Raw genomic sequence first — 46492 nt, forward strand, 5'->3', positions numbered from 1 at the left:
TCGGCGGCAACAAGCTAACGGTCGCCTTCTCGCTTTCGGAAACCGAGGATCTGGAAAGGATCGTGTTGATGAGCTTCGGCTGGGCCACGCTCTTCATCACCGTCCTGGCGATCGGCGGCGGCGCGATGCTTGCCTCGCGCGTCCAGCGCCGCCTCGACGGCATCGCCAATACCATGGTCGATGTCTCGCATGGGCGCCTCGACGCGCGCATTCCGCTGACCGGCAATGGCGACGACATCGACGCCGTCTCCGCCCAGGTGAACGCGGCGCTCGAGCGCCTGTCGGCCCTGGTCGATGGCATGCGCGAAGTGAGCGCCAACATCGCCCACGATCTCAAGACGCCGCTCAACCGGCTGCAGATGATCCTGGAATCCGCCGCCGACAAGACGGTGTCGGGCGAGGATATCTCGACCGAGCTGAGCGACGCCCGCACCGAGAGCCAGCAGATCAACAGCACGTTCGACGCTTTGCTGCGCATCGCCCAGATCGAAGCCGGCGCCCGCAAGGCGCGCTTCGTCGATCTCGATGTCGGCCCGGTCGTCGAGACCATTGGCGAAGTCTATGCCGATGTCGCCGAGGACGACGGCAAGTCTCTGTCCACCGTGATCGTTCCGGATACAAAATGGTACGTGCACGGCGACCGCGATCTGCTCATGCAGATGCTGGCCAATCTGGTCGAGAACGCGCTCAGGCATTGCCCGCGGGGCACCGCGATCGAGCTCTCGGTGACCCGGGCAGGCAACCACGTCCTCATTCATGTCCGCGACAATGGCCCGGGCATTCCCGCCGAGGAGCGCGAAAAAGTGTTCCGCCGGCTCTATCGGCTCGATGCCAGCCGCACGACGCCCGGCAGCGGACTGGGCCTCAGCTTGGTCAAGGCGGTGGCCGACCTGCATGGCGCCGCCATCGTGCTCGAGGACCGCAATCCGGGTCTCGGCGTCACCGTCAGCTTTCCGGCCGTGGGAACTCCGGTGACGTCGTCATTCTAGGGCGGAGCAAGGAGCGGAGCGACGCGCGCAGACCCTAGAATCCATGCCATAACTTCTGCCGGGAAATGCAACGGTGCAGAAGATTCTGTACCCGCTGCAACGCCTTAACGTCACGGCATGGATTCTAGGGTCTACGCGGTACGCTTCGCTTCCCGCTCCGCCCTAGAATGACGATCGCGATGGGCGACGACGGGTGGGCGACCGTCGGCCATTTTTACCGCGCCCCGCCCGCCCGGCGGAAATCGGAGGGCGACATGCCGGCAAGCTTGCGGAACGATTTGTTGAAGGCGCTGAGCGAGCCGAAGCCTGAGTCCATGGCGACCCTCAACACATTGGCGTCCTCATGCATCAGCAGCGCCTGCGCGTAGCTCAACCGCAGCAGATTGACATATTCGTTGAGCGTCATGCCGGTCGATTTCTTGAACAGGCTCATTGCGTATTTGGGATGGATATCGGCGGCCGCGGCGATGGTCACGCAGTCGATGTCGTAGAGGAAATTCTCGGCGATGAAATCGCACATGCGCCCGACATTACGGGAGGACTGCTGGTCGAAGGCATTGCCGGCGCCTTGGCCAGCCACCCTTTCCGGAACCAGCCGGTAAGGCTCGAAGCGTACCCGCTCGAGCCGCAGCAGCAGCTCGTTGACGGCATGCTCGGCCCTCGCCGGATCGCCCGAGCGCGCATATTCGTTCCAGCGCTTGAAATTGTCGTTGTCCGACTGGTCGGTCGCATTGGTCACCAGCGTCGCGCCGGTCATCAGCCGATGGCGTATGTCGGCCGGCAGATGCAGGCGGAAGAAATGCACCAGCGGCAGATGCGCGCCGGCATAGATGGCGTCGTCGGAGAGGTCGTTCATCTGGTGCGGCAGGCCGCCCCAGAACAGGCACATCTCGCCGGCCGAAAGCGAAATCTCGTGCTCGGCCATGCGGTAATGCACGCGGCCCTGCACGATGAAATTCACCTCCACCTGGGCGTGCCAGTGCGGTTTCAGCATCACCAACGGGTGGTTGTAAAACATCTGCAGCATGAGCGGCAGTCCTTCGACGCTGCTCGCGCCAGGCTGGTAGAATGGACGCTCCGGCATCTTACTTTCCGCCAACTTCTTATTCCCTCTGACGGCGACAAGCCTTCCGCGCCGGATAGTCTAGCCACGCTCACAGTGAGAGAGCAAATGAAATGGGAGGATTTCAATGCGCACTACACTGACCTGCGCCGCGCTTATGCTTGCCCTGGGCTCCGGCCCGGCGCTGGCGCAGTCCGGCGAGATCACCATCTGGAGCTGGAACATCGCCGCCTCGTCATTGAAGGCGACGGTCGAGGGCTTCAACAAGAAATACCCCGACATCAAGGTCACGGTTCAGGATCTCGGCAACCAGCCCACCTATGACAAATCGATCGCCGGCTGCGCCGCCGGCGGCGTCGGCCTGCCCGATATCGTCTCGATCGAGAATGGCGAGGCGGAGAATTACTGGAGCCAGTTCCCGGACTGCTTCGTCGACCTGCACACGCTGGGTTACACGGCGGAAGACCAGAAGAAATTCCCCGACTTCAAGCGCACCGAGCTCGAAGTCGGCGACAAGGCCTATGCCATGCCCTGGGATTCCGGCCCGGTGGCCGTCTTCTACCGCCGCGACTTCTACGAGAAGGCAGGCGTCGACCCGGCCTCGATCAAGACCTGGGACGATTTCATCGCCGCCGGCAAGAAGATCCAGGACGCCAATCCGGGCGTATCGATGACCAATGCCGATTTCAACGGCGACACCGAATTCTTCCGCATGATCTCCAACGAGCAGGGCTGCGCCTATTTCGCCGAGGATGGCCAGTCGATCACCGTGGCCGAGCCGAAATGCGTCGACGCCATGACCAAGGTCAAGGAGATGAAGGACGCCGGCATCGTGTCGTCGGCCGACTGGTCGACCAAGATCACCAACAACACCGCCGGCACCGTCGCCAGCCAGGTCTATGGCGGCTGGTATGAAGGCACGATCCGCACCGAATCGCCGAAGGAGAGCGGCAAGTGGGGCGTCTACCTGATGCCGAGCCTGACCGCCGACGGCCCGCGCGCCGCCAATCTCGGCGGCTCGTCCTTGGCCATCACCTCGGCCTCGAAGAACAAGGAAGCGGCCTACGCCTATCTGAAATACACGCTCGAGACCAATGACGGCCAGATCACCATGCTGAAGGATTTCGGCCTGGTGCCGTCGCTGATCTCGGCGCTCGACGATCCTTACGTCTCGCAGCCGCAGCCCTATTGGGGCGGCCAGGCCGTGTGGAAAGATATCCTGGCCACGCTGCCCAAGGTGGTGCCGAGCCGCGGCACGCAATTCCAGAGCGACGCCGAGATCATCGTCCGCGCCGTGCAGACCAAATACCTGGCCAACGGCTATCCCGACGCCAAGGCCGCGCTCGACGACGCCGCCAAGCAGATCGCCGCCGCGACTGGCCTGCCGGTTAAATAGTGCGCTGCCTCCCCTTCTCCCCTTGTGGGAGAAGGTGGATTGGCGCGCAGCGCCAAGACGGATGAGGGGTGTTGGACGGATTGCCGTCGTTGCCAAGCTGGAACACCCCTCATCCGGCCGCTTCGCGGCCACCTTCTCCCACAAGGGGAGAAGGCAGAGACAGATGAAAGGAGGAAGCGAAATGCGCACCCAGAACGCCACCGCGTACCGCTTCCTCACGCCTTACCTTCTGATCTTCGCCATCTTCTGGATCTGGCCGATCATCTCTTCCTTCATCATCTCCTTCCAGGCGACGCGCACCGTGCCTTGGCGCTTCGCGCCGGCCTTCAATTGGGGCCGACTGATCGGCGACCCCGCCTTCTACAATGCGCTGAAGAACACGCTGCTGATCCTGGTCATCCAGGTGCCGGTGATGATTGCACTGGCGATCGTCATGGCGGTGCTTCTGAACTCGCCGCTGCTTAAAGCCCGCGGCCTCTACCGCTTCGCTTTCTTCGCCCCGGTTGTAGTCGGCGAGGTCGCCTATTCGGCCGTCTTCCGGCTGATGTTCAGCCTCGATTTCGGCATCGTCAACAAGCTCCTGGAGAGCGTCGGCATCTCAAAGATCGACTGGTTCTCCAACGTAACGCCGGCCATGGCGCTGATCATGATCGCGGTCACCTGGCGCTGGGCCGGCTACAACGCCATCATCATCCTCGCCGGCCTGCAGTCGATCCCGGAGGATGTCTATGAGGCGGCGACGCTCGACCGCGTCAGCAGGCTGAAGCAGTTCTTCCACATCACCTTGCCGCTGCTGAAGCCGGTCATCGTCTTTTGCGCCGTGCTGTCGATCATCGGCACCATGCAGCTCTTCACCGAGCCGTTCCTGATCACTGAGCGCGGCGGCCCGGGCGGCGGCACCGAGACGCTCGGCCTGCTGCTCTACCGCCAGGGCTTCCGCTCGCTCAATTTCGGCTACGCCTCGGCCGTCGCCTACACCATGGCCGGGCTCGCCATCGCCATCACCCTGGTGCAGCTCTGGCTGATGAGGGAGCCGAAATGACTTCGCGCTCGCAAGCAAGGCTGGGCCGCGTCATTGCGCTGCATCTTTTCCTGACGCCGCTGGCGCTGGTCTGGCTGTTCCCGCTGTGGATGATGGTGGTGTTCTCCACCATGCCGGACAACGGCATCTTCAGCCCCGGCATCGAGCTCCTGCCGCATGACAATTTCCTCGACAATGTCGCCAACCTGCAGCGCGACACCAACTTCATCGGCGCCATCGGCATCTCGGTCTCGGTAGCGGTGACCTACACGGTCCTTTCGGTGCTGCTCACCTCGATGGCCGGCTGGGCGCTGGCGCGCTACGAATTCCATGGCAAGGGCGCGGTCGTCGCCATCATCTTCGGCACCATCACGCTTCCCTATGCGGTGGTGCTCATCCCGCAATTCATCATGGTGGCGCGCGACTTCGCTTTGGCCAACACCTGGATCGCGCTGATCGTGCCGCCCCTGTTCAATTCGCTGGGGGTGCTCTTCATGCGCCAGGCTTTCTCGATGATGCCGGCCGAATTGTTCGACGCCGCCCGCGTCGAAGGCGTCAAGGAATGGCGCATCTTCCTGTTCGTGGCGCTGCCGCTGGCCCGCCCGATGCTGGCGGCGCTTGCGATCATCCTCTTCCTCGCCTCGTGGAACAATTATCTCTGGCCGCTGCTGATCAACAGCCAGCCGGGCGCGATGACCGCGCCGGTGGCGCTCGGCACGCTGATCGGTCTGACCAAGGTTTCGTGGGGCGGCATCATGGCCGGCGCCGTCATGCTGACGGTGCCGATGCTCGTCGTCTTCGTGCTGTTGCAGCGCCATTTCATCGCCGGCATCGCCGCCGGCGCGGTCAAATAGGAAGCGCGAGATGCCTCGCCGACTGGGACACAGAATGATGCAACCTAACTACATCTCGCTCTAACATGGCGGCCGTCACCCTCACCAATGTCGTCAAACGCTTCGGCATCTTCGAAGTCGTCCACGGCGCCAACATCGACATCGCCGACGGCGAGTTCGTCGTCTTCGTCGGCCCCTCCGGCTGCGGCAAGTCCACGCTGCTCAGGATGATCGCCGGGCTGGAGGACATCAGCGGCGGCGACATCGCCATCGGCGGCAAGGTTATGAACGATGTCGAGCCGGCCGACCGCGGCATCGCCATGGTGTTCCAGTCCTACGCGCTCTACCCGCATATGACGGTGGAGCAGAACCTCAGCTTCGGGCTGAGGATGAACGGCAACCCGAAGGCCGACACCGAGCGCCGGGTGAAGCGAGCGGCGGAAATCCTGCGCATCGACGAATTGATGCAGCGGCGGCCGAAGCAATTGTCGGGCGGCCAGCGCCAGCGTGTCGCCATCGGCCGCGCCATCGTGCGCGAGCCGCAGGTCTTCCTGTTCGACGAGCCGCTGTCCAATCTCGACGCCGAACTCAGGGTGCAGATGCGGGTCGAGATCTCGCGCCTGCACAAGGAGCTCGGCGTCACCATGATCTATGTGACGCACGACCAGACCGAGGCGATGACGCTGGCCGACCGCATCGTTGTGCTCAAAGCCGGCAATGTCGAGCAGATCGGCGCGCCGCTCGATCTCTATGACGACCCGGCCAACCGTTTCGTCGCCGGCTTCATCGGCTCGCCGAAGATGAATTTCCTCAGCGCCAAGGTCGTCGAGACGACGAACAGCGCCGCGATCATCGAGTTCGCCCATCACGGCGGCGCCCGGTTGCGCAAGCCGCTTTGCGAGACTTTTCCCGCCCTTGGCGCCGAGGTGGTGCTCGGCGTGAGGCCGGAGCATTTCTTCGAGGCCGGCAAGGGCGATTGCGACATCCCGGTCAAGGCCGATGTCGCCGAGCATCTGGGCTCGGTGAGCTATGTCTACGCCAATGCCGGACCGGAGGAGCTGATCGTCGAGCGCGAGGCTTCGCGCCAACGCGCCAGCGGCGACCATTTCACGGTCTCGATCAAGGCGGAACGGGCGCTGCTCTTCGACAAGGCGGGCGCAAGGATCCGCTGACCCGCAAATTATCTTTGCCGGCATGCCAGGCGTGGCGGCGACCATGGAGAATTCGACATGACATCTGGAAAAATCCGCTGGGGCATCCTCGGACCCGGCAGCATCGCCAAATCCTTTGCCGGCGGAGTGGCAGGGTCGCGCAACGGCGAGCTGGTCGCGCTCGGCGCCCGCAATCCCGCCAAGCCGGGCTTGGCGCAGAGCTTTCCGGGCGCGCGTATCCTCGACGGCTATGACGCGCTGCTCGCCGACAAGCAAGTCGATGCCGTCTATATTTCGATCCCGCATCCGGGCCATGCCGAATGGGCGATCAAGGCCGCCGAGGCGGGCAAGCATGTCTTGTGCGAGAAGCCGCTGGCGCTGACCGCCTTCGAGGCCGACGCCATGATGCATGCGGCGCGCAAGGCCGGCACCTTCCTCGGCGAGGCCTTCATGTACCGGCTGCACCCGCAGACGCTGCAATTGGACGAGCTGATCAAATCGGGCGCCATCGGCGAGATCCGCATGATCAAGTCGAGCTTCGGCTTCGCCATGCCGGGCTTCATGCCCGAACATCGGCTCTATGCCAACGACATGGCTGGCGGCGGCATCCTCGATGTCGGCGGCTATCCGGTGTCGATGGCGCGGCTGATCGCGGGCGCCGCCGCCGGGCAGCCTTTCCTCGAGCCGGACAAGGTTGTCGGCGCCGCCCATCTCGGCCAGTCCGGCGTCGACGAGTGGGCCTCGGCCCTGCTCACGTTCCCCAACGGCATCGTCGCCGAGATCTCCTGCAGCATCTCGCTCAACCAGGACAATGTGTTGCGCATCTTCGGCACCAAGGGTCAGATCGAGGTGCCCGATTTCTGGTTCGCCGGTGGCAACCGCGACGTCGGACCGGGCCGGATCGAGGTGATCCGGTCCGGGGCGGCTCGCGAGGTGATCAGCCTCGACGAGACCCGCCACCTTTATTCCTTCGAGGTCGATGCCGCCGGCGAGGCGATCCTGGCCGGACGGCAGGAGTTCGCCTGGCCGGGCATGGGCTGGGCCGACAGCCTCGGCACGCTGCGCGTTCTCGACAAGTGGCGCGCCGCGGTCGGGCTGGAATATGACATCGAAAAGCCGGCTAAGCGCGTCAACACCCTCTCCGGCCGCCCGCTGCGGACCGATGGCAAGGCAATCGGCAAGCGCGCCATTCCCGGCCTGCCGCGCGCAGTGTCGCTTCTGGCGCTCGGCTTCGAGGATTTCCGCACCTTCTCCTCCGGCTCGATCCTGCTCGACGCCTATTTCGAGGCCGGCGGCAATCTGTTCGACACCGGCTTCGTCTATGGCGCCGGCTACACCGAGACGCTGCTTGGCCAATGGCTCAGGAATCGCGGCGTGCGCGAGCAGTCGGTGATCATCGCCAAAGGCGCGCATTCGCCGCTCTGCTATCCCGATGTGATCGGCAAGCAGCTGGCGCAGTCGCTCGACCGGCTACAGACCGACCATGTCGACATCTATTTCATGCATCGCGACAATCCGGACGTGCCGGTCGGCGAATTCGTCGATGCGATGGATCGCGAGGCGAAAGCCGGCCGCATCCGCGGCCTGTTCGGCGGCTCCAACTGGACGATGGAGCGCATGGACGAGGCGATTGCCTATGCCGAAAAGAACGGTAAGCAGAAGCCCGGCGCGCTCTCCAACAATTTCTCGCTGGCCGAGATGCTGGAGCCGATCTGGCCCGGTTGCGTCACCTCTTCCACGGATGACTGGAAGGGCTGGCTGACGGCGAGGCAGATGCCGAACTTCGCCTGGTCGAGCCAGGGCCGCGGCTTCTTCACCGACCGCGCCGGCCGCGACCGGACCGACAATGAAGAGCTGGTGCGGGTCTGGTATTCGGAAAAGAATTTCGGTCGCCGCGACCGCGCCGTCGAATTGGCGCGCAAACTCGGCAAGAGCCCGATCCATGTCGCGCTCGCCTACGTGCTGGCGCAGCCCTTCCCCTCGGTCCCGCTGATCGGCCCGCGCACGCTGGACGAGCTGGAGGACAGTCTTAGGGCGCTGGATATCAAGCTGACGCCGGAGGATGTGGGGTGGCTGGATGAGGGGCCAGAGAGACGCAGGGCTTGATCGGAGCGAGGAAAAACAAACGCCTCATTCCTTCGCCCCTCTCTGCCCTGCCGGGCATCTCCCCCTCAAGGGGGGAGATCAGATGTCACGCCGGCTTTCGCCAATCACCAATGCTGCAGAAAAGGCGCCGGCGTCGAAGCTGCCAATCTCCCCCCTTGAGGGGGAGATGTCCGGCAGGACAGAGAGGGGGGCCTCGCGCCAACATCTCAGGCCCGCCTACCGATCCACCCGTGTCGACAGAATAATCGACGACGACGTCCGCTCTACCCCCTCCATTGCCCCGATCCGGTCGAGCAGCGCGTCAAGGTCGCGGATCGACGGCGCGTCGACGACGACGATCATGTCGAAATTGCCGCTCACCGAATGCACCGTACGGACCGGCGCCATCGCCGCGAGGCTGCGCACCACCTTGTCGGCGAGCTTCGGCGTCACGGTGAGCAGCACATGCGCCTTGACCAGCCCTTGCTCATAATCGGGCGACAGCCTGACCCCATAGCCGGTGATGATGCCGCGCTGCTCCAGCCGCTCGATGCGGCTCTGCACCGTGGTGCGCGACACGCCGAGCTGGCGCGCGAGCTCGGCGGTCGAGGCGCGGGCGTTGGCGCGCAACAAGGTAAGCAGGGCTTGTTCGGCTTCACTGATCATTTCGACGAAACCTTTCGGCAAATCGCTCAAACTTACGTTTCATATTGCCAGATTCTACCCTTCCTTTCGACAGGAAAGCTGCGAAGATTCCCGCCACATCGCAATCAGCATTGGCAGGGGAATTGATCATGAAGAACATCGTTGTCGTCGGCGCCGGCAAGATCGGCTCGACTATAGCTGAAATGCTGAACGCCACGGGCGACTACCGCGTCACGCTGGTCGACCGCTCGGCGGCTCAGCTTGCCGCCGCAGAACTGCCGGCCGGCGTCGCGACGCAGGAGCTCGACATCACTGCCTCGGGTGAGCTCGAAAAGGTGCTTGCCGGCAAATTCGCCGTGCTCAGCGCCGCGCCCTTCCACCTCACCACGCGCATCGCCGAGGCGGCCGCCGCCACTGGCGTGCATTATCTCGATCTCACCGAGGACGTCGTCTCGACGCGCCGCGTCAAGGAGCTGGCGCGTGACGCCAAAAGCGCCTTCATCCCACAATGCGGCCTAGCGCCGGGCTTCATCTCGATCGTCGCCAACGATCTCGCCAGCCGCTTCGACACGCTGGAAAGCGTGCGCATGCGCGTCGGCGCGTTGCCGCAATATCCGTCCAATGCGCTCAACTACAACCTCACCTGGAGCACCGACGGCGTCATCAACGAATATTGCGAGCCTTGCGAGGCGATCGTCGAGGGCGAGCTGATCGAAGTGCCGCCGCTGGAGGAGCGCGAGGAATTCTCGCTCGACGGCGTCACCTACGAAGCCTTCAACACCTCGGGCGGCCTGGGCACTTTGGCCGAGACGCTGAAGGGCAAGGTGCGCACGCTGAACTACCGCACCATCCGCTATCCCGGTCACGCCGCGATCATGAAGGCGCTGCTCAACGACCTTGGGCTCCGCCACCGCCGCGACGTGCTGAAGGACATCTTCGAAAGCGCCCTGCCGGCGACGCTGCAGGACGTGGTCATCGTCTTCGTCACCGTTTCGGGTCGCCGCAACGGTCGCCTGCTGCAGGAGACCTACGCCAACAAGATCTATTCGCAGCGCATCGGCAACATCGTGCGCAGCGCCATCCAGATCACCACCGCATCCGGCATCTGTGCCGTGCTCGACATGCTGGCCGACGGCAGCCTGCCGGCCAAGGGTTTCGTGCGCCAGGAAGACATCGCCCTCGACGCCTTCCTCGCCAACCGCTTCGGCCGCGCCTACGCCCAGCACGAGATGGTAAGCCGGCTGGCGAGCTGAGGGGCGCCGGCTCCCCTTCCCCCCTTGTGGGGGAAGGTGTCGCCGAAGGCGACGGATGAGGGGTGCTCCAGGCAAAGCCAGCGTCTCACTTCGCTGGAACACCCCTCATCCGTCTCGGCGCTGCGCGCCGATCCACCTTCTCCCACAGGGGGAGAAGGAAGAAGCGCTCAAACATGCAGCGCGTGGCCCAGGGCCTTCAGCGCCGCTTCCTGGAATCCCTCGCCCTGCGTCGGATGTGCATGGATCGTGCCGGCGATGTCCTCCAGGCGAGCGCCCATCTCCAACGCCAGGCCAAATGCCGCTGATAGTTCCGACACGCCCTGCCCGACCGCCTGGATGCCCAGCACCAGATGGTTGTCGGCACGCGCCACGACCCGCACGAAACCGTCCTCGCCCTGTTTGGTCATCGCGCGGCCGTTGGCGGCGAAGGGGAACTGGCCGATCTTGATCTCGCCGGCGAGCGCCTTCGCTTCTTCGGGCGACAGCCCGGCGGTGACCAGCTCCGGATCGGTGAAGCAGATCGCCGGAATGGCGCGCTTGTCCCAGCTTCTTTTGTGGCCGGCGACGATCTCGGCCACCATCTCGCCCTGCGCCATGGCGCGGTGCGCCAGCATCGGCTCGCCGGTGACGTCGCCGATGGCAAAAATGCCGCGCATCGAGGTGCGGCACTGGTCATCGATGCGGATGAATTTTCCTGCCATGTCGAGGTCGATCTGCTCCAAGCCCCAGCCCTCGGTCAGCGGCTTGCGGCCGACCGTGACCAGGATCCTGTCGGCGGCGATCTTGGCGTTCTTGCCCTCGGCGGTTTCGACCAGCAGCGCATCGCCCTTGGTCGACAATCCCTTTGCCTTGACGCCCAGCATCACCTCGACGCCCAGCTCTGCGAGCCGCTTAAGCACCGGTCGGGTGAGTTCCGCATCATATTGCGTGAGCACGCGCGGCAGGGCTTCGACCACGGTGATCTTGGCGCCCATCTTGGCGAAGGCCATGCCAAGCTCCAACCCGATATAGCCGCCGCCGACGACCGCGAGCTTCTCCGGCACTTCGCTCAGCGCCAGCGCCTCGGTGGACGAGATGACCGGGCCGCCGAAACGCAGGAACGGCAATTCGACCGGCGCCGAGCCGGTGGCGATCACCACGGTCTCCGCGTGAATGACCTGCGTGCCGGTCTCGGTCTCGACTTCGACGGTCTTGCCGTCCCGAAACGTCGCCCAGCCTTGTACGGTTTTCACCCTGGCCTTCTTCAACAGGCCGGCCACGCCGCTGTTGAGCCGGCTAACGATGCCGTCTTTCCATGCTATTGTCTTGGTCAGGTCGAGCGTCGGCGCACCGACCTTGATGCCCAGCGGATCCTTGCCGCGGGCCATATGCGCGATCTTCCCGAACTCTTCCGCGGCATGGATCAGCGCCTTCGACGGGATGCAGCCGACATTGAGGCAGGTGCCGCCCGGCTTGCCGAACTCGACGATGACGGTGTCGACGCCGAGCTGGCCGGCCCGGATGGCGCAGACATAGCCGCCCGGCCCGGCGCCGATGACGAGCAGCTTGCAGGAGATTTCTTTCATGGGATCACGCTCTTCCTGATGGCGGAGGCGGCGACGCGCCTTTTCCTTCTCCCCTTGTGGGAGAAGGTGGATCGGCGCGACAGCGCCGAGACGGATGAGGGGTGTTCCAGGGAAAGCCAACGTCTCACTCCGCTGGAGCACCCCTCATCCGTCGCCTTCGGCGACACCTTCTCCCACAAGGGGAGAAGGGGGAGCGCGCATTTCGGCGCCGCGATGTTCGAGACCGACCCCATCTCCCTCAATCCACGAAGATCAGCGCCGGCGTCTCCAGCAGCGCCTTGATGCGCTGCACGAAAACCGCGGCATCCCAGCCGTCGATGACGCGATGGTCGAAGCTTGACGACAGGTTCATCATCTTGCGCGGGATGAACTGCGTGCCGTCCCACACCGGCCGCACCATCATCTTGTTGACGCCGACGATCGCCACTTCCGGGTAGTTGATGACCGGCGTCGTCGCCACGCCGCCCATGGCGCCGAGCGAGGTGATGGTGATGGTCGAGCCGGAAAGCTCATCGCGGCTCGCGGTGCCGGCCTTCGCCGCATCGGCCAGCCGGTTGACTTCCGCAGCGCAATCCCACAGGTCGCGCGCCTCGGCATGTTTCACCACCGGCACCACCAGCCCGTTCGGCGTCTGCGCGGCGATGCCGATATGGATGCCTTCATGCTGGTGGATGATGCCGGCATCGTCGTCGAACAAGGCGTTAAGGTTCGGCTGCTCGCCAATCGCCTTGACCATCGCCCGCATCAGGAAAGGCAGCAGCGTCAGCTTGGGACGATCGGCACGCTTCTCCCTGTTGAGGGTGGCGCGCAGCTCCTCCAGCGCGGTGACGTCGATCTCCTCGACATAAGTGATATGCGGGATGCGCGATTTCGCCAGCGACATCTTTTCGGCGATCTTGCGCCGGAGCCCAACGACCTTGATGTCCTCGACGCCGTCTTTGCGGGCAAGCCCGGTCGCGCGGGCGACTTGCGGGCCGCGCGCGAGGAATGCGTCGATGTCCTCATGGCTGATGCGCCCGGCCGGACCGCTGCCCGCAACCTGGCGCAGATCGATGCCGGCGTCCTTGGCGCGCAGGCGGACGGCCGGCGAGGCAAGCGGCTTCTCGCCTTCCGCGCGCGGCGCGCCCGAAAGGCTGGGCATGGCGCGATCCTTCTTAACGCCGTCATCCTCGGGCTTGTCCCGAGGATCTGCCGACCTGCGTGGATGCGACGCCAGTTCCGGCGAACCAGCGGATCCTCGGGACAAGCCCGAGGATGACGGCGCTGCGTTTTGCGCAGGGGGAAGACGATCGCCATGGCTCGCTCCAGCGGGGATGCCGTCGGCACCACTCTCGCCTGGCGAGGTGTTTTTCACATTGCCTTCGCCGGCCACCTTCAGCCGCACGATCGGCGAGCCGATCGCCACCGTGTCGCCGATCTCGGCGCCGAGCCACAGTATCTCGCCATCGACCGGCGAGGGGATCTCGACGGTTGCCTTGTCGGTCATGACGGCGGCGAGAACCGTGTCCTCGCGCACGAGGTCGCCGACCTTGACGTGCCACTCGACAAGCTCGGCCTCGGCGACGCCTTCGCCGACATCGGGCAGCTTGATGACGTGCTCGCCCATCTCAGGCCTCCCCCACTCTAAGCTTCCAATGTTTCGACGAGCGCGCGCCCGACCCGCGCCGGACCGGGGAAATAATCCCATTCCTGCGCATGCGGATAGGGCGTGTCCCAGCCGGCGACCCGCGCCACCGGCGCTTCCAGATGGTAGAAGCAGTTCTCCTGCACGAGCGCCACCAGCTCGGCGCCGAAGCCGGAGGTGAGCGTCGCCTCGTGTACGACGACGCAGCGGCCGGTCTTCTTCACCGAGGCGACGATCGCCTCGAGGTCGAGCGGCAGCAGCGTCCTGAGATCGATCACTTCGGCGTCGATGCCGGTCTCCTCGGCCGCGGCTTGGGCAACATAGACCATCGTGCCATAGGCAAGCACCGTCACCGCCGATCCCGGCCTGCGGATCGCCGCCTTGCCGAGCGGGATCGTGTAATGGCCGTCCGCGACCTCGCCCAGCTCATGCTTCGACCATGGCGTCACCGGCTTGTCGTGATGCCCGTCGAACGGGCCGTTATAGAGCCGCTTCGGCTCGAGGAAAATCACCGGGTCCGGATCCTCGATCGCCGCGATCAGCAACCCCTTGGCGTCATGCGGGTTGGAGGGCACGATCACCTTCAGGCCCGAGACATGGGTGAACAGCGCTTCCGGGCTCTGGCTGTGCGTCTGGCCGCCGAAGATGCCGCCGCCGGTCGGCATGCGCACCACGATCGGGCAGGTGAAATCGCCGTTGGAGCGATAGCGCAGCCGCGCCGCCTCCGACACGATCTGATCGTAAGCCGGATAAACATAATCGGCGAATTGCACCTCGACGCAGGGCTTCAGCCCATAGGCAGCCATGCCGATAGCCGAGCCGACGATGCCGGATTCGCTGATCGGCGCGTCGAAGCAGCGGCTCTTGCCGTATTTGGCCTGCAGGCCCTGCGTGGCGCGGAAGACGCCGCCGAAGAAGCCGACATCCTCGCCATAGACGATGACTTGGCTGTCGCGCCCCATCGACACGTCCATGGCGTCACGGATCGCCTCGATCATCGTGCGTCTCGGCATGGTCAGACCCCCGCCTGCTGGCGCTGGCGCCTGAGATGCGGCGGCATCTCGGCATAGACGCCCTCGAACATGTCGCGCGTCGACGGCTTGCCACCGGCATGCAGCGTGCCGTGGCTTTCGGCCTCCTTCTGCGCCGCGATCACCGTTTCGAGGATCTCGGCCTCCGCCTGGGTGTGTCGCTCCTCCGACCAGACTTCCTTGTGGATGAGGTGGTTCTTCAACCGGATCACCGGATCGCCGAGCGGCCAGGCATCGGATTCCGCCTTCGGCCGGTAGGCAGACGGATCGTCCGAGCTCGAATGCGCGCCGGCGCGGTAGGTGACGTATTCGACCAGCGTCGGCCCGAGATTGGCGCGCGCCCGCTCCGCCGCCCATTTGGCCACCGCATGCACGGCGAGATAGTCGTTGCCGTCGACGCGCAGCGAAGGAATCCCGAAGCCGAGCCCGCGCGCGGCGAACGTGCCGGAGCCGCCGCGCGCGATGCCCTGGAAGGTCGAGATCGCCCACTGGTTGTTGACGACGTTGAGCACGACAGGCGCCTTGTAGGTGGAAGCAAACACCAGCGCCGCATGGAAATCGGACTCCGCCGTCGAGCCGTCGCCGATCCACGCTGCCGCAATCTTGGAATCATTGGAGATCGCCGAGGCCATCGCCCAGCCGACCGCCTGGATATATTGCGTCGCCAGATTGCCGGAGATCGAGAAGAAGCCGTGCTCCTTCGACGAATACATGATCGGCAGCTGCCGGCCCTTCAGCGGATCGGCTTCGTTGGAATAGATCTGGTTCATCATGGTGACCATCGGATAGCCGTCCGCAATCAAAAGGCCGGCCTGCCGATAGGTCGGGAAGTTCATGTCGCCCGGCTTGAGCGCCTTGCGGAAAGCGCAGCTCACCGCCTCTTCGCCCAGATGCTGCATGTAGAAGGAGGTCTTGCCCTGGCGCTGCGCCATCTGCATGCGCGCATCGAAGGTCCTGAGCGTCATCATATGGCGCAGGCCTTCGAGCAGCTCCTCGTCGCTGAGCAGCCCGGCCCACGGCCCGACCGCTTCGCCGGCGCGGTTCAGCACCCGGATGATGGAAAAAGCCATGTCGCGGATGCTGCGCGGATCGACCTCGATCTCCGGACGCGGCACCGAGCCCGCCTTGGGAATGGTCACATTCGAGAAATCCGGCGTGCCGCCGGGCCGAACCTCTGGCTCGGGCACATGGAAGCGCAACAATCCAGCGTCGGCCATGAGCTCACATCCTCCAATGTTGCCGGTGCGATATTTGCACATCCGCGCCGCCAGACCAGTGCCAATTCGCCGGACCTCGCCACGGCCTTCCTCCCGGTCGTCGGCCCCGCGGAACCGATGCGGCACAGATGCCAAGATGCAGATATGGCGGCGAAATTTCTTGTCGATGTTTTTGCCCGCCGCGCAATTTGGCGGAAGTTTGCGGGGCGATTGCCGCCAGAAAATGCGATTGGGAGGGGGAGCCGGGCGCGGCCTTCCCCTTCTCCCCTTGTGGGAGAAGGGGTCGCCGAAGGCGACGGATGAGGGGTGTTCCAGATGCCACCAGCGTCTCACTCCGCTGGAACACCCCTCATCCGTCTCGGCGCTGTCGCGCCGATCCACCTTCTCCCACAAGGGGAGAAGGTAAGGACGCTGGCACCTCCTTCTCCGTTCACTCGGCCCCCGCCCCGTGCTAATTCACCCCGCATGGCACAGAAGAAAGGATACGAGGTCGATTCGTGGCTGGCGAAGCCCGATCCGGCCATGGCAATCGTCCTGCTTTACGGCCCTGACCGCGGCCTTGTCGCCGAGCGGGCGAAAACCTTCGCCGCGAAAACCGGCCTGCCGCTCGACGATCCCTTCTCGGTGGTCAGGCTGGACGGCGCCGAAGTCGACCGCGATGAGGGGCGGCTGCTCGACGAAGCCCGCACGGTGCCGATGTTTTCCGACCGGCGGCTGCTTTGGGTGCGCAATGCCAGCGGCCAGAAGGCGCTGGCCGACGACATCAAGGCGCTGACCGCCGAGCCCGCGCGCGACGCCATCATCCTCATCGAAGCCGGCGACCTGAAGAAAGGCACCGGCCTGCGCGCCATCGTCGAGGCCGCCGGCAACGCCATTGCCTTGCCTTGCTATGCCGACGAGGCCCGCGATCTGGACTCAGTGATCGACGACGAATTGCGCAAGGCCGGCATGTCAATGACCTTGGACGCCAGGCAAGCGCTGCGCCGCAACCTCGGCGGCGATCGCCTCGCATCGCGCGGCGAGATCGAGAAGCTGGTGCTCTACGCGCATGGCCACAAGGAGATCGGCATCGACGACGTCAACGCGCTGTCGGGCGACGTCTCCGGTGCTTCCTTCGACGCCGCTGTCGACGCCATGCTGGACGGCAAGGTCGGCGATTTCGACATCGCCTTCAACCGCCACTGCCAATCGGGCGGCCATCCGTTCCTGGTGCTGTCATCGGCGATGCGCCAATTGCAGGCGATCCAGGCGATGCGCGGCCAGATGGAGACCGGCGGCCGCAACGCCGCTTCGGTCGTCGCCGGCGCCCGCCCCCCGGTCTTCTTCTCGCGCCGCAAGCTGGTGGAAAAGACGCTGGAGCGCTGGAACGTCGAGGCGCTCGCACGTGCGCTCGGCCGGCTGCAGACGGCGGTGCTGCAGACCCGCAAACGACCGGACCTGTCGGAAGCGCTGGCACGCCAGGCGCTGCTTGGCATTGCCATCGAAAGCGCGAGGCTAGGGCAAAGGTAGCTGCCTGCCGCTGCTCAATCCATCACCATATCCGTCGGCTGAAAGGTCGGCAGCGCCTGGGGAAAGACCAGCACCACCGCGCCGTAAAGGAGCAGGGCGATGCCAGACACCTTGGCTATGCCCTTTCCCGCCGGGAAGGTCTTTTCCGCAAAGATCAGCAGCGTGACCACGGCCATTGCGGCGACATTCATGATCCCGAGCGGGAAAAGTGCCAGAAACAAGAGCCAGCAACAGCCCAGACAAAAGGCGCCGTGCTCGAGGCCCATGCGGACCGCGCCCCAAGAACCATCGCGCCAGGAGGTCAGGATGAAACCGAGTGGCGTGCGGCATTTGGCCAGGCACAGATCCTTCAGTGGCGAGAGCTGGTAGGCGCCGGCAATGATCAGCAGGGCGCCGCCGATGCGTGCGGCCGTCGCGGTGGACAATCCCGCACGATCGGCAAGCGTCTCGGCTCCTGCGGCGCCGGCAAAGGCCAAAACGCCCACCGTGCCCCAAACCAGCATATAGCCTGCCACGAATACCCAGGTAGCGACAAAGGCCTCGCCGCGACCTCGTTTGCCGGCTTGGACCTGGTGGAAGGTCAGGATCATGGGCGCCGCCGTCGGAAACATCATGGCAATCATCATGATCATCCAGACAGCAAGAAACAGCGGCGCCGCCATGCCCATGGTGGGTGAGTACATCTGCATGCGCATATCTGCGTCCGTGCCGATCCGCTGCCGGATGAGCAAGACCCACGCCGCCGCGGCGACAGCGCCCAATAGGGCGAGAATGATGTTTCGCTGCAATGTCAGCGTCATGGGCGAGGCCGTTCCGACCATGCGTGCGGGACTATTGCTGGCCGGACCAATTGATCGGAGCGTAGTGCGCGTTCCGGCGGGAATTGTCCCAACTCATGCCATGGTCGCTGAAAGTATTGCCTTCCATTCCCATCGCCATACCGAGCCAGTCGGGATTGACGGGATGGCCGGAGGCCACCCACATCTCGCCGTCCTCGCGCATTGTCGGCAACGGTTCGACCGCCAGCTGCATCACGCCGGCAATCTCCACCGACCGCTTCTTGCCGTCGGCCTGGTATCTGATCGGCACCTTCTTGGCTCCGAGATTGGTGCTGATCATCGGCGCGAAGGCGGCCATCGGCCCACCCGCGGCGCCGGTGAAGATGGCGCCCAGCGCTTCGGTCTGCCCGTCATCCGCACGGTCGTCGATATAGGCGGCGGCCGTCCAATTGCCCTCCGCCATCGGACCTGGCGTGTGAGCAACCATCGCGACATTGAGCCCGTCCAACCGAACGTCCCCGAAACTGCCCTTGTCGATATGAAAGACCAAGGCGACGTCGCAAACGCCTTTCGTCGGCTTCGATGTCAGCTGCGCCTGGGTGGACAGCAGGCAAGGACATACGACGTCGCAGCTGCAATTCTCGAAGTAATTTCCGGACAATTGCCAACTGACTGCCATTTACACCTCCCATTGTGTCAGGCGTGTCCGGCTTTGGCGAGGCGGTGCCGTTTCACGGAGAACGGCAGATAGCCCTCACCGCGACTGATCGGCACGCTGGGGCAGTAATTTAAGGTCAAGCTAATAAAGGGTACGCCGTTGCCGTGGACTGTCAAGGCGCGGGCTGCGGTGCCTCGGCGGTGGGCAAGCGCTGGCGAGACAGGTGGCGGGCGGCCCGATGAAAACCGCCGCAGCATACCCGTCGTCATTCTAGGGCGGAGCAAGGAGCGAAGCGACGCGCGCAGACCCTAGAATGACGATAGAGGGGAACGGCGCTCCTTCACGGCCCCCCTCTGCCCTTGCCTCCCACCTTCGCCAGTTCACCACCGCCAACAAGGGGCCGGCGGATCGCCAGTGCCTTGTCTATCACCGATATATCAGGCGTATCCAGCTTTAACCTAAAACCTCAGAGGCCAGTAAATACCGTTACGCCTCAGCCGCCTACCGCTCGTCCTTCAGGCGCCGGCAGAGCTCGTCGAGCTGTTCCAGCGAGCGGTAGCTGACCTTGAGCGTGCCGCCCTTGCCCTTGTGCTCGATGCTCACGATCATGCCGATCGTATCGGTCATCAGCTTCTCGAGCGCCAGCGTGTCGGGGTCCTTCTCGGGCGGGCTCGCGGGGGATTTCACCTTGGCTGGCGTCGGGCCGGCGGGCATTTGCGCCAAGGCTTCGGCCTGGCGCACCGAAAGCCCTTCCTTGACGATGCGCTTGGCGAGCCCGGCCGGGTCTTCGGCGGTGACCAGCGTTCGGGCGTGGCCGGCCGACAAATCGCCGTCGACCAGCATGTCGTGAATGACGTTGGGCAGCTTCAACAGCCTCAGCGTGTTGGCGACATGGCTGCGGCTCTTGCCGATCACCTGGCCGAGATCGGCCTGCGTGTAGCCATGCTCGTCGATAAGCTGCTGGTAGCCTTGCGCCTCCTCGACAGGATTGAGATCGGCGCGCTGGACGTTCTCGATGATCGCCAGCTCCAGCGCGGTGCGGTCGTTGACGTCGCGCACGATCAGCGGGATTTCGGTCAGACCGGCGCGCTGCGCCGCCCGCCAGCGCCGCTCGCCGGCGATGATCTCGTAGCGGCCGGGCTGCGACGGCGAGGGGCGCGCCACGACCGGCTGCACCACGCCGTGCTCGCGGATCGACTGGGCCAGGTCGGTGAGCTCGGCATCGCCGAAATGCCGGCGCGGATTCTTCGGGTTCGGGCTGACGAACTCGATCGGTACCTTGCCGTCGGCTGCCACCGCCGCGCTCGCCTTTTCGGGCGCCGCCGGACGGTCGATTTCGCCGATCAGCGCCGCGAGGCCGCGGCCCAGTCTTTTTCTCGATTGGTCTTCGCTCATGAGTTTATCCAGATCGTTTCGGAATCGAATCGACTAATTAACCACGCCGTCGCGCGATGATGGTAGCTCAGGCGGCGCGCAGCTTGCGCTCGCGGCGGATCACCTCGGAGGCGAGCTGCAGATAGGCCTGGCTGCCCGAGCATTTCAGGTCGTAGAGGATCGCCGGCTTGCCGTAGGACGGCGCCTCGGAGACGCGTACATTGCGCGGGATGATCGTCTCATAGACCTTGTCGCCCATATGGGTGCGCACATCCTGCACCACCTGGTTGGCGAGGTTGTTGCGCCCGTCATACATGGTGAGCACGATGCCCTGGATGGTGAGGTCCGGATTGATGGTATTGCGCACCTGTTCGACCGTCTCCAGCAACTGGCTGAGACCTTCCAGCGCGAAGAACTCGCATTGCAGCGGCACGAGAACGGAATCGGCCGCCGCCATTGAATTCAAAGTCAAAAGGTTGAGCGAGGGCGGGCAGTCGATCAGCACATAGCCGAACGGCGCCGAACGCTCGGAGGCGGCGCGCAGCGCATTGCGCAACTTGAGCACGCGGTCGGGCGCCGAGGCGATTTCCATCTCGATGCCGAGAAGGTCGAGAGTCGAGGGTATGATGGAGAGGCCGGGCACCGCCGTCGGCACCGCGGCCTGCTCCAGCTCGAGCTCGCCAGTCAGCACGTCATAGGACGAAACCGTGCGATCCTTGCGGTCGATGCCGAGGCCGGTGCTGGCATTGCCCTGCGGGTCGAGGTCGACGATCAGCACGCGCTCGCCGATCGCGGCCAGCGCCGTGGCCAGGTTGATGGCCGTCGTCGTCTTGCCGACGCCGCCTTTCTGGTTGGCGACAGTGATGATACGCGGTCCGGTTTTCATGGATTTATGCCAGTAATTCATTGCTGTTTCGCTGGGCGCAAGTCGGTGATGTCGAGGATGACGCCTTCGGCGTCGGTCATGCTCGAATGTTCTACCAGATCGAAGCCCCAGCGGTGAGTGCTTTCTTCCACCTCGGCGCGGTAATCCCGGCCTTTGTGAAAGAGCGCGCGTGCGCCGCTGGTCAGCCAGGGCGCCGATAGGTCGAGCAGGACCGGAAGCGCCGCCAGCGCCCTGGCCGTGACGATTTCTGGTGTTGAAACAAGCGCATAGCTGTCATCGATGCGCCTGGCCACGACACGCGCCGGCAAACCGAACTGGCCTATGACGGATTGCAGGAACGACGCCTTTTTGCGATTGCTTTCGACCAGGGCGATCGATGCGCCGGGGCGCTCCGCCAGCAGGAAAGCCAGCACCAGGCCGGGAAAACCGCCGCCTGAGCCGAGATCGACCCAGCGCGTCGCGGTGGATGCGATTCGCGCAAGCTGGGCGCTGTCCAGGATATGGCGGCGCCACACATCGTCCAATGTCGACGGCGCCGCCAGATTGATGCTGCGGTTCCATTTCAGGAACAGCTGTTCGAACGCCTGCAGCCGCTCGAATGTTTCACGTGAAACCGGACCCGCTGCCTTTTGCAGGCTCGCCCAGGCATCCGCGCTCACGCCAAGTCCTTTCGCGCTGCGAACTCGGCGTTGCGGACATGCGCGACAATGATGGCAAGCGCGGCGGGTGTCATGCCTTCCATGCGCTGCGCATCGGCGATCGAGCGCGGCTGGCGCGCCTTCATCTTCTGCTTCAGCTCGTTTGAAAGTCCCGGAACGTCCGAGAAATCGAGCGCCTCGGGGATGAGCCGCGATTCCTCATGCCTGATCTGTGCGGCGTCGGCTTGCTGGCGATCGAGGTAAACTGAATATTTCGCCTCCGTTTCGAGCCGCTCCGCCGTCTTGGCGTCCAGTTCGGCAAAGCGCGGCTCGACCCTTCTCAGCCAGGCCATGTCGACGCCCGGATGCGCCAACAGCGCATAGGCCGAGCGGCGCACGCCGTCTTTGTTGATCTCCAGCCCATGCCGTGCCGCTTCATTCGGCGTAAGCGTCACAGACTTTGCCAGCGCGCGGGCTTCGTCGAGCTTCTGCGCCAGCGCGCCAAAACGCTGCAGCCGCTCCGTTGACACGATGCCGAGTTTTTCCGCCAACGGCGTCAGCCGCTCGTCGGCATTGTCGGCGCGCAGCGACAACCGGAACTCCGCGCGCGAGGTGAACATGCGATAGGGCTCGGCGATGCCCCGGCTGGTCAGGTCATCGACCATCACGCCGATATAGGCCTCGGTGCGGCTGAGCACGAACGGCTCATCGCCGGATGCCGCCCGCGCGGCGTTGATGCCGGCGAGCAGGCCTTGCGCGCCGGCCTCTTCATAACCGGTCGTGCCGTTGATCTGCCCGGCCAGGAACAGGCCGGCGAGCCGCTTCGTCTCCAGCGTCGTCTTCAGCTCGCGCGGATCGACATGGTCATATTCGATCGCGTAGCCCGGCTGCAGCATCGTCGCCTTTTCCAGCCCGGGGATCGTCTTCAGCATGTCGAGTTGCACGTCTTCCGGCAGCGAGGTTGAGATGCCGTTCGGATAGACGGTGTCGTCGTCGAGGCCTTCGGGCTCGAGGAAGATCTGATGGCCCTCGCGGTCGCCGAACTTGACGATCTTGTCCTCGATCGAGGGACAGTAGCGCGGCCCGATGCCTTCGATCGAGCCGGAATACATGGCCGAACGACCGAGATTGGCGCGGATCAGCTCATGCGTCGCCGGCATGGTCCGGGTGATGCCGCAATGGATCTGCGGATTGGCGATCACGTCGGTCATCAGCGAGAACGGCACTGGATCCTCGTCGGCGGCTTGGGCATCCAGCGACGCCCAGTCGATAGTGCGGCCGTCGAGGCGAGGGGGCGTTCCGGTCTTCAGGCGACCGAGCTTGAAACCCGCGCGCGCCATCGTCGCCGACAGGCCGAGACTTGCCTGCTCGTTCATCCGCCCGGCGACGATCTTCCTTTCGCCGATATGGATCAGCCCGCGCAGGAAAGTTCCGGTGGTCAGCACGACGGCGCCGCAGACCAGCCGCCGATTGCCGGAAACCAGCACGGCTGCGACGCTACCGTTTTCGATCTCAAGGTCGAGGACTTCGCCCTCGATCACGTCGAGATCGTTCTGCTGCCGAATCGCTTCCTGCATTGCCAGGCGATAAAGCTTGCGGTCGGCCTGGGTGCGCGGCCCGCGCACGGCCGGCCCCTTGCGGCGGTTGAGCAGGCGGAACTGGATGCCGGCGGCATCGGCGATGCGGCCCATCAGCCCATCCATGGCGTCGATCTCCCGCACCAGATGGCCCTTGCCGAGACCTCCGATCGCGGGATTGCAGGACATGACGCCGATCGTCTCGAAGCGCAGCGTGACCAGGGCGGTCCTTGCGCCGGCGCGCGCGGCAGCACTCGCCGCCTCGCAACCGGCATGGCCGCCGCCCACCACCACCACATCATAGTGATTGGTCATTTTTCCAAGAATCCGCTTTCAGAGATTGGGTTGACAGATGTCCCCGACGGCGGCTGGTGTCAAGGAGAGGTGGACTCGTTTCACGTGAAACAATGAATGGCGAGCATTGCGATCCAAGCCGACAACTGAGAAGCCGGCGGCGCCGGCGGAGTTTCACGTGAATCATTGCGGGGTAGCGCCCCAGCCCGTGTTTCACGTGAATCACTTACCGATGCAGAACTGCGAAAAGATGACGTCGAACAAATCTTCGACATCAACCGCGCCGATGATCCGGCCAAGGCGCTCGGCCGCCAGCCGCAGTTCCTCAGCGCGCAGTTCCTGTCTTTGGCCCGACAGTGCCGCCCGCAGGAAATCCGCTGCCTCTTTGAGCAACTCTACATGGCGCAGCCTGGATGGCAGCACGTCACCCACCTCGCCAACCGCAGCGGCGGCGCGGGCCCCTATCTCGTTCAGAAGGCGGTCCAGACCGCCGCCGTCCTTGGAAGAAATAACCAAGTCGTAGTCACCGCCGCCGGCATTGGCGATGTCCGACTTCGTTCCGATCCTCAGCACCGGAGCCCCACCTGGGATATCCCCAACGGGCGTCGGATCAGCCATATCCTCCAACAGCAGAACGAGATCCGCCACGTCAGCTTTGGCCCGCGCCCTTTCGATACCGATCGACTCGACCTTGCCCGCAGCCTCCCGCAGACCGGCCGTATCGACAAGCCGCACCTTCAGCCCGTTAAGGTCCATCACCACCTCGATCAGATCGCGCGTCGTGCCCGGTTCATCGGTGACGATCGCCGCTTCGCGCCGCGCCAACGCGTTGAACAAGCTGGACTTGCCGGCATTCGGGGCGCCGAGGATCACGACTTCGAAACCATCGCGAATGATCTCCGCGGCCTTGAAACCTCCGATGTGGCGATCGATTTCCCCGATCATTACCGACACGTCGGACCAGACCGCCTCCGAAACGGAACCCGGCACATCCTCTTCCTCGGCGAAGTCGATCTCCGCTTCGATCATGGCTCGCGCGTGGATCAGCCGGCGGCGCCAGTCCGAATAGAGTTCGCTTTGCGCACCTTCGGCATTGCGCAGGGCGAAGCGGCGCTGCGCCTCCGTCTCGGCATTGACCAGATCGGCGAGCGCCTCGGTCTCGACGAGGTCAAGCTTGCCGTTCAGAAAGGCGCGCCGGGTAAACTCGCCCGGTTCCGCATGCCGCACCCCATCGAACTGCGTGATCGTCTCCAGCATCTTGGCCGCAACGGCGCGGCTGCCATGGACCTGGAACTCTGCAACGTCCTCCCCGGTGAAGCTGCCGGGACCTGGAAAGAACAGGACGAGGCCGTGATCGATGATCGAGCCGTCCGCCGCCCGGAGCCTTCGCAACGTGGTAAACCGATCCTTAACGGATCCGGCTATCGTTTCGACCACGAACCGAGTTTTGGGGCCGGAAATTCGGATGACGGCGATGCCTGCCGGCAAGCGGCCGCTCGACAGTGCGACGATCGAATCCTTCGACGCCATTGGGGAAACCATTTGCCGGACCTGCCGAACCGCCTAGATTGAAAGATAGAGCACGGCCGAAAGCCGCTTCACACTTTTCGGCATCATGCTCCAGCGTTGATGCATGAGACCCAAAAAAGAGCCGTCCATCGTGACCTTACCCGCACGAAACCTGCTTGCCGAAGAGGCCAGCCCTTATCTGCAGCAGCACAGCGACAATCCCGTCCACTGGCGCGGCTGGTCGCCTGCGGCCCTTGCCGAAGCGAAGCAGCTCGGGCGGCCGATCCTGCTCTCCATCGGTTACGCCGCTTGCCACTGGTGCCATGTCATGGCCCATGAAAGCTTTGAGAACGACGCCGTGGCCGCCGTCATGAACCGGCTCTACGTGAATATCAAGGTCGATCGCGAAGAGCGGCCCGACATCGACCAGATCTATATGGCCGCGCTGCATGCCATGGGCGAGCAGGGCGGCTGGCCGCTGACCATGTTTCTGACACCCGACGGCAAGCCTTTCTGGGGCGGCACCTATTTCCCGCGCGAGGCGCGTTACGGAAGGCCGGGCTTCATCCAGGTGCTGGAAGCGGTCGACAAGGCCTGGCGCGAGAAGCAGCGGAGCCTCGCCGAAAGCGCCGACGGGCTGACCGCCCATGTCGAGCAGCGGCTAGCCAGCGCGACGGGCAAGGCGGTGCTCGATCGCGACACGCTGGCCGACCTCGCCACCCGCATCGGCGGCATGATCGACCGCGATCTCGGCGGCTTGAAGGGCGCGCCGAAATTCCCCAACGCGCCCTTCATGCACACGCTTTGGCTGTCCTGGCTGCGTGACGGCGAGGCCGCGCATCGCGACGCGGTGCTCGCCAGCCTCGAAAAAATGCTCGCCGGCGGTATCTACGATCATGTCGGCGGCGGTCTCAGCCGCTACTCCACCGACGCCGAATGGCTGGTGCCGCATTTCGAGAAGATGCTTTACGACAACGCCCAGCTCATCCGCCTGTGCAACTGGGCCCATGCGGCCACCGGGAATGACTTGTTCCGGATACGAATCGAAGAGACCGTCGGCTGGTTGCTGCGCGAGATGTTGGTCGAAGGCGGCGCCTTCGCCGCCAGCCTCGATGCCGACAGCGACGGCGAGGAGGGGCTTTTCTACACATGGAACCGCGACGAAGTCGAAGCCGCGCTCGGCGACGATACGTCGACCTTCTTCCGGTATTTCGAGCTCGCTGCGCCGCATGGCTGGGAAGGCAAGCCGATCATTCGCCAGAGCGAGACCCAGCAAGCTCAGGGCATCGCCGACTATTCGCAATTGGCGTCTCTGAGGGCAAAGCTGTTGGGCGTCCGCGAAGGGCGGGTCAGGCCGGGCCGCGACGGCAAGGCGCTCACCGACTGGAACGGGCTGATGATCGCAGCACTCGCCGAGGCGGGCCGCTCGCTTGGGCGGCATGACTGGATCGACTCCGCCGCAAAAGCCTTCGGCCATATCGTCGAGGCGGGCCAGGACGGACGGCTGCCGCATTCCATGCTAGGCGCGAAAAAGCTCTTTCCGGCGCTGTCCAGCGACTATGCCGCCATGACCAACGCGGCGATCGCGCTGTTCGAGGCGACCGGCGATCCGGCCTATTCCGATCGCGCCAGGCAGTTCACCGGCGAGCTCGACCGCTGGCACCTGGATGAACAAAAGAGCGGCTACTGGCTGACGGCGTCGGACAGCGGCGACGTTCCGATCCGCATCCGCGGTGATGTGGATGAAGCAATCCCGTCCGCCACCGGCCAGATCGTCGAGGCGCTGGTGCGGCTGTCATCGCTCACCGGCGATCTCGCTCTCTGGGAAAAGGCGTGGACGACCGCCGAGCATGCAATGGGCCGCGCCTCGCAGCAGGCCTACGGCCAGGCCGGCATCGTCAACGCCTGTGCCTTGGCGCTCGAGCCGCTGAAGCTCGTCATTGTAGACAAGCTGGATTCGCCAAGCCTCGTTCCGGTTGCGAATCGGAATCCGGACCTGCGCCGGGTCGACATCGTCGTGCCAATTGGTACGGAAGCGAATCGACCGTTGTTGCCGGGCGGCGTGTTGCCGCCGACGGACAAGGCCGGCGCCTGGTTCTGCAGCGGGCAGGTGTGCATGCCGGTGGTGAGGGATGCGGAGGAGTTGGAGAAGTTGCTGCGGCGATAGCGCCTTCCTCCTTCTCCCCTTGTGGGAGAAGGTGTCGCCGAAGGCGACGGATGAGGGGTGCTCCAGGGAAAGCCAGCGTCTCATTCCGCTGGAACACCCCTCATCCGTCTCGGCGCTGCGCGCCGATCCACCTTCTCCCACAAGGGGAGAAGGAGGAAGGGCGTCAGCCCAATCACGTATTCATCGAATCGAAGAAGTCGGCGTTGGTCTTGGTCTGCTTGAGCTTGTCGATGAGGAACTCGATCGCGTCGGTCGTGCCCATCGGCGCGAGGATGCGGCGCAGCACGAAGATCTTCTGCAGGTCCGCGCGCGGCACCAGCAGGTCTTCCTTGCGGGTGCCCGATTTGAGGATGTCCATCGCCGGGTAGATGCGCTTGTCGGCCACCTTGCGGTCGAGCTGGATTTCGCAGTTGCCGGTGCCCTTGAACTCTTCGAAGATGACTTCGTCCATGCGGCTGCCCGTATCGATCAGCGCGGTGGCGATGATGGTGAGCGAGCCGCCTTCCTCAATATTGCGGGCGGCGCCGAAGAAGCGCTTCGGGCGCTGCAGCGCGTTGGCGTCGACACCGCCGGTCAGCACCTTACCGGATGACGGCACCACGGTGTTGTAGGCGCGGCCGAGACGCGTGATCGAATCGAGCAGGATGACGACGTCGCGGCCGTGCTCGACCAGGCGCTTGGCCTTCTCGATCACCATTTCGGCGACCTGCACGTGGCGCGCCGCTGGCTCGTCGAAGGTCGAGGAAATCACCTCGCCCTTCACCGAGCGCTGCATGTCGGTCACTTCCTCCGGGCGCTCGTCGATCAGAAGCACGATCAGATAGCATTCCGGGTGGTTGGCGGTGATCGAATGGGCGATGTTCTGCATCAACACCGTCTTGCCGGTGCGCGGCTGCGCGTTGATCAGCGCGCGCTGTCCCTTGCCGATCGGCGCGACCAGGTCGATCACGCGCGGCGAGATGTCCTTGGAGGTCGAATTGTCGATCTCCATCTTCAGCCGCTTGGTCGGGTAGAGCGGCGTCAGATTATCGAAGTGGATCTTGTGCCGGATCTTCTCCGGGTCGTCGAAATTGATGGTGTTGACCTTGAGCAGCGCGAAATAGCGCTCGCCCTCTTTCGGGCTGCGGATCGGTCCTTCAACCGTATCGCCGGTCTTGAGCGAAAAGCGCCTTATTTGCGACGGCGAGATATAGATATCGTCGGGACCCGGCAGGTAGTTTGCGTTGGCCGAGCGCAGGAAGCCAAAACCGTCCTGCAGCACCTCGACCACGCCTTCGCCGATGATCTCGACATCCTGGGCGGCGAGCTTCTTCAGGATCGCGAACATCAGCTCCTGCTTGCGCATGACGCTGGCGTTCTCCACCTCGAGCGTCTCGGCATAAGCGATCAGCTCCGGCGGCTTCTTGTTCTTGAACTCTGCGAGTTTCATTTCTTGCATTAGATAGACTCTGGGTAGGCTTTGGAGAGGGAAATCGGCTGGATGCGACAAATGTCGGGCGCGGCCGAAAGCGAGAAAAGGGGCGGCGCATGACGGGAAGGAAGACCCGTCTTGTATCGTCGCTCGACTGAAAGAGCAAGCCGCCTTTTGCTGGGCCTGGCCGGATCCGGGAAGGCCTCAGAACGGCTTCACGACGACCAGGATGACGATGACGATCATCAGCAATGTGGGGATCTCATTGACGATCCGCCAGTGCCTCGCCGGCTTTTCGTTCTTGTCCTCGGCAAATTTCCTGACCGCGCCGGCGAGATAGCCATGCAGCCCCGACAAAATGAGCACCAGCGCAATCTTGGCGTGCAGCCAGCCGCCCTGGAATCCAAAGCCCTTCCAGGCAAGCCAAAGCCCGAACACCCAGGTCGCGGTCATCGCCGGATTGATGATCCCTCTGAGCAGCCGGCGCTCCATCACCTTGAAGGTTTCGGACTGCACCGAGCCCCTTTCGGCATCGACATGGTAGACGAAGAGACGCGGCAAATAGAGCATGCCGGCCATCCAGGAAATGACCGCGATCACATGGATCGCCTTGGCCCACGGATAGAAGCTGTCGGGTGCCGCGAGATAAAGCAGCGCCGTCAGCACGACGAGCAGGGCAATGCCGATCGCCATGCGCTTCATCGCCTGGCCAGTGCTGTTCTCGCTGCTTACATCGTTCATCGGCGGCTTCTCACCATTTTCACCATCGCCTCGACATGCGCCACCGGCGTTTCCGGCGTGATGCCGTGGCCGAGATTGAAGATCAGCGGCCCGTCACCCAAAGTCCTCAGAATTGCCTCGACGCCGTCAGAGAGCGCCTTGCCGCCGGCGACCAGGCGCAACGGATCGAGATTGCCTTGCACCGCTCCGTCGCGCTGCAGCTCCTTCGCCATCGACAGCGGCACGGTCCAGTCGAGACCGAGACCGGCAATGCCGGTCTTTCTCCTGTAGTCGCGATAGCGCTCGCCCGCGCCCTTCGGGAAACCGATCACCGGCACCTCGGGGTGAACCGCCTTCACTTGGGCGACGATCTCGGCGACCGGCTCGATGCAGAAAGCCTCGAAGGACGGCTCGTCCAGCACGCCCGACCATGAATCGAAAATCTGCACCGCATCGGCGCCGGCCTCGATCTGGCGGATGAGGTAGGCGGCCGAATGATCGGCCAAAATCTTCAGAAGCCGCCCGAACGCCTCGGGCTCGCGATAGGCGAATAGCCGGGCAGGGCCCTGGTCGGGTGTGCCGTGGCCGGCGATCATATAGGTCGCCACCGTCCAGGGCGCGCCGCAGAAGCCGAGCAGCGTCGTCTCATCGGGCAGTTTCGCCCGCAACCGGCGCACGGTCTCGTAGACCGGTTCGAGATTCACGTGAAACATGTCGCCGTTCAGCGCCGCAATCTCGGCCGCCGAGATCGGCTTCAGGACCGGTCCGCGGCCCTCCTCGAAGCGGACATCCCGCCCCAGGGCATTGGGCACGACGAGAATGTCGGAGAACAGGATCGAGGCGTCGAAGCCGAAGCGCTCGATCGGCTGCAGCGTTACCTCGACGGCAAGGTACGGATCGTAGCAGAGATCGAGGAAGGATCCCGCTCGCTTCCTGGTCTCGCGATACTCCGGAAGATAGCGGCCCGCCTGACGCATCATCCAGAGCGGCGGCGGTGAAACCGTCTCGCCCTTGAGGACGTCGAGCACGATCCGTTTCCCAGCCATCCTGCGCTGCCCTCTCTACAGCGCCGCGCGTCCTTAGACGCGCAAAGGACGCTGTAGCGCTTTCATTTAGCGCATGATCCTTTCCGAACCTCTGGTTCGGGGTCATGCGCGCCCCTCTTAAATCAAATATCTATTTTAAAAGAGTCTTCTGATTCTAAGAGTCTGTTGGTTGTGATGGTTGCGACCTGTCCAGCCTGCGGCTCGAAAAGGCCAGTCAGCATATTGTCGCGTACTCGCTTTCGCAATTTGGAGGGTTCTGGGGACGAAGCGGATTCCAGCTTTGGAGTCAAAAGCTTGGACTTACCGTTCCGAACCTCGCCCTGTGGATGAGATCGGCCAAGAAAACTTGATCCCCGGTTTTGTCCCCAGCGCCGCGACAAAGCCTACAGCTGGTCGAATTGTGGACAAGCGGTCATCTGATACAGTCGCTTCCTTGCCCAAGGCCTGCCCATCCAGCCTTGTCCACAATTGCCCACAGCCTGGACCCACCCCCTGTGAACAAACCTCAGAGCTTCTTCCATCTGCATCTGATCTCCGACGCCACCGGCGAGACACTGCTGGCGGCCGGCCGCGCGGCGTCCGCGCAATACAAGGATGCGCGCGCCATCGAGCACATCTATCCGCTGATCCGCACGGAAAAGCAGATCGCCAAGGTCTTCGAGGACATCGAGGAGGAGCCAGGCATCATTCTCTATACGGTGGTCGACCAGAAGCTGGCGCGCTCGATCGATGAGCGCTGCGCTGCCATGGGCCTGCCTTGCGTCTCGGTGCTGGAACCGGTGCTGACCGTCTTCCAGTCCTATCTCGGCACGCCGGCCGGTCGCCGCGTCGGCGCCCAGCACGTGCTCGACGCCGAATATTTCCGCCGCATCGATGCGCTGAACTTTACCATGGAGCATGATGACGGCCAGCTGCCGGCCAATATGGACGATGCCGACATCGTGCTGATCGGCATTTCGCGCACCTCGAAGACGCCGACCAGCATCTATCTCGCCAATCGCGGCATCAAGACCGCCAATATCCCGATCGTGCTCGGCGTGCCGCTGCCCGAAAGCCTGATCGCCGCTAAGACGCCTTTGGTCGTCGGCCTGGTCGCCACGGCCGAGCGCATCTCGCATGTGAGGCAAAACCGTATCCTCGGCAACAGCGCCGCCTTCGTGCCGACCGATTATGTCGACCGCGCCGCGATCAACGAGGAGCTCGCCTATGCCCGCCAGCTCTGCACGCGGCATGGCTGGCCGATGATCGACGTCAGCCGCCGCTCCATCGAGGAAACGGCCGCGGCGATCGTTGCCCTGCGGGGCAAGACGCGCTAACGGAGACCAAGCCGGATGAAGATGGACCTGCCACCGCCGCCGAATAAATCGAAAAGTCACGACGGATCCCATGCCTCGGAGATTGGCCGAAACGTCCATCGCTTCGTCATCCTAGGGCGGAGCAAGGAGCGGAGCGACGCAGCGTAGACCCTAGGATCCATGCCGTGACGCGAAGTGTTGCGACGGTGCAGAATTCTGCTCCGCTGCGCTCGTCGAGCGAGGGAACGGAATGGATCCTAGGGTCTCCGCGACGGAGCTTCGCTCCTGCTCCGCCCTAGGATGACGAAGTTCGTAAGGGCTTCGCCTTCAACTTGCCGGATCAGCAGCGTGAAGGAACTAATCAGGTAGTACATCATGGCCGAGAAAATCATCCTCGCTTCGGGCAGCCCGTACAGGAAGGCGATGCTCGTCAGCGCCGGCCTCGACATCGAGGCGGTGCCGGCAAATGTCGACGAGCGCGCGCTCGAGGCCCCGCTGAAGGACAGCGGTGTGTCACCTGAAGATGTCGCGTCGATCCTGGCCGAGGCCAAGGCGACCGAGGTCAGCGAGCGCAAGCCGGGCGCCCTGGTGCTCGGCTGCGACCAGACGCTGTCGCTGGGCGACGAGATTTTTCATAAGCCCGCCGACATGGAAGGCGCCCGCCGCCATCTCCTGGCCTTGTCCGGCAAGACGCATCAGTTGAACAGCGCCGCGGTGCTTTGCCGCGACGGCGCAGTGCTGTGGCGGCATGTCGGCGTCGTGAGCCTCACCATGCGCAAGCTCGACCCCGGCTTCATCGGCAGGCACCTGGCCCGCGTCGGCGCCAAGGCGCTGTCCAGCGTCGGCGCCTATCAGATCGAGGGCGAAGGCATCCAGCTGTTCGAGAAGATCGAGGGCGATTATTTCACCATCGTCGGCCTGCCGCTGCTGCCGCTGCTGAAGGAGTTGCGTGCATTGGGAGCCATCGATGGCTGAGAAAAAGGCCTTCGTCACCGGACATCCGATCGCCCATTCGCGCTCGCCGAAGATCCACGGCTACTGGCTGGCCAAATACGGCATCGACGGCAGCTATGAAGCGATCGACGTCGCGCCGGCGGATTTCGCCGCCTTTCTGAAATCTCTCGGCGAGAACGGCTACCGCGGCGGCAACGTCACCATTCCGCACAAGGAAGCCGCTTTCGCCGGAGCGGCCCGCCGAGACCATGCGGCCGATGAAATCGGCGCGGTCAACACGTTGTGGTTCGAGGATGGCATTCTGTGTGGCGGCAACACGGACGGATACGGTTTCGCCGCCAACCTCGATGAGCATGCGCCGGGCTGGGCGGCCAATGGGCCGGCCGTGGTTCTGGGCGCCGGCGGCGCCTCCCGCGCGGTCATCCACGCGCTGAAGGAGCGTGGCGTCAAGGATATCCGCATCGTCAATCGGACGCTCGCGAGAGCCGAGGAACTCAGCCGCCATTTCGGCGCCGGGGTCTCGGCGCATGGCGCGGGCGCGCTCAGTGAGCTGCTTGCCGATGCCGGCCTGCTGATCAACACCACCTCGCTCGGCATGCATGGTGACGCCACGCTCTCCGCCGATCCGGCCGGCTTGCCCGGCCATGCCATCGTCACCGACATTGTCTATGTGCCGTTGGAAACGCCCTTGCTTGCCGCCGCCAAGGCGCGCGGCCTGAAGACGATCGATGGTCTCGGCATGCTGCTGCATCAGGCCGTGCCAGGTTTCGAACGCTGGTTCGGCAGGAAACCCGAAGTGACGCCCGAATTGCGGCGCATGATCGTCGCCGACATCGAGGGCCATTGATGATCGTGCTCGGCCTCACCGGATCGATCGGCATGGGCAAGTCCACCACGGCGAAAATGTTCGCCGAAGCCGGCGTGCCGGTGCATGATTCCGACGAGACCGTGCATCGCCTTTATTCCGGCAAGGCCGCCCCTCTGGTCGAGGCGGCCTTTCCGGGCACGACGCAAGCGGGCGCGGTCGACCGGGTCAAGCTCGCCGAAAAAGTGCTCGCCGATCCGGCCGCGCTGAAGCGGCTCGAGGCAATCATTCACCCGCTGGTGCGCGCCGACGCCGATGCGTTTCTCGCAAAGCATCGCGCCGCCGGCGCGCGGCTTGCCGTGCTCGACATCCCGCTGCTGTTCGAAACGGGCGGCCGCAGCCGCGTCGACAAGGTCGTGGTCGTCAGCGCGTCGCCTGAAATCCAGCGCGAGCGCGTGCTCGCCAGGCCGGGCATGAGCGAGGAGAAGTTTTCATCCATCCTCGCCAGGCAGGTGCCCGACGCCGAAAAGCGCCGCCAGGCCGATTTCATCATCGACACCGGCCACGGCTTCGACGCCGCGCGAAAGAGGGTCGAGGCGATCGTCGCCGAACTCTCAGGGGAAAAGTCCGGCAAAGCCGGCTCCTGACATTACAGCGCCGCGCCCGTTCGGACGCGCAAGGGACGCTGCAACGCTTTGATTTTGCGCATGATCCTTTTCCGAAAATCGAGTCCCATTTTCGGAGGTCAGGCGTTAGGCCATCACCAGTCCCCATTGCCATTTTGTTCTGGTGTATGATTCTGCTCGTTTGGGAAGCGAACTGATTCGAATGCGTGAGATCATCTTCGATACGGAAACTACCGGCCTCGATTTGCGCGACGACCGCATCATCGAGCTTGGCGGTGTCGAGCTGGTCAACCGCTTCCCGACCGGCCGGACCTTCCACAAATTCATCAATCCGCAGGGGCGCGCGATCCATGCCGAGGCGCAGGCCGTGCACGGCATCAGCGCCACCGACCTGGTCGGCAAGCCGACCTTCGCCGAAATCGCGCAGGAATGGCTGGACTTCACCGACGGCGCCAAGTTGATCGCCCACAACGCAACCTTCGATATCGGCTTCCTCAACCTCGAATTCAGCCGGCTCGAGCAAGCTGCCATCGATCCCGGCCGCGTGGTCGACACGCTGGCGCTGGCGCGCCGCAAGCATCCGATGGGACCGAACTCGCTCGACGCGCTCTGCCGGCGCTACGGCATCGACAACACCCGCCGCACCAAACACGGCGCGCTGCTCGACTCCGAATTGCTGGCGGAGGTCTATATCGAGCTCATCGGCGGCAAGCAGGCGGCGCTGGTGCTGGAGTCCGTGGCGGTGCACATGAATGGCGCCGGCGAGGTGGCCGATATCGACATCTCGATCGGCGCCCGGCCGATCGCCCTGCCGCCGCGGCTCAGTGAAACGGATCGGGCGGCGCATGCGGGGCTGGTCGCGACGCTCGGCGAAAAGGCGCTGTGGCTGAAAGTGGCGGTCGGTTGATCGGGCGCTATTCGCGCTGACGTTGGAGACAGCGCCCTTTCCAATCCGATCGCGATCTGTCGCGGCAGCCATTGAACGGTTGGTCCCGTCGAAGGATCGCGTTAGTTTGATCGCGCGCCGACCGCGCCCAAACCCGCCCGCAAAAGGACCGCGATGACCGGACCCAATCCCAACGTCAAGCATCCGATTGCGATGCATCCGCGCGTCGGCTTCCTGAAGGGACTGGTGACGTCGCCCAACATCGAGATCGGCGACTTCACCTATTACGACGACCCCGACGGTCCCGACAAATTCGCCGAGAAATGCGTGCTGCATCACTACGACTTCATTGGCGACAAGCTGATCATCGGCAAGTTCTGCGCCATCGCGGAAGGCGCGCGTTTCATCATGAACGGCGCCAATCACGCCATGTCGGGCTTCTCGACCTATCCGTTCAACATCTTCGGCCATGGCTGGGAGGAAGGCTTCGACCCGCAGACCTGGTCTAAGGAGATCCGCGGCGACACCAAGATCCGCAATGACGTGTGGATCGGCATGGATGCGGTGATCATGCCGGGCGTGACGGTGGGCGACGGCGCCATTGTCGCGGCGAAATCGGTTGTCACGCACGACGTGCCGCCTTATGCGATCGTGGCCGGCAATGCGGCCAGGGTGGTGAAGATGCGCTTCGACGAGTTCACGGTGCGGCGGCTGCTCAAGGCGGCCTGGTGGGACTGGCCGGTCGACAAGATCAGCCGCAACCTCAACGCCATCCGCGGCGCCGACATTTCCAGGCTGGAGGCGGCGGTTTGAGCGCGCCCGAAAAAATGACAAACGACAAGACCCCGAACGAAACGGCGATCAGCCCGGAGCTGTTCACCCGTGGCTGGGTCTTCATCCGCGGCGTGCCGTCGATGAAGTTCCTGCCCCCGGAAGGCCCGCCGGAGATCGCCTTCGCCGGCCGTTCCAATGTCGGCAAATCGTCGCTGATCAACGCGCTGGTCGGGCACAAGGGCCTGGCGCGGACGTCGAACACGCCGGGCCGCACGCAGGAGCTCAACTATTTCGTGCCAGACGGCTTTTCCGGCGAGGGCGCCGACTTGCCGCCGATGGCGTTGGTCGACATGCCGGGCTACGGCTATGCCAGCGCGCCGAAGGACAAGGTCGATGAGTGGACCAAGCTGATCTACGAGTATCTGCAGGGCCGCGTGACGCTGAAGCGCGTCTATGTGCTGATCGACGCGCGCCACGGCATCAAGGCCAAGGACGAGGAAGTGCTGACACTGCTCGACAAGGCGGCAGTGTCCTACCAGGTGGTGCTGACCAAGACCGACAAGATCAAGGCCGCGGGCGTGCCGAGGCTGATCGAGGAGACGCTGGCCAAGATCAAGAAGCGGCCGGCGGCGTTTCCACTGGTGCTGGCCACCTCGTCGGAAAAAGCCGAGGGCTTGGACGAGCTGCGCGCCGCCATCGCCCTGGTAGCGAACGGCGGCTGACGCCGCCCGCCAGGTGACCGATCCCTCAGGATCAATCCATCTCGTCGCGTTCCGGCTCGCGATCGCGCCGGCCGCTGAGGATCTCGCGCTTGCCGACATGGTTGGGAGCGCCGACCAGGCCTTCCTTCTCCATGCGCTCGACCAATGAGGCGGCGCGGTTGTAGCCGACGCCGAGGCGGCGCTGGATGTAGGAGGTCGAGCATTTCTTGTCGCGCTTGACCACCTTGACGGCCTCTTCGTAGAGCGCGTCGCCATCCTCCTCGGCCATCGCGCTTTTGTCGAAGACCGGGCCGGTGTCGGCCGCTTCCTGTTCCTCTTCCTCGTCCGCGGTAACGGTGTCGAGATATTCGGGACGTCCCTGCGCCTTCAGATGCGCCACGACATGCTCGACCTCGACATCGGAAACGAAGGGGCCATGCACGCGCGAAATGCGCCCGCCGCCGGCCATGTGCAGCATGTCGCCCTGGCCGAGCAGCTGCTCGGCGCCCTGCTCGCCGAGGATGGTGCGGCTGTCGATCTTCGACGTCACCTGGAAGGAGATGCGGGTGGGGAAATTGGCCTTGATCGTGCCGGTGATGACATCGACCGACGGGCGTTGCGTCGCCATGATCAGATGGATTCCGGCGGCGCGTGCCATCTGCGCCAGCCGCTGGATGGCGCCTTCGATCTCCTTGCCGGCCACCATCATCAGGTCGGCCATCTCGTCGACGATGATGACGATATAGGGCATCGGCGCGAGGTCGATCGCGCGCTCCTCGAACAGCGGCTCGCCCGTGCCCCTCTCGAAGCCGGCCTGCACCTGCATGGTCACGACCTCGCCCTTGTCGCGGGCGCCTGCCGCGCGCTGGTTATAGCCGTCGATGTTGCTCACGCCGAGGCGCGCCATCTTGCGGTAGCGGTCCTCCATCTCGCGCACCGCCCATTTCAGCGCCGTGACGGCCTTCTTGGGATCGGTGACGACCGGCGTCAGAAGATGCGGGATGCCGTCATAGACGGAGAGCTCCAGCATCTTGGGGTCGACCATGATGAGACGGCATTCCTGCGGTTTCATCCGGTAGAGCAGCGACAGGATCATGGTGTTGATGGCGACCGACTTGCCGGAGCCGGTGGTGCCCGCCACCAAGAGATGCGGCATCTTGGCGAGCTCGGCGATGACCGGTTCGCCGCCGATCGTCTTGCCGAGGCCGAGCGCCAGCTTGCAGGAGGTATTGCGGAAGCCGGCCGAGCCGATCAGCTCGCGGAAATAGACGGTCTCGCGCGTCTCGTTGGGCAGCTCGATGCCGATGACATTGCGGCCCGGCACCACGGCGACACGCGCCGATACGGCCGACATGGAGCGGGCGATATCGTCGGCGAGCCCAATGACGCGGCTGGATTTCACGCCCGGCGCCGGCTCGAACTCGTAGAGCGTGACGACCGGCCCCGGCCGGACATGGATGATCTCGCCCTTGACGCCGAAATCCTCCAGCACGCTTTCGAGCAGATCGGCATTCTGCTCCATCCGCTCCTGCGACATGTAGAAGCCCTGGCCCTCTGGCGGCATCTGCAGAAGCTCTTCCGAAGGAAGCTCATAGCCGCCCATCGCGGATAGCGGCTCGACCTCGCCGGCCATGGGCAACGATGGTGCCTGCCTGGCTTTCCTGGCGCTTGCCGGGGTGGAGATCGGCATGGGCTTGGCAGGCGCCGGTTGGGCGGCCGCCGGAGCCGGCACGGGCGCCAAGATCGGACTTGCCTCCGCCGTGTTGGAGCGCCATTCGATGACCCGGTAAAATGACGTCGCCTCGCCCGGGAAGGCGGCACGGGGCTGGACCGGTTGCGCGGCCGGACGCTGCGCCGGCACCGGCTGCATCAATGGCTGCGCCGGAACGGCAGGCGCCTGCCCCGTCTCGTTCAGACGCGCCCGCGCCAGGCGCTCGGCCAGGAAGGGCATGCCGAACTCGAAAAAGGCATGATCGGAAAGATAGGACCAGCGCAATCCGCTCGGGCGCGGTTTTGGCGTCGGAGCAGCGGCCTGGCTCGGCGCGGCCGCTGCGGCCGGGACGATGGCAGGGGCAACAGTGGCTGGTGCGCGGACCGGCCTGGTTTGCATCGGCGCCGAGGCGGGAGCGGCGGAACTTTTCCGGACCGGAGCGGCTGGCGGCGGAGCCGGAGGCGCAGGCCGGACGGGCTCGGCCGCGGATGCCTTGCCCTGAGCGGCATCCTCCGGCGGAGCGGCCCGCCTGGCGAGGTCGGTGTCCGGCGTGCGCGTGAAACGCACATTGGGCGCAAGGAAGAAATAGTTCTGCCAGGCGGGGAGGCCGAAATCGTCGCCGGCCGATTCGGGCGATGTGTTACGAGCGGCGGTCGATTCGGCCCCGGGCAGGACTCGCAGCGGCACGACCTGCCCTGCTTGCGGGACCGCGCCATGGCGCCCGGTTTCCCGCGGATTGCGATGTTCGTCGTCGCTGTCGTGGGCTGAGGCGCCGGGATGATTGGCACGGGGGAAACGCATGGATGTCATACTCGAGACTCGCCGATTGAACGTCTCCCGAGACATAGGAAGCGATGGTTAACAGGTTCTTCCGAAAGCGCCTGCCGGACGATGCCGATCGACATTTTGAGAGGGGGTCTTCAGGCCGGTCTTCGCGGTCGAGGCAGACCGCACCGATGGATTTCGCGGCGACGCCTCGCGACCCCTTCAGCTTCGCCCTTTGCGCTCCGGAATCCGCATGCCCGAACGGTCAGGCCGATTGCAACGCCCGTTCCTCGGCGAAGAATTTTTCCGTGGCATAGGCCTTGAGAAACACTTCGACGCCGGACGTCACGACGTGCTCGATCTCCGCCTGGCTCGGCGCTTTCGTGCGATAGGAAAAGATGCACTGGCGGAACAGGCCGGCGAGGCAAAGCTCGGTGAACTGGTAGGCGGCAAGGTCGACGTCGGCGATCTGAAGCAGGCCGCGTTCGACGGCTTCGTTGAGGAAGGCCATGACCTTGTCGTGGCCGCGCTTGGGGCCGCGTTCGTAGAAGCGCGCGCCAAGCTCCGGAATCCGATCGGCCGCGCCGACCACCGTGCGCTGGGCCTGGATGACCTTGGCCGAGGTGATCTTCAGCGAAAGCACGGTGCCGAACTTCACCAGCGTCTTGCGCAGGTCGTCGAAATGGTCGAGCACCTCATACATGTTCTTGAAGATGGTGCCGCGCTCTTCCTCGATCAGGGCCTCGAACAGCTCTTCCTTGTTTTGAAAATAGACGTAGATCGTGCCCTTGGAGACGCCGGCCTCGCGCGTGATGTCGTTCATCGAGGCCGCTTCAAAGCCCTTGTCTATAAAGACGCGGCGGGCGCCCTCGATGATCTGGGCCCGTTTTACGGGATCCTGCCCGGCCGCCGGGCGGCCCTTGCGTAAGTCGAGCAGATCGCTATCGGCTGTCGTGTCGACCATGGAAGTCGTTCCTTGAAAAATATTTCGAACCGCTCGGTTCGATTTCCTCTTGATATGGTCCTCTTTCCGCGCTATGTCAATCTCCAATTCGAACCGAACGGTTCAGTATGACTGACATTCCAGAGAGATCGCTATGTCCTCGAACGCGCCCGCCACCGCCGAAGTCCGCTCTTTTCCCAACGCCAAGGCCCAGCCTTCGACCGAAGCGCCGGAAGTTCCTGTCCAGCCCGCCGCTCCCGTTGCGACGCCGGCGGCTGAAGCACCCGCCAAGAAGCAGCGCTCTGTCCGCTCTTTCCTGTTACCGATCATCGGCCTTGCCCTGCTCGGCGCCGGCTCCTGGTATGGGTATAACTATTGGACCGACGGACGGTTCATGATCTCCACCGACGACGCCTATGTCCAGGCCGACATGTCGTTCGTCTCGCCGAAAATATCCGGTTATATCGACAAGGTGCTGGTGAGCGAGAATCAGCAGGTGAAGGCCGGCGATCCGCTGTTCGTCATCGACAATGGCGACTACAAGATCGCCGTGGCGCAGGCCGAGGCGCAGATCGCCACCTTGAGCAAGACGCTCGACCGCATCGACGCCCAGACCAAGGCGGCCCAGGCCTCGCTGTCGCAGGCCCAAGCGCAGAAGGTCGCGGACCAGGCCGCCGCCGACAATGCGGCGCGCGCCCAGGTGCGGGCGGCGCAACTCGTCAAGACCCATGTCGGCACGCAGGCCCAGCTCGACGACGCCCAGACCGCGCTCGACCAGGCCAAGGCGGCGCTTGTCGGCGCCGATGCGCAGATCGCGGCGGCGCAGGCCAATATCGGCGTGCTGGAAGCGCAGCGCGCCGAGTCGGCCTCGACGCTCGCCTCGCTGCAGCTCACCCGCGACAAGGCCCTGCGCGACCTGTCCTTCACCGTGCTGAAGGCTCCCTATGACGGCGTCGTCGGCAACCGCTCGGTCGAGCAGGGCGATCTCGTCAGCCCCGGCCAGAAGCTCGCCGTCGTCGTGCCGATGGACAAGCTCTACATCGTCGGCAACTTCAAGGAGACGCAGCTCGGCCGCATGGTGCCCGGCGAGAAGGTCCGCATCACCGTCGACGCTATCGACGGCCAGACCTTCGAAGGCACGGTTTCCTCGCTGGCGCCGGCTTCGGGCGCGGTGTTCTCGCTGCTGCCGCCGGAAAACGCTACCGGCAACTTCACCAAGGTGGTGCAGCGCGTGCCCGTGCGCATCGACGTCCCGGCCGACGTGCTGAAGGCCGGCAAGCTGCGCGCCGGGCTGAGCGTCGTCGTCGCGGTCGACAGCCGCACCGCGCCGGCTTCGACGACCAACTGATTGGGGGGCGGCCCGGCGGCCGATCGAGCGCCGGGCCGTCCAGCCTGCTTATCGTTTTCGACGCAATTCGGGACCGCCACGCGCTCGTCCCAGGAATTGCCCAGGGAGGCCATGACATGGCAACCGCAACCATCACCGCAGGATCAATGCCCGGACGTCCGGTCGCTGCCGCGCCGGCCCTGCCCGCGGACCATATGCCCGTGCGCCGCGTCGTCGCCTTCCTGGCGATGGTGTTCGGCATGTTCATGGCGATCCTGGACATCCAGATCGTCTCGGCCTCGCTCTCGGAAATCCAGGCGGGCCTGAGCGCCAGCTCCGACGAGATCCCGTGGGTGCAGACCGCCTACCTGATCGCCGAGGTGGTGATGATCCCGCTGTCCGGCTTCCTCAGCCGCATGCTGTCGACGCGCGTGCTGTTCACCACCGCGGCGGCCGGCTTCACCGCGGCCAGCGCGCTCGCCGCGACCGCCACCAATATCGACCAGATGATCGTCTACCGCGCCATCCAGGGCTTTATCGGCGGCGGCATGATCCCCAGCGTCTTCGCGGCCGCCTTCACCATCTTCCCGCCTTCAAAGCGCGCCGTCGTGTCGCCGATGATCGGCCTGGTGGCGACGCTGGCGCCGACGATCGGCCCGACGGTGGGCGGCTATATCAGCCACGCCATGTCCTGGCACTGGCTGTTCCTGATCAATGTCGTGCCCGGCATCCTGGTGGCGACGGCCGCCTGGGCGCTGATCGACTTCGACAAGCCCAACCTGAAACTGTTCTCGAAGTTCGACTGGTGGGGCCTGGTCGGCATGGCCGCTTTCCTCGGCTGCATGGAATATGTGCTGGAGGAAGGCCCGAACCATGACTGGCTGCAGGAGCCGGCAGTGTTTGCCTGCGCCATCATCATGACGATCGGCGGCGTCATCTTCTTCTGGCGCGTCTTCACCGCCGAGGAGCCGATCGTCGACCTGAGGGCCTTCAGCAACGTCAACTTCGCCTTCGGCTCGCTGTTCTCCTTCGTCGTCGGCATCGGCCTCTACGGGCTCACCTATCTCTATCCGGTGTTCCTGGGGCGTATCCGCGGCTACGATTCGATGATGATCGGCGAGGCGCTGTTCGTCAGCGGCCTGGCGATGTTCTTCACCGCGCCCGTTGCCGGCATCCTGTCGAACAAGATCGACCTCAGGCTGATGATGATGATCGGCTTCGTCGGCTTCGCCACCGGCACCTGGTGGATGACGCATCTCACGGCCGACTGGGATTTCTATGAGCTGTTGATCCCGCAAATCCTGCGCGGCTGCTCGATGATGCTGTGCATGGTGCCGATCAACAACATCGCGCTCGGCACGCTGCCGCCGGAACGGCTGAAGAATGCGTCGGGCCTGTTCAACCTGACCCGCAATCTCGGCGGCGCCGTCGGCCTCGCGGTGATCAACACGGTACTGATCGACCGCAACGCCTTCCACTACGCGCGGCTCTCCGAGCATGTGCAGTGGGGCAGCGAGGCGGCGCAGACCAAGCTGCAGAACATGACGCAAAATTTCGGGCAGACCGCCGGTCTCGACGCAGCAAGCGCTGCGATCTCGAAGCTGTCCGGCATGGTGCACCAGCAGGCGGCGCTTTTGTCCTTCATGGACGTGTTCATGATGCTGACGGTGCTGTTCGCCTCGCTCGGATTTTTCGTGCTGTTCATCAACAAGCCGGCCCCGCAGGGCGGCGGTGGCGGCGGAGGCCATTGAGGAGCCGGAACCCCCGCCTGGCGTCCTCAACGCGTGACCCCGGAAATCGGTGACGATTTCCGGGGTCATTCTTTTCTGCAGGACTGGAATTGCTCAGGCTGAAGCCGGCTTGAAGCTTAGCGCCACGCCGTTGATGCAGTGGCGCAGGCCGGTGGGCGGCGGGCCGTCGTCGAAGACGTGGCCGAGATGGCCGCCGCAGCGCCGGCAATGCACCTCGGTGCGGGTCATGCCGAGCGAGCGGTCTTCGGTCTTGCCGATGGAGTTCGGGATCTCCTGCCAGAAGCTCGGCCAGCCGGTGCCGGAATCGAATTTCGTCTCCGACGAATAGACCGGCAGGTCGCAGCCGGCACAGGCGAAGATGCCCTTGCGATGCTCGTTGAGCAGCGGGCTGGTGCCGGGATATTCGGTGCCTTGCTTGCGCAGCACGTCGAAGGCCTCGTCCGACAGAATGGCGTGCCACTCGGCATCAGTCTTGGTGATTTCGAACGTCTCGGCGGCGAGAGCGGGCTTCGGTCCGCCGGCACGCAGCATCGCTGCGGATCCGACGATGAGAGCGGTGGCGGCGGCCCCGCTCCAGAGAAAATCGCGACGGTTCATGGCCGTTCCTCCTGACGCATTTTGCCAAGATAGAGCCCGCGCCGGAAATCAAAAGCCGGTGACGCCCCATCTCCTCGTTCGAGCAATTCCGGACAGAACCTTCCTGGAACGCTCCGGATGCTGCTCCGCGCCGCCCTTGCGGGACGGACGCGGAGCACACCCCTGCCGGCGGCGCGGATCTTGAATGATGCGACCGGCGCTCAGCCATGTCTTCGCCGGCCAGGTCCGCTTTGTTACATCTTCGGCAAGAGAACCTTGTCGATGACGTGGATGACGCCGTTCGACTGGCGGACATCGGCGATGGTGACATGGGCGACATTGCCGTTCTCGTCGGTGACGGTGACCTTGCCCTTCTCCGCCTTCAGCGTCAGCTCGCAGCCGCCGACCGTCTTGACCTGGTGGGCGCCGCCATCGGCCTTGGCCATCTTGGCGACATCGGCGGCCAGCGCCTTGGCGGCGACGACATGGCAGGTCAGCACCTTCGTCAGCTTGTCCTTGTTCTCGGGCTTGAGCAGCGTGTCGACCGTGCCGGCGGGCAGCGCCGCGAAGGCCTCGTTGGTCGGCGCGAAGACGGTGAAGGGGCCGGCGCCCTGCAGCGTGTCGACCAGGCCGGCGGCCTTGACGGCGGCGACCAGCGTGGTGTGGTCCTTCGAATTGACGGCATTCTCGATGATGTTCTTCTTGGCATACATCGGCGCGCCGCCGACCATCGGATTGGCAGCGTAGGCAACGGCGCCGAGCGCCGAAAGGCCAAGTGTAGAGGCAAGCAAAAGGGTAGCGAGTTTACGCATGGGGTCAGTCTCCTCGGGTTGTTTCTTCCCGTCCGTGGGAACGCGAGGAGATACGGGCCCGAAAAGCGTTAGTTTCACGAAGGGCGCGCGATTTTTGTTCCGGTGCTTTATTGCGTCTGTGTCACCGATGGCGACAGCGAAATTTTCCCACCTAGAAATGGCAGGATATAGACTGCAGTTAGTCTTCGATAACCGGCTGACCAGGGTCAGATGCCCTTCAGGTCACCCGCGGCGACGACCGGACCGGTCGGCTGGCCGGTCGGCGAACCGCCGGAGGGCTCGAGGCTGACGGCGAGCACGGCGCCTTGCGCCAGCTTCTGCTGGACGGCCGGCGTGACCGACATGCGCGCGGTCGGGCCGGCGGGGATGACACCCATCGAGACCGGCGCGTTCTTGCCCTCGATCATCCACAGCTCGAAATCCTTGCCGGCGCCGCGGTCGCCGGAGACCAGCGACAAGCCGACCTCGTGGCGGGCGGCGTCATAGACCGCAAGATATTTGACGTTGCTGTTGTCGGCGGCCAGAGAGGCGACCAGCCTGGTCTCGGGCGGCTGGACCGGCGGGTTGACGTAAGGCAGGGCGACATAGACGGCCAAAGCAGCGATGGCCGCCGCGGCGAGGCCGCGCCAGAAGGCGAGGCTCGCCCACAGGCCGCCGCTGGGCGCCGTGGACGCGGACGACGCGAACAGGCGGCGGTCGATTGCCACTTTCACGGAAGCCGGCGGCTCGACCGCGGCATAAGCGGCGGCCATCGGCGCGAAATGGGCTTCCCAGGCATCGACCAGGCGGGCGAACGCCGTCTCGGCATCGATGCGACGGGAAGCGATCTGGCGCTCGTCGGCTGCCAGAACGCCGAGAACGTATTCGGCGGCGAGCAGATCGTCGCCTCCACGTTCCGGTCCGTTGTCCTCTGCCAGCGTCATCTTTCCAGGCATTCTCTCAGTTTCAGCAGGCTTCGCCGCAGCCAGGTCCGCATCGTGTTCAGCGGAACCTTGAAGCGCTCCGCCAGCTCGGCATAGCTCTCGCCGCCCAGATAGGCGCCCCGGACGGCAGCCGCCCGGTCTTGCTCCAGTTCGTCGAGGCAATGGTAGATGCGTTCGGTCTCGCCGCCCGCCACAGCCATGGCCTCGGGTCCCGGCGCCGGATCGGCGACGTCGAGGGCCGTATCGATGTTGGCAGAAGGAGTGCGTCGCGACCGGATGCGATCGATCGCATGATTGCGCGCAACGGCCACCAGCCAGGAAATTGGGCTCAGATCGGAAACCACGAAACGATCCGCCTTCGTCCAGATCTTGACGAAGACCTCCTGCAGCGCTTCTTCCGCATCACCCCGGTCCCTCAAGACACGAAGGCAGACGCCGAAAAGTTTCCCGCTGGTCTGCTTGTAGAGCAGATCGAACGCCGCCCGGTCCTTCATCGAAGTCCGGACGATCAGCTTGCTGATATCCTGCGGCGCCATGCAGGCAAATTAGAAGATTGCGATCTAATTGCAACGGCGGCGGAAGCGTTGTCCACCAGCGGCCACGGGCCCACCGGCACAGTTCGGCATTGTGCCGTTGGGCGCGCCGCTGAAGTGCCCGGCGGTTCTGCGCAGGATTTTGAAAACTGCCACTTGTTACGGTAAGAATGTCATCGTCATTTCGGTGAAATCGGCACAAACGCTGGGGTGGCGTAAGCCGCTCAACCTCGTCATTCCAGGGCGAAGCAGCCGCGAAGCGGCGTCGCGGAGACCCTGGAATCCATTCCGTGACCTGAGCCGCGGAGTGCAGCGGAGCAGAATTCTGCACCGCAGCAGCGCTCGGACGTTACGGAATGGATCCTCGGGTCTGCGCGCGTCGCTTCGCTCCTTGCTCCGCCCGTGGATGACGAGGTTGGGCCGTTTCGGCCAATCTCCAAGGCATGCCGCCTGCCAACACAAACACGGCCTACCCCGGGCAAAATTACTGTGCTGGGAGCAGATTTCGTCATTGTGTCGGTGAAACCAGCGCAAACGCCGGCGATTGCTGAAGCCCTTCCAACCTCGTCATTCAAGGGCGAAGCAGCCGCGAAGCGGCGTCGCGAAGACCCTGGAATCCATTCCGTGACCTTAGTCAAAAGTGCAGCGGAGCAGAATTCTGCACCGCGG

41 protein-coding genes (1 of these 41 only partly in view) are annotated in these 46492 nt (G+C 64.3%); 19 read left to right on the plus strand and 22 right to left on the minus strand.

All coding sequences use genetic code 11. The features are described from left to right. Window positions 1-989, plus strand: partial view of a sensor histidine kinase gene (locus LB525_RS09070; RefSeq protein WP_224544365.1) — the 3' portion only. It extends 400 nt beyond the left edge of the window; 989 of the gene's 1389 nt are visible here — the last part of the coding sequence; its start codon lies off the left edge, out of view; the stop codon is at window positions 987-989. Between the two features lie 214 nt (window positions 990-1203). Here the strand turns inward: LB525_RS09070 and LB525_RS09075 are convergent, their stop codons facing one another. After that, window positions 1204-2073, minus strand: a complete 870-nt coding sequence (locus tag LB525_RS09075) for a helix-turn-helix domain-containing protein (RefSeq protein ID WP_224544366.1) — start codon at window positions 2071-2073, stop codon at window positions 1204-1206. A gap of 106 nt (window positions 2074-2179) precedes the next feature. Here LB525_RS09075 and LB525_RS09080 point away from each other — a divergent pair, with 106 nt between their 5' ends. The 5 genes from LB525_RS09080 (at window position 2180) to LB525_RS09100 (ending at window position 8559) form a co-directional block, all read left to right on the plus strand. Then, window positions 2180-3448, plus strand: coding sequence for an ABC transporter substrate-binding protein (locus LB525_RS09080; protein ID WP_224532413.1), 1269 nt, complete (start codon window positions 2180-2182; stop codon window positions 3446-3448). Window positions 3449-3629: 181 nt separating this feature from the next. Further along, complete coding sequence (locus LB525_RS09085; protein ID WP_224544367.1) at window positions 3630-4490, plus strand: carbohydrate ABC transporter permease; 861 nt, start codon at window positions 3630-3632, stop codon at window positions 4488-4490. After that, the gene (locus tag LB525_RS09090) at window positions 4487-5323 is read left to right on the plus strand and encodes a carbohydrate ABC transporter permease (protein ID WP_224544368.1); all 837 of its coding nucleotides are present in this window, start codon (window positions 4487-4489) and stop codon (window positions 5321-5323) included. Before LB525_RS09085 ends, LB525_RS09090 begins: the two co-directional genes overlap by 4 nt. Window positions 5324-5388: 65 nt before the next feature. Next, entirely contained in the window at window positions 5389-6474 is a 1086-nt protein-coding gene (locus LB525_RS09095; protein WP_224544369.1) for an ABC transporter ATP-binding protein, read from the plus strand. Window positions 6475-6531: 57 nt separating this feature from the next. Continuing rightward, window positions 6532-8559 (plus strand): aldo/keto reductase, encoded by a 2028-nt coding sequence (locus tag LB525_RS09100; protein ID WP_224544370.1) that lies wholly within the window; start codon window positions 6532-6534, stop codon window positions 8557-8559. A 216-nt stretch (window positions 8560-8775) separates the two neighbouring features. Here the strand turns inward: LB525_RS09100 and LB525_RS09105 are convergent, their stop codons facing one another. Next, window positions 8776-9204: an Lrp/AsnC family transcriptional regulator gene (locus LB525_RS09105; RefSeq protein ID WP_224544371.1), complete on the minus strand. Its 429-nt coding sequence runs from the start codon at window positions 9202-9204 to the stop codon at window positions 8776-8778. A 128-nt stretch (window positions 9205-9332) separates the two neighbouring features. Here LB525_RS09105 and LB525_RS09110 point away from each other — a divergent pair, with 128 nt between their 5' ends. Continuing rightward, window positions 9333-10436: a saccharopine dehydrogenase family protein gene (locus LB525_RS09110; RefSeq protein WP_224544372.1), complete on the plus strand. Its 1104-nt coding sequence runs from the start codon at window positions 9333-9335 to the stop codon at window positions 10434-10436. 167 nt (window positions 10437-10603) lie between these two features. Here the strand turns inward: LB525_RS09110 and lpdA are convergent, their stop codons facing one another. From lpdA to LB525_RS09130, 4 genes are all read right to left on the minus strand, one after another. After that, window positions 10604-12001 (minus strand): dihydrolipoyl dehydrogenase, encoded by a 1398-nt coding sequence (lpdA, locus tag LB525_RS09115; RefSeq protein ID WP_224544373.1) that lies wholly within the window; start codon window positions 11999-12001, stop codon window positions 10604-10606. 238 nt (window positions 12002-12239) lie between these two features. After that, window positions 12240-13607, minus strand: a complete 1368-nt coding sequence (locus LB525_RS09120) for a dihydrolipoamide acetyltransferase family protein (RefSeq protein WP_224544374.1) — start codon at window positions 13605-13607, stop codon at window positions 12240-12242. Window positions 13608-13624: 17 nt separating this feature from the next. Beyond that, window positions 13625-14638: an alpha-ketoacid dehydrogenase subunit beta gene (locus LB525_RS09125; protein WP_224544375.1), complete on the minus strand. Its 1014-nt coding sequence runs from the start codon at window positions 14636-14638 to the stop codon at window positions 13625-13627. Between the two features lie 2 nt (window positions 14639-14640). After that, window positions 14641-15873 carry a 3-methyl-2-oxobutanoate dehydrogenase (2-methylpropanoyl-transferring) subunit alpha gene (locus LB525_RS09130; RefSeq protein ID WP_224544376.1) on the minus strand — a complete coding sequence of 411 codons (1233 nt, stop codon included), beginning with the start codon at window positions 15871-15873 and terminating at the stop codon, window positions 14641-14643. A 465-nt stretch (window positions 15874-16338) separates the two neighbouring features. On the opposite strand from LB525_RS09130, the gene holA reads away from it, so the two are divergent. Then, window positions 16339-17382, plus strand: a complete 1044-nt coding sequence (gene holA, locus LB525_RS09135) for a DNA polymerase III subunit delta (RefSeq protein ID WP_224544377.1) — start codon at window positions 16339-16341, stop codon at window positions 17380-17382. Window positions 17383-17396: 14 nt separating this feature from the next. Here holA and LB525_RS09140 read toward each other — a convergent pair whose 3' ends face one another. The 7 genes from LB525_RS09140 to mnmE form a co-directional block, all read right to left on the minus strand. After that, entirely contained in the window at window positions 17397-18182 is a 786-nt protein-coding gene (locus LB525_RS09140; protein WP_224544378.1) for a DUF2182 domain-containing protein, read from the minus strand. Window positions 18183-18213: 31 nt separating this feature from the next. Beyond that, entirely contained in the window at window positions 18214-18840 is a 627-nt protein-coding gene (locus LB525_RS09145) for a DUF1326 domain-containing protein (RefSeq protein ID WP_224544379.1), read from the minus strand. Window positions 18841-19320: 480 nt separating this feature from the next. Continuing rightward, on the minus strand, window positions 19321-20214 hold the full coding sequence (locus LB525_RS09150; RefSeq protein WP_224544380.1) for a ParB/RepB/Spo0J family partition protein: 894 nt from the start codon (window positions 20212-20214) through the stop codon (window positions 19321-19323). Window positions 20215-20281: 67 nt separating this feature from the next. Continuing rightward, window positions 20282-21079 (minus strand): ParA family protein, encoded by a 798-nt coding sequence (locus tag LB525_RS09155; RefSeq protein ID WP_095769880.1) that lies wholly within the window; start codon window positions 21077-21079, stop codon window positions 20282-20284. A gap of 17 nt (window positions 21080-21096) precedes the next feature. After that, entirely contained in the window at window positions 21097-21738 is a 642-nt protein-coding gene (gene rsmG, locus LB525_RS09160; protein WP_224544381.1) for a 16S rRNA (guanine(527)-N(7))-methyltransferase RsmG, read from the minus strand. Further along, a complete protein-coding gene (gene mnmG, locus LB525_RS09165; RefSeq protein ID WP_224544382.1) occupies window positions 21735-23609 on the minus strand; it encodes a tRNA uridine-5-carboxymethylaminomethyl(34) synthesis enzyme MnmG in 1875 nt (624 codons plus the stop codon). The genes rsmG and mnmG overlap by 4 nt, the downstream gene beginning before the upstream one ends. Before the next feature lie 201 nt (window positions 23610-23810). Next, entirely contained in the window at window positions 23811-25118 is a 1308-nt protein-coding gene (gene mnmE / locus LB525_RS09170) for a tRNA uridine-5-carboxymethylaminomethyl(34) synthesis GTPase MnmE (protein WP_224544383.1), read from the minus strand. A gap of 130 nt (window positions 25119-25248) precedes the next feature. Between mnmE and LB525_RS09175 the strand changes: the two genes are divergently transcribed. Then, window positions 25249-27264: a thioredoxin domain-containing protein gene (locus LB525_RS09175; RefSeq protein ID WP_224544384.1), complete on the plus strand. Its 2016-nt coding sequence runs from the start codon at window positions 25249-25251 to the stop codon at window positions 27262-27264. Window positions 27265-27436: 172 nt separating this feature from the next. On the opposite strand, the gene rho is transcribed toward LB525_RS09175, so the two are convergent. The 3 genes from rho to hemE form a co-directional block, all read right to left on the minus strand. Beyond that, on the minus strand, window positions 27437-28702 hold the full coding sequence (rho, locus tag LB525_RS09180) for a transcription termination factor Rho (protein ID WP_095769513.1): 1266 nt from the start codon (window positions 28700-28702) through the stop codon (window positions 27437-27439). 177 nt (window positions 28703-28879) lie between these two features. Then, window positions 28880-29416 (minus strand): protoporphyrinogen oxidase HemJ, encoded by a 537-nt coding sequence (gene hemJ / locus LB525_RS09185; RefSeq protein WP_224532431.1) that lies wholly within the window; start codon window positions 29414-29416, stop codon window positions 28880-28882. Then, window positions 29413-30441: a uroporphyrinogen decarboxylase gene (gene hemE / locus LB525_RS09190; protein WP_224532432.1), complete on the minus strand. Its 1029-nt coding sequence runs from the start codon at window positions 30439-30441 to the stop codon at window positions 29413-29415. The genes hemJ and hemE overlap by 4 nt, the downstream gene beginning before the upstream one ends. Before the next feature lie 494 nt (window positions 30442-30935). Between hemE and LB525_RS09195 the strand changes: the two genes are divergently transcribed. The 7 genes from LB525_RS09195 to yihA all read left to right on the plus strand — a co-directional run bounded on the left by LB525_RS09195 (window position 30936) and on the right by yihA (window position 36503). Then, on the plus strand, window positions 30936-31757 hold the full coding sequence (locus LB525_RS09195; protein ID WP_095769510.1) for a pyruvate, water dikinase regulatory protein: 822 nt from the start codon (window positions 30936-30938) through the stop codon (window positions 31755-31757). Window positions 31758-32111: 354 nt separating this feature from the next. Continuing rightward, window positions 32112-32711 carry a Maf-like protein gene (locus LB525_RS09200; RefSeq protein ID WP_224544385.1) on the plus strand — a complete coding sequence of 200 codons (600 nt, stop codon included), beginning with the start codon at window positions 32112-32114 and terminating at the stop codon, window positions 32709-32711. Beyond that, entirely contained in the window at window positions 32704-33537 is an 834-nt protein-coding gene (locus LB525_RS09205; RefSeq protein WP_224544386.1) for a shikimate dehydrogenase, read from the plus strand. Before LB525_RS09200 ends, LB525_RS09205 begins: the two co-directional genes overlap by 8 nt. Next, the gene (gene coaE, locus LB525_RS09210; protein ID WP_224544387.1) at window positions 33537-34142 is read left to right on the plus strand and encodes a dephospho-CoA kinase; all 606 of its coding nucleotides are present in this window, start codon (window positions 33537-33539) and stop codon (window positions 34140-34142) included. Before LB525_RS09205 ends, coaE begins: the two co-directional genes overlap by 1 nt. 181 nt (window positions 34143-34323) lie before the next feature. Next, window positions 34324-35028, plus strand: a complete 705-nt coding sequence (dnaQ, locus tag LB525_RS09215; RefSeq protein WP_224544388.1) for a DNA polymerase III subunit epsilon — start codon at window positions 34324-34326, stop codon at window positions 35026-35028. A 153-nt stretch (window positions 35029-35181) separates the two neighbouring features. Beyond that, window positions 35182-35820: a CatB-related O-acetyltransferase gene (locus tag LB525_RS09220; RefSeq protein ID WP_224544389.1), complete on the plus strand. Its 639-nt coding sequence runs from the start codon at window positions 35182-35184 to the stop codon at window positions 35818-35820. A 14-nt stretch (window positions 35821-35834) separates the two neighbouring features. Next, entirely contained in the window at window positions 35835-36503 is a 669-nt protein-coding gene (gene yihA, locus LB525_RS09225) for a ribosome biogenesis GTP-binding protein YihA/YsxC (protein WP_224532437.1), read from the plus strand. 31 nt (window positions 36504-36534) lie between these two features. Here the strand turns inward: yihA and LB525_RS09230 are convergent, their stop codons facing one another. After that, complete coding sequence (locus LB525_RS09230; protein ID WP_411971009.1) at window positions 36535-39003, minus strand: DNA translocase FtsK; 2469 nt, start codon at window positions 39001-39003, stop codon at window positions 36535-36537. Between the two features lie 220 nt (window positions 39004-39223). Further along, complete coding sequence (locus LB525_RS09235) at window positions 39224-39922, minus strand: TetR/AcrR family transcriptional regulator (RefSeq protein ID WP_095769503.1); 699 nt, start codon at window positions 39920-39922, stop codon at window positions 39224-39226. Between the two features lie 133 nt (window positions 39923-40055). Here LB525_RS09235 and LB525_RS09240 point away from each other — a divergent pair, with 133 nt between their 5' ends. Together LB525_RS09240 and LB525_RS09245 are read left to right on the plus strand one after the other, a co-directional pair. Further along, window positions 40056-41249, plus strand: a complete 1194-nt coding sequence (locus tag LB525_RS09240; RefSeq protein ID WP_224544391.1) for an HlyD family secretion protein — start codon at window positions 40056-40058, stop codon at window positions 41247-41249. A 116-nt stretch (window positions 41250-41365) separates the two neighbouring features. Then, entirely contained in the window at window positions 41366-42979 is a 1614-nt protein-coding gene (locus tag LB525_RS09245; RefSeq protein WP_411971010.1) for a DHA2 family efflux MFS transporter permease subunit, read from the plus strand. A gap of 93 nt (window positions 42980-43072) precedes the next feature. Here the strand turns inward: LB525_RS09245 and msrB are convergent, their stop codons facing one another. From msrB to LB525_RS09265, 4 genes are all read right to left on the minus strand, one after another. Next, entirely contained in the window at window positions 43073-43576 is a 504-nt protein-coding gene (gene msrB / locus LB525_RS09250) for a peptide-methionine (R)-S-oxide reductase MsrB (protein ID WP_095769500.1), read from the minus strand. 233 nt (window positions 43577-43809) lie between these two features. Then, window positions 43810-44367: a fasciclin domain-containing protein gene (locus LB525_RS09255; protein ID WP_140635841.1), complete on the minus strand. Its 558-nt coding sequence runs from the start codon at window positions 44365-44367 to the stop codon at window positions 43810-43812. Between the two features lie 206 nt (window positions 44368-44573). Next, window positions 44574-45290 (minus strand): anti-sigma factor domain-containing protein, encoded by a 717-nt coding sequence (locus tag LB525_RS09260; RefSeq protein ID WP_224544405.1) that lies wholly within the window; start codon window positions 45288-45290, stop codon window positions 44574-44576. Further along, on the minus strand, window positions 45287-45826 hold the full coding sequence (locus tag LB525_RS09265) for a sigma-70 family RNA polymerase sigma factor (protein ID WP_224544392.1): 540 nt from the start codon (window positions 45824-45826) through the stop codon (window positions 45287-45289). Before LB525_RS09265 ends, LB525_RS09260 begins: the two co-directional genes overlap by 4 nt. Before the next feature lie 486 nt (window positions 45827-46312). Here LB525_RS09265 and LB525_RS09270 point away from each other — a divergent pair. Beyond that, window positions 46313-46492, plus strand: a 180-nt coding sequence (locus LB525_RS09270) for a hypothetical protein (RefSeq protein ID WP_224544393.1), incomplete at its 3' end; no start/stop codon positions are given.

It is taken from the genome of Mesorhizobium sp. CA16, from assembly GCF_020165175.1.
In the GTDB taxonomy this organism is placed as follows: Bacteria; Pseudomonadota; Alphaproteobacteria; order Rhizobiales; family Rhizobiaceae; genus Mesorhizobium.

Bases quoted from the DNA above. Each gene is read 5' to 3' on its own strand.
- LB525_RS09075 (WP_224544366.1), bottom strand. From the start codon at position 2,073: ATGCCGGAGCGTCCATTCTACCAGCCTGGCGCGAGCAGCGTCGAAGGA.
- LB525_RS09080 (WP_224532413.1), top strand. From the start codon at position 2,180: ATGCGCACTACACTGACCTGCGCCGCGCTTATGCTTGCCCTGGGCTCC.
- LB525_RS09085 (WP_224544367.1), top strand. From the start codon at position 3,630: ATGCGCACCCAGAACGCCACCGCGTACCGCTTCCTCACGCCTTACCTT.
- LB525_RS09090 (WP_224544368.1), top strand. From the start codon at position 4,487: ATGACTTCGCGCTCGCAAGCAAGGCTGGGCCGCGTCATTGCGCTGCAT.
- LB525_RS09095 (WP_224544369.1), top strand. From the start codon at position 5,389: ATGGCGGCCGTCACCCTCACCAATGTCGTCAAACGCTTCGGCATCTTC.
- LB525_RS09100 (WP_224544370.1), top strand. From the start codon at position 6,532: ATGACATCTGGAAAAATCCGCTGGGGCATCCTCGGACCCGGCAGCATC.
- LB525_RS09105 (WP_224544371.1), bottom strand. From the start codon at position 9,204: ATGATCAGTGAAGCCGAACAAGCCCTGCTTACCTTGTTGCGCGCCAAC.
- LB525_RS09110 (WP_224544372.1), top strand. From the start codon at position 9,333: ATGAAGAACATCGTTGTCGTCGGCGCCGGCAAGATCGGCTCGACTATA.
- lpdA (WP_224544373.1), bottom strand. From the start codon at position 12,001: ATGAAAGAAATCTCCTGCAAGCTGCTCGTCATCGGCGCCGGGCCGGGC.
- LB525_RS09120 (WP_224544374.1), bottom strand. From the start codon at position 13,607: ATGGGCGAGCACGTCATCAAGCTGCCCGATGTCGGCGAAGGCGTCGCC.
- LB525_RS09125 (WP_224544375.1), bottom strand. From the start codon at position 14,638: ATGCCGAGACGCACGATGATCGAGGCGATCCGTGACGCCATGGACGTG.
- LB525_RS09130 (WP_224544376.1), bottom strand. From the start codon at position 15,873: ATGGCCGACGCTGGATTGTTGCGCTTCCATGTGCCCGAGCCAGAGGTT.
- holA (WP_224544377.1), top strand. From the start codon at position 16,339: ATGGCACAGAAGAAAGGATACGAGGTCGATTCGTGGCTGGCGAAGCCC.
- LB525_RS09140 (WP_224544378.1), bottom strand. From the start codon at position 18,182: ATGACGCTGACATTGCAGCGAAACATCATTCTCGCCCTATTGGGCGCT.
- LB525_RS09145 (WP_224544379.1), bottom strand. From the start codon at position 18,840: ATGGCAGTCAGTTGGCAATTGTCCGGAAATTACTTCGAGAATTGCAGC.
- LB525_RS09150 (WP_224544380.1), bottom strand. From the start codon at position 20,214: ATGAGCGAAGACCAATCGAGAAAAAGACTGGGCCGCGGCCTCGCGGCG.
- LB525_RS09155 (WP_095769880.1), bottom strand. From the start codon at position 21,079: ATGAAAACCGGACCGCGTATCATCACTGTCGCCAACCAGAAAGGCGGC.
- mnmG (WP_224544382.1), bottom strand. From the start codon at position 23,609: ATGACCAATCACTATGATGTGGTGGTGGTGGGCGGCGGCCATGCCGGT.
- mnmE (WP_224544383.1), bottom strand. From the start codon at position 25,118: ATGGCGTCGAAGGATTCGATCGTCGCACTGTCGAGCGGCCGCTTGCCG.
- rho (WP_095769513.1), bottom strand. From the start codon at position 28,702: ATGCAAGAAATGAAACTCGCAGAGTTCAAGAACAAGAAGCCGCCGGAG.
- hemJ (WP_224532431.1), bottom strand. From the start codon at position 29,416: ATGAACGATGTAAGCAGCGAGAACAGCACTGGCCAGGCGATGAAGCGC.
- hemE (WP_224532432.1), bottom strand. From the start codon at position 30,441: ATGGCTGGGAAACGGATCGTGCTCGACGTCCTCAAGGGCGAGACGGTT.
- LB525_RS09200 (WP_224544385.1), top strand. From the start codon at position 32,112: ATGGCCGAGAAAATCATCCTCGCTTCGGGCAGCCCGTACAGGAAGGCG.
- LB525_RS09205 (WP_224544386.1), top strand. From the start codon at position 32,704: ATGGCTGAGAAAAAGGCCTTCGTCACCGGACATCCGATCGCCCATTCG.
- coaE (WP_224544387.1), top strand. From the start codon at position 33,537: ATGATCGTGCTCGGCCTCACCGGATCGATCGGCATGGGCAAGTCCACC.
- dnaQ (WP_224544388.1), top strand. From the start codon at position 34,324: ATGCGTGAGATCATCTTCGATACGGAAACTACCGGCCTCGATTTGCGC.
- LB525_RS09220 (WP_224544389.1), top strand. From the start codon at position 35,182: ATGACCGGACCCAATCCCAACGTCAAGCATCCGATTGCGATGCATCCG.
- yihA (WP_224532437.1), top strand. From the start codon at position 35,835: ATGACAAACGACAAGACCCCGAACGAAACGGCGATCAGCCCGGAGCTG.
- LB525_RS09230 (WP_411971009.1), bottom strand. From the start codon at position 39,003: ATGACATCCATGCGTTTCCCCCGTGCCAATCATCCCGGCGCCTCAGCC.
- LB525_RS09235 (WP_095769503.1), bottom strand. From the start codon at position 39,922: ATGGTCGACACGACAGCCGATAGCGATCTGCTCGACTTACGCAAGGGC.
- LB525_RS09240 (WP_224544391.1), top strand. From the start codon at position 40,056: ATGTCCTCGAACGCGCCCGCCACCGCCGAAGTCCGCTCTTTTCCCAAC.
- LB525_RS09245 (WP_411971010.1), top strand. From the start codon at position 41,366: ATGGCAACCGCAACCATCACCGCAGGATCAATGCCCGGACGTCCGGTC.
- msrB (WP_095769500.1), bottom strand. From the start codon at position 43,576: ATGAACCGTCGCGATTTTCTCTGGAGCGGGGCCGCCGCCACCGCTCTC.
- LB525_RS09255 (WP_140635841.1), bottom strand. From the start codon at position 44,367: ATGCGTAAACTCGCTACCCTTTTGCTTGCCTCTACACTTGGCCTTTCG.
- LB525_RS09260 (WP_224544405.1), bottom strand. From the start codon at position 45,290: ATGACGCTGGCAGAGGACAACGGACCGGAACGTGGAGGCGACGATCTG.
- LB525_RS09265 (WP_224544392.1), bottom strand. From the start codon at position 45,826: ATGGCGCCGCAGGATATCAGCAAGCTGATCGTCCGGACTTCGATGAAG.